Annotated in this window: 54 protein-coding genes (2 of these 54 cut by a window edge); 22 read left to right on the forward strand and 32 right to left on the reverse strand. The window is 46.0% G+C overall.

Features of this window, described 5'->3' with window-relative positions; translation table 11 throughout:
* Positions 1-181, reverse strand: partial view of a ComF family protein gene (locus JC525_RS10580; RefSeq protein ID WP_233095124.1) — the 5' end (the start) only. Its footprint begins 464 nt before the window's first position; 181 of the gene's 645 nt are visible here — the first part of the coding sequence; the start codon lies at positions 179-181; the stop codon falls past the left edge of the window.
* Positions 182-348: 167 nt separating this feature from the next.
* Here JC525_RS10580 and bioH point away from each other — a divergent pair, with 167 nt between their 5' ends.
* From bioH to JC525_RS10595, 3 genes are all read left to right on the forward strand, one after another.
* On the forward strand, positions 349-1,158 hold the full coding sequence (gene bioH, locus JC525_RS10585; protein ID WP_198815814.1) for a pimeloyl-ACP methyl ester esterase BioH: 810 nt from the start codon (positions 349-351) through the stop codon (positions 1,156-1,158).
* Between the two features lie 177 nt (positions 1,159-1,335).
* Entirely contained in the window at positions 1,336-1,647 is a 312-nt protein-coding gene (locus JC525_RS10590; protein ID WP_198815815.1) for a hypothetical protein, read from the forward strand.
* 14 nt (positions 1,648-1,661) lie between these two features.
* Complete coding sequence (locus JC525_RS10595) at positions 1,662-2,600, forward strand: putative metalloprotease CJM1_0395 family protein (protein ID WP_198815816.1); 939 nt, start codon at positions 1,662-1,664, stop codon at positions 2,598-2,600.
* A 25-nt stretch (positions 2,601-2,625) separates the two neighbouring features.
* Here JC525_RS10595 and JC525_RS10600 read toward each other — a convergent pair whose 3' ends face one another.
* The 3 genes from JC525_RS10600 to greB form a co-directional block, all read right to left on the reverse strand.
* On the reverse strand, positions 2,626-4,404 hold the full coding sequence (locus JC525_RS10600; RefSeq protein ID WP_198815817.1) for a C1 family peptidase: 1,779 nt from the start codon (positions 4,402-4,404) through the stop codon (positions 2,626-2,628).
* A 418-nt stretch (positions 4,405-4,822) separates the two neighbouring features.
* Complete coding sequence (locus JC525_RS10605) at positions 4,823-7,207, reverse strand: Tex family protein (protein ID WP_198815818.1); 2,385 nt, start codon at positions 7,205-7,207, stop codon at positions 4,823-4,825.
* A 177-nt stretch (positions 7,208-7,384) separates the two neighbouring features.
* Positions 7,385-7,870 carry a transcription elongation factor GreB gene (gene greB, locus JC525_RS10610; RefSeq protein ID WP_198815819.1) on the reverse strand — a complete coding sequence of 162 codons (486 nt, stop codon included), beginning with the start codon at positions 7,868-7,870 and terminating at the stop codon, positions 7,385-7,387.
* Positions 7,871-8,044: 174 nt separating this feature from the next.
* Between greB and JC525_RS10615 the strand changes: the two genes are divergently transcribed.
* On the forward strand, positions 8,045-8,314 hold the full coding sequence (locus tag JC525_RS10615) for a hypothetical protein (protein WP_198815820.1): 270 nt from the start codon (positions 8,045-8,047) through the stop codon (positions 8,312-8,314).
* A gap of 265 nt (positions 8,315-8,579) precedes the next feature.
* Here the strand turns inward: JC525_RS10615 and fkpA are convergent, their stop codons facing one another.
* Positions 8,580-9,365 carry an FKBP-type peptidyl-prolyl cis-trans isomerase gene (gene fkpA / locus JC525_RS10620; protein WP_198815821.1) on the reverse strand — a complete coding sequence of 262 codons (786 nt, stop codon included), beginning with the start codon at positions 9,363-9,365 and terminating at the stop codon, positions 8,580-8,582.
* Positions 9,366-9,562: 197 nt separating this feature from the next.
* Here fkpA and JC525_RS10625 point away from each other — a divergent pair, with 197 nt between their 5' ends.
* The 3 genes from JC525_RS10625 (at position 9,563) to JC525_RS10635 (ending at position 11,086) form a co-directional block, all read left to right on the forward strand.
* A complete protein-coding gene (locus tag JC525_RS10625) occupies positions 9,563-10,495 on the forward strand; it encodes a WD40 repeat domain-containing protein (protein WP_198815864.1) in 933 nt (310 codons plus the stop codon).
* 9 nt (positions 10,496-10,504) lie between these two features.
* Positions 10,505-10,753 carry a SlyX family protein gene (locus JC525_RS10630; protein ID WP_198815822.1) on the forward strand — a complete coding sequence of 83 codons (249 nt, stop codon included), beginning with the start codon at positions 10,505-10,507 and terminating at the stop codon, positions 10,751-10,753.
* Positions 10,754-10,927: 174 nt separating this feature from the next.
* A complete protein-coding gene (locus JC525_RS10635; protein ID WP_198815823.1) occupies positions 10,928-11,086 on the forward strand; it encodes a hypothetical protein in 159 nt (52 codons plus the stop codon).
* Positions 11,087-11,150: 64 nt separating this feature from the next.
* Here JC525_RS10635 and JC525_RS10640 read toward each other — a convergent pair whose 3' ends face one another.
* Complete coding sequence (locus JC525_RS10640) at positions 11,151-12,251, reverse strand: DUF748 domain-containing protein (RefSeq protein WP_198815824.1); 1,101 nt, start codon at positions 12,249-12,251, stop codon at positions 11,151-11,153.
* Between the two features lie 178 nt (positions 12,252-12,429).
* Positions 12,430-12,636: a YheV family putative zinc ribbon protein gene (locus JC525_RS10645; protein WP_159491707.1), complete on the reverse strand. Its 207-nt coding sequence runs from the start codon at positions 12,634-12,636 to the stop codon at positions 12,430-12,432.
* Between the two features lie 118 nt (positions 12,637-12,754).
* On the opposite strand from JC525_RS10645, the gene JC525_RS10650 reads away from it, so the two are divergent.
* The 4 genes from JC525_RS10650 to JC525_RS10665 are packed head-to-tail and all read left to right on the forward strand — an operon-like array spanning position 12,755 to position 16,559.
* Positions 12,755-14,728: an ATP-binding cassette domain-containing protein gene (locus tag JC525_RS10650; protein WP_198815825.1), complete on the forward strand. Its 1,974-nt coding sequence runs from the start codon at positions 12,755-12,757 to the stop codon at positions 14,726-14,728.
* Complete coding sequence (locus JC525_RS10655) at positions 14,709-15,218, forward strand: TIGR02444 family protein (protein WP_233095125.1); 510 nt, start codon at positions 14,709-14,711, stop codon at positions 15,216-15,218. The genes JC525_RS10650 and JC525_RS10655 overlap by 20 nt, the downstream gene beginning before the upstream one ends.
* A gap of 17 nt (positions 15,219-15,235) precedes the next feature.
* Positions 15,236-16,270 carry a hydrolase gene (locus JC525_RS10660; protein WP_198815826.1) on the forward strand — a complete coding sequence of 345 codons (1,035 nt, stop codon included), beginning with the start codon at positions 15,236-15,238 and terminating at the stop codon, positions 16,268-16,270.
* Positions 16,271-16,325: 55 nt separating this feature from the next.
* Entirely contained in the window at positions 16,326-16,559 is a 234-nt protein-coding gene (locus JC525_RS10665) for a YheU family protein (RefSeq protein WP_198815827.1), read from the forward strand.
* Between the two features lie 47 nt (positions 16,560-16,606).
* On the opposite strand, the gene JC525_RS10670 is transcribed toward JC525_RS10665, so the two are convergent.
* A complete protein-coding gene (locus JC525_RS10670; protein WP_198815828.1) occupies positions 16,607-17,161 on the reverse strand; it encodes an outer membrane beta-barrel protein in 555 nt (184 codons plus the stop codon).
* Between the two features lie 760 nt (positions 17,162-17,921).
* Here JC525_RS10670 and JC525_RS10675 point away from each other — a divergent pair.
* Positions 17,922-19,553 carry a glucan biosynthesis protein G gene (locus JC525_RS10675; protein WP_198815829.1) on the forward strand — a complete coding sequence of 544 codons (1,632 nt, stop codon included), beginning with the start codon at positions 17,922-17,924 and terminating at the stop codon, positions 19,551-19,553.
* Entirely contained in the window at positions 19,534-21,525 is a 1,992-nt protein-coding gene (mdoH, locus tag JC525_RS10680; RefSeq protein WP_198815830.1) for a glucans biosynthesis glucosyltransferase MdoH, read from the forward strand. Before JC525_RS10675 ends, mdoH begins: the two co-directional genes overlap by 20 nt.
* A gap of 126 nt (positions 21,526-21,651) precedes the next feature.
* Here mdoH and JC525_RS10685 read toward each other — a convergent pair whose 3' ends face one another.
* The 3 genes from JC525_RS10685 to nudE form a co-directional block, all read right to left on the reverse strand.
* The gene (locus JC525_RS10685; protein ID WP_198815831.1) at positions 21,652-22,236 is read right to left on the reverse strand and encodes a YceI family protein; all 585 of its coding nucleotides are present in this window, start codon (positions 22,234-22,236) and stop codon (positions 21,652-21,654) included.
* Between the two features lie 126 nt (positions 22,237-22,362).
* Positions 22,363-23,208, reverse strand: a complete 846-nt coding sequence (cysQ, locus tag JC525_RS10690) for a 3'(2'),5'-bisphosphate nucleotidase CysQ (protein WP_198815832.1) — start codon at positions 23,206-23,208, stop codon at positions 22,363-22,365.
* A 3-nt stretch (positions 23,209-23,211) separates the two neighbouring features.
* Entirely contained in the window at positions 23,212-23,775 is a 564-nt protein-coding gene (gene nudE, locus JC525_RS10695; protein ID WP_198815833.1) for an ADP compounds hydrolase NudE, read from the reverse strand.
* Between the two features lie 71 nt (positions 23,776-23,846).
* Between nudE and yrfG the strand changes: the two genes are divergently transcribed.
* From yrfG to JC525_RS10710, 3 genes are all read left to right on the forward strand, one after another.
* Positions 23,847-24,560, forward strand: a complete 714-nt coding sequence (gene yrfG / locus JC525_RS10700; RefSeq protein WP_198815834.1) for a GMP/IMP nucleotidase — start codon at positions 23,847-23,849, stop codon at positions 24,558-24,560.
* Between the two features lie 13 nt (positions 24,561-24,573).
* Positions 24,574-25,119 carry an inosine/xanthosine triphosphatase gene (yjjX, locus tag JC525_RS10705; protein ID WP_105932484.1) on the forward strand — a complete coding sequence of 182 codons (546 nt, stop codon included), beginning with the start codon at positions 24,574-24,576 and terminating at the stop codon, positions 25,117-25,119.
* Between the two features lie 391 nt (positions 25,120-25,510).
* Positions 25,511-26,899, forward strand: a complete 1,389-nt coding sequence (locus tag JC525_RS10710; protein WP_198815835.1) for an NAD-dependent succinate-semialdehyde dehydrogenase — start codon at positions 25,511-25,513, stop codon at positions 26,897-26,899.
* A 186-nt stretch (positions 26,900-27,085) separates the two neighbouring features.
* Here JC525_RS10710 and JC525_RS10715 read toward each other — a convergent pair whose 3' ends face one another.
* The 13 genes from JC525_RS10715 to gspC form a co-directional block, all read right to left on the reverse strand.
* On the reverse strand, positions 27,086-28,519 hold the full coding sequence (locus JC525_RS10715; protein WP_198815836.1) for a YdgA family protein: 1,434 nt from the start codon (positions 28,517-28,519) through the stop codon (positions 27,086-27,088).
* Positions 28,520-28,600: 81 nt separating this feature from the next.
* Complete coding sequence (locus tag JC525_RS10720) at positions 28,601-29,368, reverse strand: type II secretion system protein N (protein ID WP_198815837.1); 768 nt, start codon at positions 29,366-29,368, stop codon at positions 28,601-28,603.
* A complete protein-coding gene (gspM, locus tag JC525_RS10725) occupies positions 29,365-29,844 on the reverse strand; it encodes a type II secretion system protein GspM (protein WP_198815838.1) in 480 nt (159 codons plus the stop codon). Before gspM ends, JC525_RS10720 begins: the two co-directional genes overlap by 4 nt.
* Positions 29,841-31,040 (reverse strand): type II secretion system protein GspL, encoded by a 1,200-nt coding sequence (gspL, locus tag JC525_RS10730; RefSeq protein ID WP_198815839.1) that lies wholly within the window; start codon positions 31,038-31,040, stop codon positions 29,841-29,843. The genes gspM and gspL overlap by 4 nt, the downstream gene beginning before the upstream one ends.
* Positions 31,040-32,116, reverse strand: coding sequence for a type II secretion system minor pseudopilin GspK (gene gspK, locus JC525_RS10735; protein ID WP_269822347.1), 1,077 nt, complete (start codon positions 32,114-32,116; stop codon positions 31,040-31,042). The genes gspL and gspK overlap by 1 nt, the downstream gene beginning before the upstream one ends.
* Positions 32,113-32,739, reverse strand: coding sequence for a type II secretion system minor pseudopilin GspJ (gene gspJ / locus JC525_RS10740; protein WP_198815840.1), 627 nt, complete (start codon positions 32,737-32,739; stop codon positions 32,113-32,115). The genes gspK and gspJ overlap by 4 nt, the downstream gene beginning before the upstream one ends.
* Before the next feature lies 1 nt (position 32,740).
* Entirely contained in the window at positions 32,741-33,220 is a 480-nt protein-coding gene (gene gspI / locus JC525_RS10745) for a type II secretion system minor pseudopilin GspI (RefSeq protein ID WP_269822348.1), read from the reverse strand.
* Positions 33,217-33,843: a type II secretion system minor pseudopilin GspH gene (gene gspH / locus JC525_RS10750; RefSeq protein WP_198815841.1), complete on the reverse strand. Its 627-nt coding sequence runs from the start codon at positions 33,841-33,843 to the stop codon at positions 33,217-33,219. The genes gspI and gspH overlap by 4 nt, the downstream gene beginning before the upstream one ends.
* Before the next feature lie 5 nt (positions 33,844-33,848).
* Complete coding sequence (gene gspG / locus JC525_RS10755) at positions 33,849-34,286, reverse strand: type II secretion system major pseudopilin GspG (RefSeq protein ID WP_198815842.1); 438 nt, start codon at positions 34,284-34,286, stop codon at positions 33,849-33,851.
* Positions 34,286-35,512 (reverse strand): type II secretion system inner membrane protein GspF, encoded by a 1,227-nt coding sequence (gspF, locus tag JC525_RS10760; protein WP_198815843.1) that lies wholly within the window; start codon positions 35,510-35,512, stop codon positions 34,286-34,288. Before gspF ends, gspG begins: the two co-directional genes overlap by 1 nt.
* Positions 35,513-37,078, reverse strand: a complete 1,566-nt coding sequence (gene gspE / locus JC525_RS10765) for a type II secretion system ATPase GspE (protein ID WP_269822349.1) — start codon at positions 37,076-37,078, stop codon at positions 35,513-35,515.
* A 1-nt stretch (position 37,079) separates the two neighbouring features.
* Complete coding sequence (gene gspD / locus JC525_RS10770) at positions 37,080-39,125, reverse strand: type II secretion system secretin GspD (protein WP_198815844.1); 2,046 nt, start codon at positions 39,123-39,125, stop codon at positions 37,080-37,082.
* 103 nt (positions 39,126-39,228) lie between these two features.
* Positions 39,229-40,152, reverse strand: a complete 924-nt coding sequence (gene gspC, locus JC525_RS10775; RefSeq protein ID WP_198815845.1) for a type II secretion system protein GspC — start codon at positions 40,150-40,152, stop codon at positions 39,229-39,231.
* A 129-nt stretch (positions 40,153-40,281) separates the two neighbouring features.
* On the opposite strand from gspC, the gene hslR reads away from it, so the two are divergent.
* The 5 genes from hslR to JC525_RS10800 all read left to right on the forward strand — a co-directional run bounded on the left by hslR (position 40,282) and on the right by JC525_RS10800 (position 47,669).
* The gene (gene hslR / locus JC525_RS10780; RefSeq protein WP_198815846.1) at positions 40,282-40,686 is read left to right on the forward strand and encodes a ribosome-associated heat shock protein Hsp15; all 405 of its coding nucleotides are present in this window, start codon (positions 40,282-40,284) and stop codon (positions 40,684-40,686) included.
* Positions 40,687-40,709: 23 nt separating this feature from the next.
* Entirely contained in the window at positions 40,710-41,609 is a 900-nt protein-coding gene (hslO, locus tag JC525_RS10785) for an Hsp33 family molecular chaperone HslO (RefSeq protein WP_105932499.1), read from the forward strand.
* A gap of 475 nt (positions 41,610-42,084) precedes the next feature.
* Positions 42,085-43,647: a phosphoenolpyruvate carboxykinase gene (locus tag JC525_RS10790; protein WP_198815847.1), complete on the forward strand. Its 1,563-nt coding sequence runs from the start codon at positions 42,085-42,087 to the stop codon at positions 43,645-43,647.
* 240 nt (positions 43,648-43,887) lie between these two features.
* Positions 43,888-46,353 (forward strand): TIM-barrel domain-containing protein, encoded by a 2,466-nt coding sequence (locus tag JC525_RS10795; protein ID WP_198815848.1) that lies wholly within the window; start codon positions 43,888-43,890, stop codon positions 46,351-46,353.
* A gap of 137 nt (positions 46,354-46,490) precedes the next feature.
* Positions 46,491-47,669 (forward strand): MFS transporter, encoded by a 1,179-nt coding sequence (locus JC525_RS10800; RefSeq protein WP_198815849.1) that lies wholly within the window; start codon positions 46,491-46,493, stop codon positions 47,667-47,669.
* Between the two features lie 34 nt (positions 47,670-47,703).
* On the opposite strand, the gene envZ is transcribed toward JC525_RS10800, so the two are convergent.
* The 5 genes from envZ to JC525_RS10825 form a co-directional block, all read right to left on the reverse strand.
* The gene (gene envZ, locus JC525_RS10805) at positions 47,704-49,038 is read right to left on the reverse strand and encodes a two-component system sensor histidine kinase EnvZ (protein WP_198815850.1); all 1,335 of its coding nucleotides are present in this window, start codon (positions 49,036-49,038) and stop codon (positions 47,704-47,706) included.
* A 135-nt stretch (positions 49,039-49,173) separates the two neighbouring features.
* On the reverse strand, positions 49,174-49,896 hold the full coding sequence (ompR, locus tag JC525_RS10810) for an osmolarity response regulator transcription factor OmpR (protein ID WP_269822350.1): 723 nt from the start codon (positions 49,894-49,896) through the stop codon (positions 49,174-49,176).
* Positions 49,897-50,111: 215 nt separating this feature from the next.
* The gene (locus JC525_RS10815) at positions 50,112-51,242 is read right to left on the reverse strand and encodes a DUF2855 family protein (protein WP_198815852.1); all 1,131 of its coding nucleotides are present in this window, start codon (positions 51,240-51,242) and stop codon (positions 50,112-50,114) included.
* Positions 51,243-51,376: 134 nt separating this feature from the next.
* Positions 51,377-52,282, reverse strand: coding sequence for a phosphoribulokinase (locus JC525_RS10820; protein WP_198815853.1), 906 nt, complete (start codon positions 52,280-52,282; stop codon positions 51,377-51,379).
* Between the two features lie 122 nt (positions 52,283-52,404).
* Entirely contained in the window at positions 52,405-53,334 is a 930-nt protein-coding gene (locus JC525_RS10825) for an ion transporter (RefSeq protein WP_198815854.1), read from the reverse strand.
* 164 nt (positions 53,335-53,498) lie between these two features.
* On the opposite strand from JC525_RS10825, the gene JC525_RS10830 reads away from it, so the two are divergent.
* Positions 53,499-54,260: a sugar-binding protein gene (locus JC525_RS10830; protein ID WP_198815855.1), complete on the forward strand. Its 762-nt coding sequence runs from the start codon at positions 53,499-53,501 to the stop codon at positions 54,258-54,260.
* A 122-nt stretch (positions 54,261-54,382) separates the two neighbouring features.
* Here the strand turns inward: JC525_RS10830 and purD are convergent, their stop codons facing one another.
* The 3 genes from purD to purH all read right to left on the reverse strand — a co-directional run.
* Complete coding sequence (gene purD, locus JC525_RS10835) at positions 54,383-55,675, reverse strand: phosphoribosylamine--glycine ligase (protein ID WP_198815856.1); 1,293 nt, start codon at positions 55,673-55,675, stop codon at positions 54,383-54,385.
* A gap of 27 nt (positions 55,676-55,702) precedes the next feature.
* Positions 55,703-56,518 (reverse strand): class I SAM-dependent methyltransferase, encoded by an 816-nt coding sequence (locus JC525_RS10840; RefSeq protein ID WP_198815857.1) that lies wholly within the window; start codon positions 56,516-56,518, stop codon positions 55,703-55,705.
* A 335-nt stretch (positions 56,519-56,853) separates the two neighbouring features.
* Positions 56,854-57,671 carry the 3' portion of a bifunctional phosphoribosylaminoimidazolecarboxamide formyltransferase/IMP cyclohydrolase gene (gene purH, locus JC525_RS10845; protein ID WP_198815858.1) on the reverse strand. 781 nt of this gene lie beyond the right edge of the window, so the window shows 818 of its 1,599 coding nt (coding positions 782-1,599); its start codon lies beyond the right edge, outside the window; it ends in the stop codon at positions 56,854-56,856.

Below are 57,671 nucleotides of genomic sequence, written 5' to 3' on the forward strand. Positions count from 1 at the left end.
TTAATACTTTTCCTGCTGTAAGGGAATGCGTAAACTTTAACTGGTGAACCAGCGATGACATGGGCCATGTATGAAGTCCTAGTACCCACAACGCATCATAGTGGCTATGTTTGACGTGGCCTGCGACCGGACCGTATTGAAGTAGGTTACTTCCATGCGAGGTGGCATCGAAAAAAAACATGTCATTTTCACACCAGTGACATACTGGCGTAGGACTTGCCTGATAACATAGTAAGCATGAAAGGTTCATAGTGTTGATTCCATCAACTTCCTTGAAATGTCGAACGCTGACCTATTTTCATCATTTCGTGTTGTCTCACAAACACGTGACTGCCTAAGGAGGTGTAAATGGAAATTTTGCATACAAACGGCGAGCTTGTCACCCGTACTCAAGGTACAGGCGTAGATGTAGTATTTCTGCATGGATGGGGTATGAACAGCGGGGCGTTCACATCCTTTATCCCTTACCTCAGCGATAATTTTCGCGTCACTACCATTGACCTTCCCGGGTTTGGAGAAAACGCTGAAATTATTCCTTCACCTTATAATGTTGAAACCCTTGCGCAATCGATTGTTGATACATTGCCCGACCAATGTGTATTAGTAGGATGGTCATTAGGCGGTTTGGTAGCACAGAAATTAGCGCTCCTAGCCCCAGAAAAACTCACTGGGTTGGTGACCATTGCTTCAACACCGCGTTTTATTGCTGGTCCTTGCTGGCCGGGTATTGCTGCCGATCTACTTACTATGTTTGAAGCCCAGCTAGAAAAGAATTACCAAAAAACACTGGAACGTTTTTTAGCAATTCAAGCCATGGGAAGTGAAACGGCTAAGAAAGATATTAAGGCAATTAGAGAGCAGGTCACCCAATTTCCAGACCCAGCTGAAGAAGCACTTAAGAAAGGCTTGCGTATATTGTCTACGGAAGACATGCGCCAAGAAGTTGGGCGCATCACTACGCCAACTTTGCGACTGTATGGCAGGTTAGACAGTCTTGTACCAACCAGTGGTATCGACAGAATTTGCGAGCTACATCCTCAGGCTGATACTGTTGTTCTGCCTCATGCATCGCATGCACCGTTTATTTCCCATCCTCAGCAAACCGCTGACATTCTTTTTCGTTTTGCCGCGGGTGTTTACCAACGAAAAGCGTCTTGACCTCGTCTTTAAATAACGCTTCAAGCCAATGTTGACCGTTGGTTTGAAGCTTTTTAACCACATTGCAAGTCATTAAAAATCGACTGCTTACAAGTAGTTACTGCTAGGTTGTAATACACGACTTTTCATTTACGCAAAGTTGGTTAATAATTGCACATGAGAGGTTGGGGGTAGTGTATGACAGGTATTGATGGTGTAGGCTCTGCGTTTGCAGCCGCCCAATATGGTTTACAAAGTGCAAGCGATGGCATTTCGCAAGCGGCATCGAATATTGCTCAGCGTACCGCTGAAGACGCGGTTGCGCCCGCTCAACCCATTGCAGCTAATACCGACACAAATAACGCGACGCCTAATTCAACATCTTCCACCTCACGTTTAACTGACGATTTAATTGCGCTTAATGTAAACGAGCGCAATGCACAGGCGTCCGCCAAAGTGCTCGGTGTTGCCGACGAGATGCTCGGCACTATTATTGACGTGCTGGCGTAGGCGGAGAAGTCGCAGTGAACATCGTCACGCCAATTCTAAACGCCATTGCATACCCTACGGCAAACATAAACACAGAATCTGCGCGCAGAGATAACGTGCAGCGGGAAACTATTCCCCAGACGTCAGATTCACAGCAAGGCGCTTCTCAGAAAGGCCTAGGGTCTGAAGCCGATAAGGCCAAAAGCCCGGGTCAGCCGCCAGCACCGGTTACTTATGAACGTCCTCAGATACAAACTGACCTTCAAGCTGCTTTCCAAAACGTCTTTGGGCAAGAAAAAGACAATGCGCAGGATGAAAGTGCGGGCAAACAGGACGCGCAAGATAAGCAACAAGAACAGCAAGAGAAACAAGACGCCGCTGAAATTGAACAGTTAAAAGCCCGAGATCAGGAAGTAAGAGTTCACGAGCAAGCGCATGCTGCAACGGGCGGTCAATATGCTGGTGCGCCGCAGTATGAGTACACCACTGGCCCTGATAATAAGCGTTACGTCACCGGTGGTCAGGTATCTATTGATGTTTCAGAAGAAAAAACGCCCGAAGAAACGCTGAAAAAAATGGAACAAGTGCGTGCTGCCGCACTTGCGCCGGCAGAGCCTTCATCACAAGATTTAAAGGTAGCCGCTGAGGCATCTCAAAAGGCCACCGAAGCACGAAGCGAGATTGCAAAAGGTCAGGTTGAAGGTTTTTCTACAGAGCAGACTTCTGTCGAAGACGCTTCTACGAATAGTGTTAATAACATTTCGGGCAATGGGACGATAGCACAGCCAGAAGCGAGTCCAGGTACCGTTGGTGACGCGGTGCTAGAAGCCCAGTCTAGGTTCTCAGACGCTACAACTTTACAAGGGCTTGGGGCCAACGAATCTGATTTTATGCAGGCGCGAATTGGCCGAATTCAAAGCGCTTATTTACAAGCCTATACGCCATCAAGAGAGGGCTTATCGCTCCAAGCGTAAAGGCTTGTAATGTTTTAAGCTGGCCTTAATAATCGAGAATTGCCTTCGTAAAGGGGTATTTAGGTGAACCGCCAGTAATGTCTGAAAGCACTGAGTTCATGGTGTCTACATCGCTGTCGAACCCGCCATGAGATGTTGCAGCCGTGGCATCACCTTCTTTACCTTCGCTATATTTAAACGTCACGTTAGCAATCGGCTGATTAAATATGGCCATACCTAACAACGGCATCTCCGGTTTAGATTCAAACGCGTTTGAGACTAGATAAAGCAGCGATTTTTGGTAAATACGCGCCACATGATCATCTTTTTCCAATACCTCAGATAAGTTGTAAACCGTGGTCGACTCAATATGGTTTCCCTCAATAAGAGTAGAGAGCTTTTCACTAAATAAAGGGGTGCTAATGGCGGGTGCCAGTAAGTGAAGGCTTTTAACTTTTATATTTTCGTCAACTTTAAACAGCCTTGATAGGCCGTGCGCATGAAAGATAGAGCCAGCCGAATGACCTACGACGTGTAGCTGAATGTCTGAGTTATTTCTCAAATAGGCGGCTAACTGCGTGAGAAAGTATGTGCCATCCGACGTGGTTCGGGTAAAAGGCGTGCACGCGTCCGATTTCATTTCACGCCACAATGCGCCGCCTACTTTACGCGTTGCCCATTCCAGAATTCTGTCAGTATAGTCGCTGAAAGCACCGACTTTGTTGCTAATCTCTTTATTTTTAAAACCTAGAATATCCTTTAACTCTTCTAGCATGCCAGTGTCATACATGAAGTGAATGGGGAAAACATCGTTTTTTAGAAACGTATCTTTCATTGCAGCGATACGCTTAGCCGAGGCTTTTATACTGTTTAAGCCGCCGTGAGCATAAAGCATCACATGGCGATGGTTACTGTCAGATAGTTTCTCAATAATGGTATCTACGTGGTTTTTGTTGCTCCAATATTTGCTTCTTGTATCAAAGTGTCCGTCGTCGAAATGAACAAAGTGATCTTGAATACTCACGCGCGGCGTGGAGCGAGTGAATAGCCCTTGTGCAATAGAGCGTGTCGCTTGATGGTAGGTACCGGTACCTGAGATAGGCAGTGCAAGCTGGACAACCCAGGCATCCATAACATTTAATGCCCAGTCATCGTAATGCCACAGTGCCAGCCCCGATTTCTTCCAATCCGTCCCCCAGGAGTTTTGGATCCAAAAGCCTTCGTCGTTGTAACCGACAATAGCAAACGCATGGCCCCCTATGGGTTCAGGTCTTAAGTTTATTTTATCCCCTTCACCGTCTTTCCAGCCTTCGTGAATTCTGGCAGACACAAAGATAACGCCCACCTCGTTAAGCGCAGCATGAAAATCGCTGATTTCCCGTTCGATGCGGTAATAGGCCCCTAATCTGTGATTGCTAGCGTTATTAGCAATAGCAAGGGTCATTTCAAACTCTTTGCTGTGCTGTATATCTTTAGTCAGTGAGTAGTTACATACACCACTATTGTACCAGCCTTTAATAGCGCCCCGGCAGCTCGAGCCGTCATAGGCTTCACCCAACCATTCATCGTGTCGTTTCGCCATGGCATAAAGCATCCACGGGCTAACAGTATGCTTTCGGCCCTGCTGACGATAAATGAAATTAATGGTCGCTGCCAACGCAAAGCCCGTACAGGCTCCATCTTTACCTTGGTCCAAAATGACTAGGTTGCCAGGAGGGTCGATAAAAGGCTTAAGTGGAGTAAGGTTAGGTTGGTAATAACGGTCCCGAAGGTCGGGGTAGTCGGCGCTGACATTCAGCATGTCTTTTGAAACAGGTAAATTCATAACATCATCCTCTGATTAGGACTGATGATCTTGGTTGTACAGATAAATAAAAAGTGCGTACACCATAGGTCGATAGCCCTTAGCTCGTTACTGTCGTCCGAAAGTGCTGCCTTGAAAACGGCTGTGGTCAAATGCGCGATATTACCTTCGTTAAACGTTACGAAATTTCGTGAACATTAACGGACTCGCTATACATGAACAACATACAAACTTCGGTTTCGGTATGACCAATACCTTTTCACTGTTTCGGTTTTTTAATGTGGCACTCCCTATTCTGGAGTACTTGGAGGCATACATTAGCTATACCTCGGAACTAATGTAGCAAAAAGGAACAGTCAAATGGAAGTATGAAAAAAGGGCCTGTCTAATTGACAGGCCCTTTATGAGATAGAATAAGCTTTTGATAGGCTACTGCCGTTTACTTTTTCGCTTTAGCAAACGCATCGGCAAACGCGTTGCCCATAGCGCTGTTTTGCGGTTGACTGTTGCGATTGCCGCCACCCTGATTTGAACGTGGGTTAGCGTTGGAACGGCTAGACGTTTTGTGTTGCGCTTTACCTGTACGCTGGTTATTAGCGCCCTTACCTGAAGCCCCCTTACCTGTAGCGCTATGGCCGCCAGCATTGTTGCTCTGACTTGGCGTATCATCTAAGCGCATGGTGAAGGAAATACGCTTGCGCGGTACATCTACTTCCAGCACTTTTACTTTAACAATATCGCCCGCTTTCACCACTTCGCGAGGGTCTGAGATAAACTTGTTAGTCAGTGCGGAAATATGCACGAGTCCATCTTGATGCACACCCACATCAACAAATGCGCCAAAGTTAGCCACATTGCTGACCACACCCTCTAAGATCATACCCGGCTTGAGGTCGTTTATGGTTTCAACGCCTTCTTTAAACGCGGCAGTTTTGAACTCTGGACGAGGATCACGCCCTGGTTTGTCTAACTCTTTAAGGATATCTTTTACCGTAGGAAGACCAAATTCGTCGCTGGTAAAGGTATCAGGCGATAAGCTCTTTAGTAGTTCGGTGTTACCGATAATATCGTTTACCGCAACAGCAGTGGTATCTACAATTTTATCTACCACTGGGTATGCTTCGGGGTGAACTGCCGAGGCATCAAGTGGGTTTGAGCCGTTTACAATACGAAGGAAGCCCGCCGCTTGCTCGAATGCTTTTGGCCCTAAGCGCTCTACTTTCAATAGCGCTTTGCGGTCTGGGAAAGCACCGTTGGTATCTCTGAAATTAACAATATTGTGAGCAAGGGTTTTGTTTAATCCCGACACATAGCTTAACAGTGCAGGTGACGCGGTATTTAAATCAACACCCACCGCGTTCACACAGTCTTCGATAACACGGTCAAGGGATTTGCCCAACTGACTTTGGCTAACATCGTGCTGATATTGACCTACACCGATGGCTTTAGGCTCAATCTTAACCAGCTCTGCAAGCGGGTCTTGCAGACGTCGCGCAATTGAAACGGCCCCACGAATGGACACGTCTAGATCAGGCAATTCTTTTGAAGCAAGCTCAGAAGCAGAATATACCGATGCGCCCGCTTCGCTAACCATAATTTTCTGTGCGGTCAACTCGCTGTTGTTTTTAAGCATTTCGCCAACCAGTTTGTCGGTTTCGCGCGAGCCGGTGCCGTTTCCAATGCTGATCAAATCTACCTTGTATTGCTTACACAGCGTGGTAAGCGTACGCATAGACTTATCCCACTGATTCTGTGGTGCGTGTGGGAATATGGTATTGGTTGCGACTACCTTACCTGTGCTGTCTACCACAGCCACTTTAACGCCGGTTCTCAAACCTGGATCCAGGCCCATCGTGGTTTTTGCACCTGCAGGCGCTGCCATTAGCAGGTCGTTCAGATTTTTGGCAAACACTTCAATGGCTTCTTCTTCGGCTCGCTCTCGTAGCGCGCTGAAAAGCTCGGTTTCCATGTGTAGGCCAATTTTGATTTTCCACGTCCACTGCACAACTTGGGCTAAGAAATCATCCGCACCGCGGCCGCGGTGCATAATATCGTAGTGGCTCGCAATAATATGCTCGCAGTGCGACGGGCCTTTTTCTTCTGACTGGGGGTCGGCATCAAGCTGAATGTGAAGCATACCTTCATTACGGCCCCTGAACATAGCAAGAGCGCGGTGAGAAGGTACCGTTTTATATTTCTCACTGTGCTCGAAGTAGTCTTTATATTTCGCAGCTTCCTGTTCTTTTCCTGGTGCAACTGTACTTTTCACATGTGCGTTTTCAATAAGGTAGTGACGCACTTTAGCTAACAGCGACGCATCTTCTGCAAAGCGTTCCATAAGAATATAGCGAGCACCTTCTAACGCGGCTTTAGTATCGGCAACGCCTTTGTCAGCACTAACGTACTCTTGGGCTGCACTTTCAGCGTCTGTGTCTGGGTTGTTGAACAAGGCGTCAGCAAGTGGCTCTAGACCCGCTTCAATAGCAATTTGGCCCTTAGTGCGTCTGCGAGGCTTATAGGGTAAATACAAATCTTCAAGCGTAGTTTTACTGTCTGCACTACCAATACTTTTTTTCAGCTCATCGGTAAGCTTGCCTTGTTCTTCAATCGATTTAAGAATGACGTCGCGGCGCTCTTCCAACTCACGTAGATAGGTTAAGCGTTGTTCGAGCGTACGTAGCTGCGTGTCATCAAGACCTTGAGTCACTTCTTTTCTATAGCGAGCAATAAACGGTACGGTAGCCCCTTCATCAAGAAGTTTTACGGCGGCGGTTACTTGCGAAGGTTGAACGCTAAGTTCATCTGCAATTTTATTGATAATCATAAGTCGCTCTAAGATACTAAAAATTCGCGCAAGGCACTGGCGAATAAACGGTGTGTGAAAGGCTTATATACACAGCGTCGGTAGTGAAAATAGGAACGGTGAGTATATCACCGCCATGTATGGGAAGTCGTCTGATCATTGGGGTTTAAAGGATAAACAAGTGGTGTTTGTCATTGGTTAGAGTTTGTCTGTTGCATCGTACCAAATTCGATTGATCCACCATTCTCTTACTCCCGCTTCTGTTTTAACAGTAAACTCATCGTCTTCTTCTTTTCCAAGAAGCGCACGGGCCATAGGTGAATCAATTGAAATGTAGTCTTTGCGGCCAAATATTTCATCATAACCGACTAACCGAAGCTCCATTACTTTTCCTGCCTCATTCTCAATTTCAACCCACGCACCAAAGAAAACTTTCCCTTCTTGCTGCGGATCGTAGTCCACGACTTTAAGGTTTTCCAAGCATTTGCGAAGGTAGCGAACGCGGCGGTCAATTTCACGCAGTTTCTTTTTGTTGTACTGGTAATCGGCATTCTCGCTTCTGTCCCCGAGGCTTGCAGCCCACGTCACTTTGCGAGTAATTTCTGGCCTTTCTTCACGCCACAAGAAGTCTAATTCTTGTTTAAGCTTTAAGTAGCCCTTTCGAGTGATAAGCGGTGTTTTCACAATGTTCTTTACGTATCCCTGCTAGTTACCCCTACTTTATGTGGGTAATGCGGTAAAACGCAATCTTTGGCTGTCGTAAAAAGTGACAAAATGGGTAGTTTGAATAATTATTGAACATAAACCTTTTCACGAATGTCACAGTATAAATAAATGTCAAACCTGTAGGGGAAGCGAATGCGCAATGAGACACCTGTGTTGTACCGCCGAAGGTCGGGAAAAGAACCTCTTCAAATTAGCGGTACTATCATTGGTTTTATGCTGTTTTTAAGCGGCGCGCTGTTGTTGCTGTATGCGTTACTCGATATTGTTGTTCGCTTAAACAGCTTGAGAACCGTGTTTTACCTCATTCTGGGCTGTACTATGTATAAAGTGGGTCAGTCTTTGTTAAACCACTTTGCCACATTTAAAGTGCACACCGAAAGACGTCGTGCTCCTCAGCGTTAAAACCTTTAGTTGTAAGCTGTGATTTTTAAGTCGAATTTGTTTCAAGAAAATCGCAGTTTGGCCGTGAAAAAATGGCATTTTAGACTAAGCTTAATAGTGTAATTCGAGGCACCAAGCATATTGAATAACCCACTTTATTATTTGGGTACGCGCGTGGTGAAAATCCACTGGCTCGTAGGGAAAAGGTAAGCAAGGATCACGCTGACTCACTAAAACAAAAAAGCCGACGCTATGCGTCGGCTTTCTCATTTCTTAAAGCAGTCGCTTATTCCGCTGGCGCTTCAGCTTCAGGCTTAACTACTTCTAAAAGCTCAACTTCAAAGATTAGCGTTGAGTTAGGAGTGATGGCGCCAGTAGAGCGTTGTCCGTAGGCAAGTTCAGATGGAATGTGGAAGCGGTATTTCGCGCCTTCTTTCATCAACTGTACGCCTTCGGTCCAACCAGCAATTACGCGATTAAGCGGGAATTCAGCGGGTTCGCCACGCTTATACGAAGAGTCGAACTCTGTACCGTCGAGCAACGTACCAAGGTAGTGAACTTTTACCATGTCAGTCGCTTCTGGACTTGCGCCTTCGCCTTCTTCAAGTACTTCGTACTGAAGACCAGACTCTGTAGTCACTACGCCTTCCTTCTTACCGTTTTCTTCTAGGTAAGCCAGGCCTGCTTCAATGTTTTTCTCAGCGGCTTGCGCAGCCATTTCTTGCTGCTTAGCTCGAAGTACTTCTTCGCCTTGTTGAGCGATTTGCTGAATTTGCTCTGGCGTAAACTTAAGGGTGTCGTTAAGGCCGTCTTTAAAGCCTTGTTGCAGCGCATCTTGGTCTAAAGTTAAACCTAGCTGTTCTTGCTGCTCCGCACGGTTGCTAACAAATAAACCCATGCTTGCGCCCATTGCATAAGCTTGCTTTTGTGTATCTGTCATTTCTTCTGCTGAAACAGCAGTGGTTTTTGCACTATCAGCGCTAGTAGAAGCGGCCTCATCAGATGTATTTGGCTGGCAAGCGAAAAGGCCTAGCGCAGCGATAGTAGATAAGGCAACGAGCGACTTCTGCATAAAAACGTCTCCATTAATTATTATCATCATGCGTCTATGTCTATACTGCTGCATCTAAGGCAGTGTGCACGATAGTTAAAGATGCGTGATCCATGCTATGTTAAACCTAGCGTTTACAAAGCGAAACCCATTTGATTATGTTTAGGCCTCAAATGTTCCAGAGAATAGTGTTACTCATCGTACTTATTGGCAATTCCATGGGATGTTCTGTCCCTGATACTACGCCAATACAGCAGTGGCGTCATGTAGAAGAAGGTGCTTATGCTGCCGATATTTCAACGGACGGTACCTTGGCCGTGGTTTCCGGCGTAAATAACGGCGTCAATGTATGGCGAATAGGACAAAGCGAGCCTTTGTTTCATTGGAGCCATCAGGGTGAAGGCAACAATTTAGTTATGTCTGTTCACATCAGTGCAGATAAACGCTATGTAGTTACTGCTGATAGAGAGGCATTTGCCCTATGGAGCTTAGAGACAGGTGAACCCGAAGGCTTCTGGCGTATCGATGAAGCGTCTATTCGAGATGTTGCTGTGACTAACAATGGTAACGGCATCTTAGTTGCTCGCTCGAATGGCAAAGTTATGTATTTCGAACCTCGCACTTCCCGACGCCTAGAATTCTTTGGGCATCAAGAAAAAGTCAATTCAATTGATATTTCTCCTAATGGAAAGTACGCACTTACTGGCGGCAATGACTATATTGCTTACTTATGGAGTACCGACACGGGCCAGATAATTCATACGTTTACTCACCCTACCCGCGTTACTAAAGTAGCGCTAGATGACGAAGGGCGGTATGCGTTTACTGCTGATAGTCAAAGTAAATCCCAAGTATGGGACGTACAAACGGGGCAGCCAGTGACGGCCCTTAAATTTGCTTCTCGGCAAAAAATATTTACAGACGTGGAATTTTCAAAAGATGGTGGATATTTGCTTACTGGTTCTCCTTCGAGAAAAGTTTACTTATGGGATTTAAAGAGTGGACAGCAAATACAGTCAATCCAAGTTGCTTCTAGAGAGTCGATTTCGCCACCTACTGCAGTTGTTTATGGCGTCGCCTTCCTTCCCAATGATAATATAGTATCTATTAGCAGTAGTGGTCTTGCCGAAGAATGGCAACGAGAGAGATAGAGAATATACATGACAGACAAAAGCGCTGAGCATCTACAACAGCAAATAGATAGCGCCAATAGCTATATTGAAGAGCTACAAATGAAAGTTGCGTTTCACGAGCATACAATAGAAGCGTTAAACGATGCATTGTCTTCTCAGCAGCAACAGCTTGATGACTTAACCTTTAAAGTGCGCCACGTGATTGACCGTGTTAAATCTATAGAGCCGTCTAATATTGCCAGACAGTCGGAAGAGACGCCGCCTCCGCACTATTGATCAGGGTTGGAGTTTAGAGCTTTCAATACATTAAGGGCGCAGCGGCTATTCTATCTCGTTATGACTTAGAGTAACTCTTCATTTTGGCTATTTGCTATCGTGACTTACCATGCGCGCCCCATTGAGCAGACTCCGCTTAAGGGAGTTATTTTCAGCATTTAAAAAGAGTTAGTTATGAGCGATTTTGATATGGATGCATTTGACAGCATCGACTTTGATTCACTAGAACAATCAGTAGCCGAAAAACAGGCTGAGAAAGACAAACAAGAAAGCCAAGAGATTGAAGGCATGCGAGATGGCGCCAACGACTGCGGTGATAGTTGCACAATATAATCGTTTGTTATGAACCCGTTAGCCTAATCGTCTAGGCCTTGGTTTTGCGAGAACACCGCTGGTGCTAGCCATCAGCGGTGTTGTCGACCTCTTCTAGTCGCTCAAGCTCTATACTTTCTTCAACATTTCCCTGAAATGCTTTTACAAACGCGTTTTTCAAGATGGCAGTAAACGCTTCCCAGATCTCTGTGTTCGGGCTAGATAAATCCCCTTCGATAGGAATGCGGGTAGCGACCTGGTCTTCACTTTGATTTTCAAAAAGCTCTGTGACAAACGCCGATAGCGCTTCAATACTGCCTTCAATTAATCCGTCGCCATCACGCTCAATATCGGCTTTCCACGAAAACACTTCCACGTTGTGTAATATAGGCTTGATATAGCCTTTTACCTGCCCCTCGTTGGAAGCAACTTCTGCCGCAAGGGTAAGGGTGCCTGCTTCTAAATCAAAGGGGGCATACGTATCAAGGAGGTTTTTAAAGTTAACTAAACCCACGTTGTCTGCTTGTATGTCGATATCAAATGTGGGGGCTTTAGTGGCCGGATTGAGCTTGGCATTTAATAAAATGGTACCTTGTTCGGCGGTTTGCCCCGTGGCTTTGGCTGTGGCCACGCGGGTATCAGACAAGCGTTCGCTATTAACTAAATTATTGATTTCAAGCTGAATATCGTGAATGGCGATATCAATAACAGGTGACGTATCAGGATTATAAAAAGCAATTTTTCCGTCGTTAATAGCCAGCTTATCTATTCGTAGTGGGAAAAGCTGGTCGGCGATAGATAACCACTTTTCATTTTTCCCCGATTGGCTCGATTCTTCCGTGTCGCCATCTACAAAATTAATCTCAGGCCCATTGACGACAACCCGGCCGACTGCCGCGCCTTTCATAAGCTGAGACCAAGATAGCGTAAATTCCACATAGTCAGCTTTAAATAAGGGTCTCTCAACTTCGCCGTTTGCTTTGGAAAGCAACACATATTCTAAACTGTACGCACCGCGCCACAGCATAAGGTCAACATCACCGACACGCCCGTCGTACTTGTCTGACTGACTTAGCGTCGTGTTGATATAATTCGCTGCGGCGTAGGGTAGATATAAACGAACGGCAATAAGTGCCAGTAATAAACCCGCTAAACTATATCCAATACGCTTTTTTACCTGCTTCATAGTTCACTCCTTGTAACCTGTGGATACAAAAACTATACCCAAGGTGCGTTTGGTGAATGAGAAATGACAGACGCCCTATTGGCGTGCTATTGAGGAAATAATAACGCTATTGCGGCGCTTTGATAGCGCACGCAAGAAGGTTTAAGAGGTAAGATTTACCGAATAGCAGGTAAGAATGCTAGTGAGGTTTAAAGATACCAATCACATTTTCATTTGAGCGAGTTGCAGCACTCACTTTCTCGTCGGTCTGGGCTTCGTTGTAGCCGCACGCTACGCACTCTAATTTTTCAACATTATTTTCATAATAAAGTGAAATAGTGTCTTGCTCTTGGCATTTTGGGCAGGTTGCACCAGCAACAAAGCGGCGTTTTAGACGATTTGACATACATACACCTTTAAGAAATTTCATCGTTATTATACCGTGAAATACTATGCGTTGATCAGCTTTTACCTTAAGTTTTTGATATTATACGCGCCCTTGTTTGTTCCATCACAGGTTACTCATGATTAAGCTTTCTAACGTATCGTTACTGCGCGGTCGTAAAATGCTGCTAGAAGACGCGTCTGCGCAGGTTTTTCCGGGCCATAAAGTGGCGCTTATTGGCAGTAATGGTTGCGGTAAATCCACGCTTTTTGCGCTATTACGCAATGAGTTAAGCGTAGATGCGGGTGATTGCAGCGTGCCGAGTGACTGGCGTATTGTGAGTGTGGCACAGGAAACACCGGCTACCAACAGAACTGCGATAGATTATGTTGTGGATGGCGACAAACATTTACGTGCATTACAGGCTAATCTCGATGCCGCTGAAAAAAACGGTGATGGCGTTCAAATTGGGCAAATACATGGTCAATTGGAGCAGGCTGGCGCGTACGATGTTGAATCCCGCGCGGCGACGATTTTATCAGGCCTTGGATTTACCAATACCCAGTTGAGTGCGCCTGTGACAGACTTTTCCGGAGGGTGGAGAATGCGCTTAAACCTGGCGCAGGCACTACTTTGCCCGTCAGACCTTCTGCTGCTGGATGAACCAACAAACCACTTAGATTTAGACGCCGTTATATGGTTAGAGAAGTGGTTACAGCGCTATGCGGGTACTCTCCTGTTGATATCACACGACAAAGCTTTCATTGATAACACCGTCGCTCAAATTATAAGTGTTGAGCAGCAAAAATTGATTACTTATACGGGTAACTACTCAGCCTATGAGACCCAACGAGCAGAGCGTATTCGCTTGCAGAACCTAGAGTATGAAAAGCAGCAGCAAAAAGTGGCACACTTAAATTCGTTTATTACGCGATTTAAAGCGAAGGCGAGTAAAGCAAAGCAGGCGCAAAGTCGTATTAAGCAGTTAGAAAAAATGGAAACTTTATTGCCTGCGCATATGGCTAGCCCTTTTAGTTTCTCGTTTGCTCCACCAACTGCGTTGCCAAATCCGCTTGTGCAAATGGAAAAAATACAGCTGGGGTATGATGATTATATTGTGCTGCAGCAGGTGAAGCTCAACTTGGTTCCAGGCAGTCGGATTGGGCTTTTAGGGCGCAATGGACAAGGCAAATCGACGCTTATTAAATTACTGGCTGGTGTTCATGTGCCTAAGCAAGGTATTTTCAATACCGCCAAAGGGCTAAAAATTGGTTACTTTGCCCAGCATCAATTAGAAACATTGGATGCGAATGCCACGCCGCTTTTGCATTTGCAGCGTATTGATGAAAAAGCAACAGAGCAACAATTGCGCGACTATTTGGGCGGCTTTGGGTTTAACGGTGATGAAGCGCTAGCTCCTGTAGCACCCATGTCGGGCGGTGAAAAAGCGCGTCTTGTGTTGGCATTAATTGTTTATCAAAAGCCAAATTTGCTGCTGCTGGATGAGCCTACCAACCATCTAGACTTGGAAATGCGCCATGCGCTTAATATCGCACTCCAAGGTTTTGAGGGTGCTATGGTACTGGTATCGCATGACCGCTTCTTGCTTTCATCGGTGTGTGAAGATTTCTACCTGGTAGACAGCGGCGAAGTAGAGCCCTTTACGGGTGATTTAGATGATTATCGAGACTGGATCTTAAAGCAGCAAGCGGCAGAAAAAGCAAAAGCGAACAGCGAAGCGAAAAGTGCCAACAGGGATGATAAAAAAGCAGCGCAACAAGAAAACGGCGTGCAAAATAAGCCGGAACGTAAAGTAGACCGTAAGGAAGAAAAACGTCGTGAAGCCGAGTTTAGGCAAAGTGTCGCGCCGCTTAAAAAGGCCATTGAGAAACACGAAAAAGCAATGGAAAAATACAGTGCGGCGCTTGCGGAAGTCGAACAGTCTTTGAGTGATACATCCCTTTATACTGATGATAAAAAAGCAGAACTTTTAGCCTTGCTCGACAAACAAACTCAACTCAAGCAGCAGCTTGAAGAGGAAGAGATGGCCTGGTTAGATGCCCAAGAACAAATTGAGCTAAAGCGAGAAGAGTATGACAGTGCCATCGCTTAATCTCGAACCTGGCGTGTTCTGGGACTATAGTTTGTCCCGCTATACCCGAGGGGATATGGCGCCACTTGCTATTTCGCTGCAAGATAATCACAACGTTAATGTAAACGTATTGCTGCTATTAGGTTGGTGTCTTGAGAACAACTTCATTATAAATCTGCCTCAATTCAAGGCGGTAATAGAGGCCTCAAGTCCCGTTGAAAAAAAACTTAGGGTTCATAGAGCCAAACGCAAAGAGGCTCACCCTGACAACGGCACAGATCCGGCCGTTTACGCTACGCTGAAAGCTGAGGAGCTTGAGCTTGAACGTCAACAACAGCGCGATATTGTTGCCGCTTTTAACGAGCAGTCAGTGGTTCGTCTAGGGCAAGCTCAGTCGACGACGGGGTCGGTATTTAACGCGTCTGTGGCCGCGTTTATCAATGCATATGGTCTTCGCGATAATGCTGAAGCGCGTCGTCTTGTCAGTCTCGTGATTAAAGAATTATCGTAAAAGAATAAGAAAATAGAATGAGTAAATTAGCGCTTTCACATGGAAAGATTGTAAAAAGTAGCTTTAAGGTGCCAGGGTGGGCCAAGAACCGTCATGTGCAAACGATTTGGCCGCGCTTTATTCAAAAGCGCTTGCCTTTGTCTTACCACATGGAGCGATTAACGCTACCTGACGATGATTTTGTCGATGTTGCTTGGGGTCCTAAGCCACAAGAAACATCAGGGATCGTTGTTATGTTCCACGGTCTCGAAGGCAGTATACGTTCGCATTACGCTAACGATATGATGGCTCAGCTATCAGTCAATGGTTGGCAGGTGGTCATGATGCACTATCGTGGCTGCAGCGGCGTACCGAATCTTAAAGCGAGAGCGTACCACAGTGGTGAAACCGAAGATCCGAGCTTCTTCTTAGCGTGGCTGCACGATAAATTTCCACGGATCCCTAAAGTGGCTATTGGCTTTTCGCTTGGCGGTAACATGTTGTTGAAGTTGCTTGGGGAGCATCCCGCGCAAAAATGGCTGAAGGCCGCCGTCGCTATTTCTTCTCCGCTCAAGCTTTCTGAGTGTGCAAAGTCTATTAATCAAGGCTTTTCAAGGGTATATCAGAAATATCTGCTAACCAGTATGAAAGACACATTGCGCAAAAAGATGGAGTACATCGACTACCGCAAACTCATTCAGTTAACGAAAAGTGATGTAGATAGTATTACTAGCTTTACTCAGTTTGATGAAAAAATCACGGCACCGCTTCACGGTTTTGCTGACGCCCAAGATTATTATGAAAAGTGTAGCGCTTATCATTTCTTAAGTGCAATTCACTGTCCCACGTTAGTACTGCATAGTATTGATGATCCGTTCATGAACCATTTAATTGTGCCCAAAGAAGAAGAGCTTGCGCGTAATGTCACGGTAGAGTTGAGCGAGCGTGGTGGACATGTAGGGTTCATGCAAGGCTCTATGTTGAATCCGAAGGTGTGGCTGCATGAGCGTGTGAAACGCTTTGTCAGCGAAGCGTTGCCCGTTAATACGACCTGTAGTTATGTGAGCCGCTAATTAACGATTTTTTATTGTAAAAAATTGCAATCGACGTTCTCAACGAGGAGTTTCAATGATAGTTCCCATCGACGCGCTAGAAGCCGATACGCTGTACAGCTTGGCCGAATCTTTTGTTCTGCGCGAAGGAACCGACTATGGCGAAGAAGAAGTGTCTCTTGACGTTAAAGTCCATCAAGTCCTAGATAGACTTAAGTCAGGTGAGGCCGTATTAGTTTACTCAGAGCTTCATGAAAGCGTGGACATAAAGAGAAAAGAAGATATTCAGCCAAGTGATGAAACTGAATAAAAAAGCCGGGTCGAGCAACCCGGCAACCTTCCTGAGGAAAGGGAGGCTTAAAACGCGTATCGTGCAGTGACCTGCATAATATCCAAATCATCAATAATGCGGTAATTCGCACCTACCGCCCATTGAGGGGTGATATAGTAGTTAGCGCCTACTCTGAATGTCGCCTCACCGTCGTCAACATCGTAGTAACCCACTTCACCCGCTAGCTCTACTTGCTCTGTAATCATTGAGCGAAGACCTGCGTTAATGCTGTAGCCTGTTTCGTCGTTTACGTCACCGTCAATGCGCTCTAAGTTTGCGCCAAAATATGCGTCGGTAGTGGCATTAACAGGTAAGCGATAGCCAGCGCCAAGGGTTAACATATCGAAGTCGAAGTTACCCTCTTCAAAAAAGCTGTATTCGCCGTTAAGGTACCAGTTGCTGTTTAAAAGGTATTTCCCGTTGATGGTCAACCCATCTGGCTCGAATGACTCATTGTCATCGAAGTCCATCTTAGTGTATCCACCTTCCACATAACGCCAGTCTGGCTTGTCAGCCATGGCTGAAAGAGGAAGTGTAGCTGCAGTCAGTGCCGCTGTAATAAGTGTGATTGTTTTGCGCATGTGATAACTCCTTAAAATTTCAGCAGCCCGATTAACGTTGAAAAGTGTGTCTTAGCACGTGCTAAAAGGACGCTACGAATTGCCGGGTTGATGAACACATAAGTAAAATTTTACTTTCGTGACATCGTTATGCTTTCCATAAAGACATCGTGTCAGATTTGATTATCAAGATGACGTTCACTAAACACTTTGCAAAGGGTTTGTTGCAAAGGGTTTGCCAACAGCTGAATGCAGCGCTATCCGTCTAGCATGTATTCTCCATAAGCTTCTAATTATAAACAGAAATATTTCTTGGTTTTTCGGGCTGTACGCCGCCGTTTTGTCTAGAAATACTGAGACGTTTTCCATTCTCTATGCATATTGGCATGAGGAACTGTCTCTAAAAAACAACAGTTATCCTTTTGAATAAGTCATCGGACGTTCTTACACACTGCTAATTAGCCCTGTCTTAAAATTAGATTTGTCGCAAGTTTTTGTAAGTAAAAGAAAAAACACACTGCTGGCGCACGCTTTATCGTGTTGGAACGCCTTTTGCTGATATGCCTACGAGTTATCCAATATTCACCTATGCCATTTCGGCACGGAATTCGTGATTACAAAAGCAGGTAATCACGAAGGTGAAAGGAAAGGAGTAGAGCACCTTTCTGAGCGTTAGCAGAAGTAACCATGTTGTTTTGTGCATTCATCCGTTGTGAAGAGACAAAACATACTTCTGTTTACCATCACCCGGATGACTATTCTTTTCAAAAGGAGAGGACAAATGGCTAAGCCAGTTTTATTTTTCAACCAAGTTTCACAAAAGAGTGCAACGCATTCACGTAAACACGTGCTATCACGCATTCTTTTAGCGATGACCAGTGTTATCGCACTCGTTAATTTTCAGCAAGCCATGGCAATCGAGGTTAACGACAGCAATCAGCCTCAAAAAACATCACCGGTTTTACAGTCAATCATAGATGCTGCACGCGATTCTGCAACGCAAGGCTATGAGCAAGATGATCATGGGTTAAACAGTAAGTTAAAAGAGATAGATTACACCACATATCGTTCAATTCGCTTTAAGCCGGAACAGAGCCTATGGCACGGCGAGAACGACTATGAACTTCAGTTTTTTCACCCTGGCTTTTTATATGAATACCCGGTCACTATTCACACCATAGGTGAAAGTAACAAGCCTGAACGCCTTGCGTTCAATAGCGATATGTTTAACTACGAGGGGTCGGCATCGGGCTTAGATGGATTAACCGACGAAAAATCCGGTTTTGCGGGATTTCGCGTTCATTATCCGATTAAGAGCGAAGAATACAAAGATGAATTCGCGGTATTTTTAGGTGCGTCATACTTTCGCCTTGTGGGTAAAAATCAGGTCTATGGCATTTCAGCACGGGGTCTGGCTATAGATACAGCGTTGGCAAAAGGCGAGGAGTTCCCGCATTTTACCGAGTTTTGGGTTATCGAGCCTAGCGAAGGTAAGCCCATTACAATTTATGCACGTCTTGAAAGCCCCTCAGTAGCAGGAGCATATAAATTTGTGATTCAGCCTGATATTGACACTAGTGTGAAAGTGGAGAGCTGGCTCTTTGCAAGAGACGATGTGAGTAAGCTCGGTATTGCACCATTTACCAGTATGTTCTTGTATGGCGAGAACACTGAGAAGCGCCACGATGACTATCGCCCTGAAGTACACGATAGCGACGGCGTGCTTATGGTCACTCACGCAAATGAAGAGATTTGGCGCCCGCTTACTAACCCTGCTCGTCTGCAGGTTACCTCGTTAAGTGATGCAAATCCCAAGGGATTCGGCATGCTTCAACGCGATGGTGAATGGGATAATTATCTAGATGCCGAGGCCAATTATCATCTACGTCCGGGCCTTTGGGTAACACCAGAAGCAGGTTTTGAAAAAGGCCGGTTGGAGGTGGTAGAAATTCCTACTAAATCTGAGATACACGATAATATTGTGGCGTTTTGGACCCCTGAAAAGCCATTCCAATCGGGTGAATCCCTTTATTTCGCGTATGAATTGAAGACCGTAGAGCAAAATCCATTTGTAAGTGAACTTGCATCCGTAGTACGCTCCCGTCAGGGTAAAGCTGTGTTACCGGGCGACGAGTTCAAAAACGACAGTCTAAGTACCACCAGGCAGTTCAGTGTAGATTTCAGCGCTCCTCCTTCGATTTCCTTTGATGACGAGTCAATGAAACTTATCGTGCAGGGCACCAACGGCGCAATTTCAAAGCAGCGTCTTTATCCTGTTGCTGATGGTCAAGAATGGCGTGCCACGTTCTTCGTAAAACCTAAAGAGAAACAAACCGTTGATATGCGTGCTTACATCGAGCGCGACGGTAAACGTGTGAGCGAGGTTTGGAATTATGTCTATCAACCAAAATAACTCCGTGAATACATTATCTAACGAGGCTAAAGCCGTACCTCAAGTTAAAGGTGACAGCGCAGCACGTCAGTCACATTTCATCTTAAAAGGAGAGCATATGCGTTTGTTTATCATGGCAATGCTAGTTATTCCAAGTACGGCGCTGGCCGGTTGGAGTTTGTACGAAATATTCTTACCTAATGGGCTGACTAATTTAGAAATTGCGCAGTTAGGCTTAGGGCTTACCTTATTTGCGTGGCTATGTATGGCATTTTGGACCGGTATCATCGGTTTCTTTCTACAGCTTTTTAATATCGATCCGCTTAGCTTACGGAAAAAACAAGCGCAGCCTAGTGCTAATCTGCCACTTACGCAGAAGCACGCTATCGTAATGCCGGTATATAACGAAGATACCCGTCGTATTATGGTGGGTTTTGAGGCATGTATTCGCGAGTTAATGGAAAGCAATAATCGCGATAAGTTCGATTTTTACATGCTTAGTGATACCCGTGATATGGAAAAAGCCGATGCTGAACTTCGCGCTTTTACCCGCTTAAAGAAACGCTTAGGTGCGTTCTCAAGTCAGGTTTTTTATCGTCGCCGCGAGCAAAATCTTCATAGAAAAGTGGGCAATCTAAAGGAGTTTTGCGAACGTTGGGGGGCTAATTACGAGTCAATGATTGTACTTGACGCGGACAGCGTTATGACCGGAGAACGGATGCAAGATCTTGCTCGTCGTATAGAACAAAATCCAGATACCGCGCTTGTGCAAACTATTCCAATGCCAGTGCGCCAGAACACATTTTTTGGTCGCTTTGTACAGTTTGCGGCCCATTTATATAGCCCAATGCTTGCCACTGGATTGTCTTTCTGGCAAACCGATAGCGCTAACTATTGGGGGCACAATGCCATCATTCGTATTGCGCCTTTTATGCAGCATTGTGGGCTTCCTACGCTTGAAGGGCGAGCCCCATTTGGTGGCGAAATATTAAGTCATGACTTTGTTGAGGCGGCTTTACTGCGCCGTGCTGGGTGGCAAGCTTACTTGCTTACAGATACAACAGGCAGCTACGAAGAAGTACCCAGCAATATTGTTGATTATGCCATTCGCGACCGCCGCTGGGTGCAGGGCAATATACAGCATTTGGGTCTACTTAATGTGAAAGGCCTAAAAATGGCGAATCGTCTGCACTTTTTATTTGGTGCTTTCGCTTATATTTCTTCACTCATTCTATTTTGCATGTTGGCGCTAGGCACGGCCGATGCGTTAATTCGTGCAACGTCAGTACCTGAATTTTTCGTGTCTGAGTATCAACTTTTTCCAAGCTGGCAAGTGGCTCGTCAAGATATGATGATGGTGACGATGTGGGGAACCGCAGCACTTCTCTTTTTACCGAAAGTGCTAGGTATTGCATTAGCGTTAATAAAGCGTCGCAGTGAGTTTGGCGGTGCGTGGTCATTGCTCAAAGGCGCCGTTGTTGAACTAGCTATGGCTGTGCTTATTGCTCCTCTTATGATGTTTTACCACAGCTATTTTGTGATCAGCGTTTTTGTTGGTCATTCTGTCAAATGGGAAGCGCAAGAGCGTGAAGGACGTAAGGTGCCTTGGAGCGTTGCTATTAAACATACGCAAATTATGAGTTGCCTTGCGGTAGCGTGGGGAGTAACCACATTCTACTTTACGCCTTCGCTATTTATGTGGCTGCTACCAGTGTTAGTTGGCATGGTATTGGCCGCGCCAGTTATTCGTTTAACAAGCAGTGACAAGCTAGGAGTCATCATGCGTAAGTGGGGGGTATTTGTTATCGACCAAGAGGTTTACGAGTGCAAAGCCCTTAAGCGTTTACGTGTAGCAATGCACTATTTTGCCATCACACAGCATAAAGCAGAGGTGCCCACACTACCAGATAACGCATGGCAAAGTATGCCGGTACAGGCGCTTAGTGAAAAGCCTTTACCTATGCGTTATAGATTACCCAATAGCGCCCACTAAGTGTTGAATAATACAAGCATAAAAAAACCGCACTCCATGTGCGGTTTTTTATGTGTTGGGTATCAACAACTTTAACTAAAAGTGGTGCAAGCAAAAGCTGGGTTTCTTCCCCTATTTGCCAACCTATTACTGTTCAAAAGTTACTGAAAAAGTCACAGGAACCGTTGTTGTGATGCTTTTGAGGCCAGCAATTTTTTGAAGTGCTGCTACACCCTCAGCCAGTCCGAAAGACTCTGCTTTGATTAGCGTTGGTGCGGTAGTTGATACCGTTAGTAAATCATCACTGACCTTACTCGCCTGCACAGAGAATGACGTAGGTACAGCTTGTCCGTGTAACGTTAGTATACCGTCTACCTTTCCATTAACCACATCACCAGTCTGAAGGCTCATCATTGATTCAGGTAGGTTTGCTTCAAACGTTGCTTGTGCAAATTTCGTTACGTTAAACAGCATCTCCTGCATTCGTTCGTTACGAATATCAATTGCTGTATTAACCGACGACAAGTCCACCGCAACGTTGAGTTTACCGCTATCAGACAACGAACCTTCGAAGCTATCAAATTTATGAATTTCTGTAACTTGCGCGTTTTTCGTTGATAAAAAGTGCAGCACACTGGTTTCACCGTCAATTGTCCAATCGGCTGCAGCAGGGAATACTAGCCCACAAGTCAGCAATGCTGCCGATAACGTGCGAATACGTGTAATCATCATAGGTTACTCCTTCTACTATTGGGTTCCATCTGGCTTGATTTAACCACGACCAGAGTAATGAGGCCCAGCAACATTACCACGCTATTATACGTAGGTTAGCACGCTGCGCTATCAGTTTGATACGCGTTAATGCCGATGCGGGTTTACAAAATCATTATACTGGACAACGTCTTGCCATGGCACCCGTTGATCGCCCATTACCACAAAATCTGGGTTCTCTAGCGAATGACGTTGGTTATAGGTGAGAGGTTCAAAATTTGCCGCTGCAATACTGCCGCCTGCTTCAGAAACAATGCACTGAGAAGCCCCTGTGTCCCATTCGCCAGTAATGCCAATACGCATAAACACGTCGGCTTTACCTTCTGCGATAAAGCACGCTTTCAGCGAACAACTTCCAAGGGGAAGGGTTTGATATACCCGTTTCGCGCACATTCTACTTAGCACTTTTTCTCGCGACTGACGACGACTGATAGCGATCATAACAACGCTATTTTTAGGGTCGTCTAATTTACGTACTTTAATAGGGTGATCACCATCTGGCGATAACTTAAATGCGCCCTTGCCTTTTTGAGCGTAATACAGTGATTGCCCGGGAGGCCAAAATATAACGCCAATGGTTGGTTCGTTATTTTCAATTAAGGCAATATTTACGGCAAAGTCGCCGCTTCGTGCAATAAACTCTTGCGTGCCATCGATGGGGTCTATGAGCCAATAGCGCGGCCAATGCTTTCGCTCTTCTAAACTTGCGTGTTTATTTTCTTCAGAAAGAATGGGGATATCAGGCGTAGCGGCTTTTAAGCGCTTGTTAATGATATCGTTTGCCAAGTAGTCTGCGCTGGTGACAGGGGATTCGTCTTCTTTCTGGTAAGCGTCAAAGTCACCTTTGTCGTACACTTCTAATACGGCTTCGCCAGCTTCAACGGCAATTTTTTTGGCAAGTTCTAGTAGGTCGGCATGGGCGTCATCGGGCATAGTTTATTGTTCCTTAAACCACTTTTGAGCTAAAAACAGCGCAGCTATGCAGCGTGCTTCTATAAAGTCTTCTCTAGCAAGTAAAGCATCTGCTTCATCTAAAGGCCAATGAATCACCTCAAGAGGTTCAGGCTCATCACCTTCTAGTTGCTTGGGATACAAGTCGCGGGCCAACACGATGGTCATATGGGCGTTAAAAAAAGTTGGTGCCATACTTACTTTGTGAAGTTCAATAAGGTCGTTGGCGGCGAAGCCTGCTTCTTCTTGGAGCTCGCGATTAGCTGCTTCAATGGCGGTCTCGCCCGGGTCAATGAGACCTTTTGGAAAACCAAGTTGATACGAGTGTGTTCCAGCGGCATATTCGCGAATTAACACCATGGTGTTTTCATCTAGCATAGGCACAATCATTACCGCGCCCCGGTTACCCCCAGCCATGCGCTCAAATTCACGGGTGGCGCCATTAGAAAACTCAAGGTCTAGGCGCTCTACCCTGAAGAGTTTACTTTGGGCAACGATTTCACGAGAATGAATGTGTGGTAACGGTTTGTTCGGATCAATTTTCGGCATGTCTCTCGCTACAACTTTGTTATCATACTTGTATACAATTTATTAGCTTACTTCATTATAAGGAAAATCGCTTGCCCTTTCTGCCCTGGAATGAAATAGATACTGTACTACTCGATATGGATGGAACCCTGTTGGACCTCCATTATGATAATCAGTTCTGGCTGCACCATTTACCCAAGCGTTTAGCGGAATTGCGAGGCATTTCAGAAGCACAAAGCCAACAGGAAATGTCAGAGCGTTATGAAGCAGTGTTTGGTCAAATACAGTGGTATTGCTTAGATTATTGGGCCGAGTCACTGGCTTTAGACTTAGAAAATGAATTTATGCCGCTGAAACGGGAGCTTGCTCATTTGCTTGCGCTTCGAGAGGATACCATCCCATTTCTAGATGCGCTGCATGCGTCGGGTAGAGAAGTCGTGCTTGTTACCAATGCGCACCCCAATAGCTTGGCGCTTAAAATCGAACATACTCAGCTTGACGATCACATCGATAATTTGATTTCGACCCATGAGTTTGGCGTTACCAAAGAGTCACAGTTGTTGTGGGAACGTTTACAAAAGCGGGTGAAATTTGACGCCAACAGAACGTTGTTTGTCGATGATTCACTGCCAATATTGAATGCGGCAAAAACCTACGGAATTAAACATTTATTAGCCGTTGATAATCCCGACAGCACACTGCCAAACAGGAATATTAGTGAATTTCCAGCGGTGCGCGACTATCGTTTGATGCTTGAAGATATCGAAGCAAATCCAGTGAGTAATGCTGCAAAAAAACGTTTTTAAAGGACGAAAGTAAATGGTCTCCGATACAATTTATGTTGGCTCAATAAACCCTGTTAAGATTAATGCTGCATTAAATACCCTATCTGACACCCTAGAACATGACTTCGATGCGCAAGGTATGGCAGTTCCAAGTGGCGTGCCAGACCAGCCAATGAGCGAGGACGAAACCCGTTTGGGGGCAATAAATCGGGTTAAAGCTATGCTAGCTCATCACCAAGGTGGGCTGACTGACGCCTGGTATGTGGCGATAGAAGGGGGAGTGGATGTTTTTGAAGATGGCCCAGCGACATTTGCTTATGTGGCTATATACCATGAGGGTCATTGGTCAGTAACAAGAAGTGCCAGTTTACCCCTTCCCGTAAGTGTTTATCAGGCGCTTCAGCGAGGCGAAGAGCTAGGGCCGGTAATGGACAAACTCTTTGATATGACGAATGTTAAGCAAAAGGGCGGCGCGATCGGTCTGCTTACGTTGAATCACGCCACACGGCAAAGTGTGTATGAAGTTGCGTTAACCTTGGCTATGGCTAAGTTTCACTTCCCCGATCTCTACACCGATTAGTCGCGCCGCCATAACTTCGTTATGCTAGTGCCATCTTCAAGTTAAGCACTAAGCGCTCACAAAGGATGATGATTTACTGTGAGCCTTAGTCGAAATATTTGACTAACTTACCTTGTTATACCAGACCGTGTAGATAATCCCACATTCAGCGAGACTTAACATGTTCGCAATCGCGTCGTGTTACCGCAGGTATTGATACTAATATCGTCTACTGCGTTGCTCTGAAATCTTTACCGCGTTAAGTAATCTTTTCTGATCTACGGCGTTATTTTTTTATCATCAGTTTGCTTTTATCTTTGCAAGGCATTGAATTAAGTTGAAAATAATTCAATTGTCACCTTGGCTTTCTAGTTGCACCACTCTCATTCCAAAAGGATTAAGGAGAGTGACAATGAGTGAGACAATTAATACCTACAACCCTGCTACAGGTGAAAAAATCGATCATTATCATTTGATGTCAGCTGAGGACGCAGAGCAAGCCGTAACCCGTTCACAAGAAGCGTACTTGAACTGGCGTCGTACATCATTTGAAACCCGTGCAGACTTGTTGAATAACCTTGCTAACTTAATGGAAGAGCGAATTGATGATTTAGCCAGCCTAATGACGCGGGAAATGGGTAAAGTAACAGCTCAAGGTAAGCAAGAAGTGCAGCTGTGTGCGGAAATATGTCGCTACACTGCCGAGCACGGTGCATCTATCTTAGAAGATGAACATCGTATTTTTGAAGGTGGTCGCGCCATTATCACTTATCAGCCAATCGGCGTAATTCTGGGTATTCAGCCATGGAACTTTCCGCTTTATCAAGTTATTCGTTATAGCGTTTCAAATATTATGGCAGGTAACACGACTGTACTTAAGCACGCTAAAAACGTATTCGGTATGGCGCAGGCAATCCAACAAATGTATGAAGATGCGGGATTCCCCAAAAATGTATACCAATCGCTGTTAATAGACGGTAGTACGGCAAGTGATTTGATTAAACACAAGCATGTTCGCGGCGTAACCTTTACTGGTAGTGATGAAGTAGGTAAGCAGGTAGCTAAAGAGGCAGCAAGCTTGTCGAAAAAAACCGTGATGGAGCTTGGCAGTAACGACGCGTTCGTCGTACTTGAAGATGCGGATATCGATAACGCGGTAGAAATGTGTATTCAAGGTCGAGTAATCAATAATGGCGAAACTTGCGTAGCCGCGAAGCGTTTTGTTGTGGTCGATAGTGTGTATAACGAATTTAGAGATAAATTTGTTGCGCAGTGTAAAAAGTTGAAAGTGGGCGACCCTACGGACGAAAACACAGATTTAGGCCCAATGGCGCGCGAAGACTTGCGCGACGAACTGCACGAACAGGTGAAAAAATCATTGGAGGCCGGTGCTACACTCACCCTTGGTGGGGAAATACCAGATTCAAACGGTTATTTTTATCCTGTGACTATTCTTGAAGATGTGTCGCCAGGTATGCCTGCTTATGATGACGAACTCTTTGGCCCAGTAGCATCTTTGATCAGAGCTCGAGATGACAAGCAGGCAATGGAAGTAGCGAACGATTCGCGCTACGGACTGGGCGGTGGTATTTTCAGCACCGACACTGATAAAGCCATTGCTCTGGCGAAAGATGAGTTCGATACAGGTATGGTGAATATTAACGGTTATTCGTTAGCACAGCCTAATCTACCGTTTGGTGGAGTTAAAGATAGTGGCTATGGCCGTGAACACGGTGGCTATGGTATGCGTGAATTCGTTAACATCAAAACCATTATGGTAGCGGAAAATACTGCAGACTAACGGTCAGCAAGCTACTTAGCGTTAGAAGGCGGGCAATTGTCCGCCTTTTGTATGCTAACTTCAAACGCGTGCGCCAGAGCGTCCTTAACCTTGAGAGTAACAAGGTGTTAAACGTATTATGCCGCGCTAAATAACAATGCAGAGCGAGTGGCTCTGCATTTTACATTTGATACTGTTGCTAAGTCGTTAACGCGGGGCAAAAGGTAGCGGAATAGGTGTTCCGTTCACGCTGGCTTCTCCATTTTTCAACGTGAGTTTAGTTTCATAACCGCTTTCAGTTTCTTTTATCAAACCCTGTTGCGCAAATGTACTCAACATCATGGGCGTTTGCTGGTCTACCGCAGCTTGAAGTTCTTCTTGTGTCATGTTCTGCGCCTGTGGCGTGGCTAAAAGCTGGCCCATCATATAACCAGATGCCATGCTCTCTGCAAAGGCTTTGTCGGCAGTAATTTGCGCATCTGCCAGCAAATGGGTTACCCAGTAAGCCACATCTTCCATGGTGCCTGGCAGCGCATCAATGCCAACTAACTTCGTACGAGCATGAGCATTAAATGACCCCTCTGGTAACGTTGCTTTCAGTTTTGTTATGTTTAATTCAGGCTCAGCTTTAAGTTGGGGGAGTAAGTTTGCCTCAACAAACTCCATCATCTTGGCAGGTACTTCTTCAGTAGGCAAAAGCAATGAGGTGTTGCTGAATTCTTGATAGGCTTTGATGAAATCTATGTCTAAGTTATTGATAGCTACACCTAGCACCATATCGGTGGCCTCAATCTCAGGGCCAACGACTCTATCAATCGCATACTCCACATACACGTCAGCAGTATTTTCATCTTCGTTTACATCGGTATCGGTAATAAGTGCGATGTTGTCGAGTTGAACTTTTGTGCCTGGTTCTATTCCAGTGATTTCCATGCTTTCAATAAGCGCTTTTACTTCAGACTCAAACAGGTCGCCTTTTAACGCATTTACAATACTGCCCTTGTAACTTACGTCCATTGATAGATTAGACAGGGTCATTGAGACATCCTCAGCATCAATGCTAAGTGATTCACCAAAAGAGGTATATACCGTCTCATTTCCTTCCGGCTCTGCTTCGCCTTTGTAACCCGAGAATAATAGGGTGAACCCCTCTTCTTCACTGGTTGCGCTAAGGGCAGGAATAACATCTGCGTAGTGCAAACCACCGAATAAGCCCACTACGCCGTCATTTTGATAAATTGGCTTTTGACCGTCCCACTGCACGTACTCTCTTAGTTCATCGCCATCAATAGAGACGGAGTATTGGATGCGACCTAGACCAACACCGTCGCCGAAATAGACTGGTCCGTGATGTGCAACAAGCGTCGCAACGACACTTGGATTCTCTTCAAATGGCATTTCACTAGGCGCAGCATTCTGCGCATTTATCAATGCTTGAAAATCAACGGCAAGCTTTATTTCAGCGGTGGTAGAAAACCAGCCCTTTTTATAAGACAGAACGTCGGCAGAATACATTGCCTGCTGATTTATTTCGTCGATAGCTGACATGACGTTGTCTTGTACGCTATTTCCAATGAAATAAGGGGCAACGCCGAGCGCAACTAATGTGACGCCGACGCCGGCTAGAAGAGGTTTGTTCATTTTACAATCCTTTGTTGAGTATGTTCCAGTTGGCCCTGATAAGTCGATACCAAGACGTATACGTTGCTGTAGTTACTATCACTATTGAGCGGGGGGAAGCTGTATAGCAATGTAGCCGTTGTTGTTAGGTGCGCCAAATAAACGGGATGCCTGCTGTACCTCATCAGGTAAGCTTTCATCGGGTTTAAATTTACCACTAACACGAATATTCTTCATGTTGGTGGGAATAATGGCATCCATAGACAAATTAAGTAGATTAGGCTCGCTCACCGTTATACCAATATGCTCGCCCTCGCAGCGCAGTTTTGCAGAGTAGGTGCCAAAATCAATAGGCCCTTGGGTTCCCGCTACTGTCGCATTTAGCCAGTCTCCAGAGCCGCTTAACGACCGACACGCAGGGCCGAACGTTAGGTCGTCCAGCGTTACCTTAAAGCGTCCACCAGCGTTTACTGGCAACGGCAAGCGAACTTGGGCAATCACTCTGTCTACCGGTAGGTAAAGTGTGAAATTTTCGGTGCTTATCGTATTCTGGCTAAACAGCCCCGTTTTTATAGGCCCTTCAAACGCGATGTCGTTTTTATCGCGAATGTTTCCTGCTTTGAGATCTAATTTTATCTTCCCCAACAACATGTAAAGCGGGCTAAGTTCCCATTTAACGTTATTAATGGGTAAGCCATTCGCTACCACAGTTTGCGCTTTGCCTGAGAACAGCGTGCCGCTGACGCCGCTAACCGAAATATTACTCGGCAACGACACCCGACCTATCACCTGAGTAGCAGGCATGTAGGCTATGGCAAACAATAAGAAGGCGATAACGCCACCTATAATCCAACTAACTTTCGACTTCATGCTTTACCTAACTGTAGTCGGCGAATTTTGATATAGCCTGGCGCATCGGCCTCGGCAATATCGGCTTGAAGGATAACCACTCCCATGTTTTCCATGGCCTTAAGCCAATCTAAAACACTGTTGAAAGGGGCTTGGTCGACCCATACTTGCAGCTCTTCACCCTGAGGCTGCATTCGTGAAATGGCAATGTCGTGCTGCGCAGTAGTGCGGTTTACCGCTTGTGGTAATGAACCAGAAAAGGCGCGCTTACCGCCGCTAACGCGGCGCAACTGCTGTGCTCTTGCTGCACTGTCGTTTACCCAAACCAATAAGGATTGCTGGTTATCAAGCAGTTGCTTTTGCTTGTCTAATGCGGCGTTAAGCGGAGACCAAATTACAAAATAAAATAGCGCTATCACAATCATAACCGCTGAAATTAACACAAGCTTCTGCTCGCGTTCAGTCAGCGCTTTATACTTTTCTAAAAGTGCGTTCATAAGGTACTCCTTACCGACACAGTTCCGACAACACCATCGTCTCGATTGTTGATAGCACCTTGTTCAACCACAAACCCAGCGTTTTCTGCGGTACGTTTAAACTGCTCTAACGCTTCAAAGTTTTTACCTTGAGCTTGAATGCGAATTTCTGTGCGCGATGCGTCGAACCTCAGTGTTTGCGGCTTTACATCAGTGGCTGAAAACGCGGGCGCTAGCTGATCAAGCATAACGAGCATAGAGGCATCGCCGCCACCTTGCTCTAACTTAGCTAATTCGCTCTGAAGCTTTAACTTCACGTTGCGATAGGTACCAATATTGGGGAACCCTGCTTTTACCGCAGCATTTATCTCGCTGCTCAGCGCCTGATTTTGCGCTTTAAGCTGGTAGAGAGAAACGCCTTTGTCAATCAGGCTAGTACATAACGCCAGCACAGCAAGCACCGCAGCTACACGCCATTGACTCAACACTCCGCTGCGCTTGCGTTTAATCTTATATTCGCCTTGGCACAGGTTAAAGCTACTCTGCATCGCCTCTTTAGCCAGTACCTGCATAGGTAGCTCTAGCGGCGCTTGCGCTTCTTCAATATTTGGCAAGCTGCTCAAATCAATGCCGGCGTAATTGGTTATCGTCACAGGACTGTCTTGCTGAGCGGTAAAGTGGATAAGCGTTGGTAGTAACCATGCTTGTTCGCCCTGTACACCCTTAAAGGTATCTTGGCGTACTAAAAGTTGTTCCCCAAGGGTCAATACTGACCACCCGTCTTGCGTCACTGGTACGGCAAGGACGTCAGGTATAATGGTGTCGCAAAATAGACCGGCTTCGCCCAGCCATGATTGCCACATTTGCATTTTTTCATGGCTGACCACAGCTACGGCTTGTTGGTCACCCCGCCTTGGACCAATGGCAAAAAACTGTTGGCTTATATCGGTTGCAAGCTCATCTTCAAGCATAAACGGAATAGCAGAAATGATTTTACGACCCGCTTTGGGTGGAAGTTCAACCCACTTGAGCAATATGTCGCTACCGGGCGCTAACGCAATAACGCTTCGCTGGCCAGCGCGCTCAGTGAGCGTAGATAAGTCTCCTGCACTGGGAAGTTCGCCAGAAGCAATAATTTCATCTTCTGTTTTTGAATATACGAGCCAGCTTATCGGGTCGGTGTAGTTGGTGCCTAAACGCACCAATAATTGTTCCATTAATAGGTTCCCCCAAACTCGCGGTTCACAACACGTACGCCACTATCGGCGCTGGCGTGAAATACGGTGGAAAGCTTAAAGGTTGCTTTGTTGTACTGTGTTTTTGTGTGCAACATAAAATATTCGGTTTTTACTGAAAACCATTCCTGTCGCGTGCTTGTCAAATTAAGCGCTTGAATAGACGGTTCACTTAAAAAAGCATTGGTATCGTCCCATCCGTTTTGCGGGCGACTGCTAATCAAACTGGTGGCTTGCTGAATGTCTAGCCCCGTCAACCCTGCTAACAATGGCGCATCCTCTTCTTCTAATGTATTGACGTTAATTTTCAACTCATTGTAATCCGGAATTACGCAAACTAAAGGTAACACGTCATCGAGCCATTCTGGCGATGCACCGTTAATAATACGCAATTCACTTTTCGATGCCAGTGGTCCGTTAGCGGCAAGATAAGGAAACTCTCTAGACTCGTATTCACTATCTTCAGCACCATAAGGTCGCATACTGTCATCTTCATCTACCCAGTCGGCCAAACTGTCTCGAAGTGTATCTGCTGTAAAGTTATCTAGCCCATCTACGCTAAGCGAGAGCAGCATAGTGTGGAAGGCTTCCATAGCTTCGGTGGTGTTACTGGAGCCGCTACTGTTTGTGTTTCCTGACACGCTACCAGAGACAATAGCGTTAAGATTGAAACACGCCTGCAAATCTTCTAAGTTAGCGGTAAGGCCACCGTTTTCCAACGGATACTTAAATTCTTGCGCCCAGGGTTGGTCAATGGAAATAACCTCTTCACTTTCCTTTATCAACGACTGAATAGATTTTCGTGCAAAAGCTTCTGCGCCCATGGCGTACCAATAGGCTTGGTTATTATCTTTTAGATTCATTGTGCGCTGAACCTGAAGTTGTAAGCGCGTGCCCATTTCTGTAGCGAGTACAGCCACTAGTGCAACAATCATAAGCACAATCATCAGCGCCACGCCTTTCTGCTTACTTGGCGGTGAGCGAAAAGTACCAATAACCGCATTGCGGTTGACACGTTTAGGCTGGGGATGGCGGAATGAAGCAACGTGAGTCTTCATGACGCTCCACCTGTGGTCAAGGTGAATTCTCTGCGGATTTTACCGAAGTCTTTACTGACAAACTCTATTGCCACGGCGCGCGGAAGCGCGGTCCCTTTATAACTCTCATTCCAAGAAAGGTCTTCATATTGGTCTAAGGATTCGTTACTCGACGTAGCAAGAAACTCTATCTTAAGACTTTCTACGTCCTCTAACAGTACGCGCACCTTCGGCTCGTAGCCAATGACGTTATCAACATAGTTGCTGTATAGTCGCTCTAGCCTGTTTTCATTAAGGCGATACGCGACATATTGAAGCGTACTGCGTGGCAGCATAAGTTGAGGGTTGTGCCAGCCTCCTCGTACGAAGCCAATGCCGTCGTCGTCGCTACCGTCTAATTTACCGCCAGCCATGACCATATCTTGTTTTTCACCGTTATAGCGGATAGCTCGAGGTACGGCTTGCTGCAGATCTCGCTCAATCGTGACCATGGCGCGCTGCAATAGTTGAAGCTTTGCAAAGCGTTCTTCTGAAATATCGTTACTGTCGATAACCGTAGTGAGCAAACCAGTAGACGCAAGGCCAATAAGCGTGAAAATGGCCATGGCTATCAATATTTCTATAAGCGTAAAGCCGCGCTGCATACTAATTGCCCGCCGTTGGCTTTGCCACAAATGTGGTGACGGAAGTGACCGAGCTACCGTAGCTCTTGTCTTCACCCACAGAAACGGTAACGGCTCGTAAATCGTTATCGTTTGTTTTCGCTACCGTTTGTTGCCAGTACCAAGTACGGTCGGCCATTTCCATCGTGCCTTTTAAATTGTTTTTAGGCGGCCAAGTGGTATCTAGCTGAAGCTGATTCAGGCGGTTACTCGCCACCCAGTTGGCAAACGTGACAGCTTCAATTTGACCTACACTTGAGAGATGCTCACCTGCCGCTTTGAGTACTGCCGTACCTGTGAGCGCGAAAATAAGCAGGGCCACCATCACTTCAAGCAGAGTTAAGCCTGTTTGGTAATGTGGGGCGTGGGGTAAATTGCTGCGTTTACTCAATACAGGTTTGAAAAACGCCGTGCTTGACGGTGTCTTTGGAACTGTTGTGCGTGTAAAGATGGATGCGCTCATAGCGGACGCTCCAGCGGCCCTTCAACTAATAAAGGCGGTAAATCTTGGTTTTGCAGGCTGTAATAAACCGGCGCGTCGCCATCCTCGCCTTCGTAGTTAAACGACACAGTAAATGGCGTGATTTCGCCGCTCGACATGATAAGTATTTGCGGGGGAGGAAGCTTTTTCTCTTCTTCCTTACCTATTTCAACGCCCTCGTTAGCAACACTTAAATTTTCGTCGAATATCTCTCGGTCAAAGAGTCTGTCTTCTACGTCCCAAGGTAAGTCGTCTAAATTTAATGTGAAAGTAAATGGTTCAGGCAAAGTGTAGGGCTCATAGGTTTTTTCACCCTCAATACGCTGCCATTCATCATCATCATCTAAGTAAACGAAGTAATATTGGTTTTTATCAGCTTCGAAGCGCACGCCAAGCTGCTGCTGATTCAACACGGCAAAGTCGCTAGCCATATCGACGATAACTTGTAGACGCTGTGCTTGGCTTTTTAATAAATCAGACTTGCTTGCGCCGAAGGCGTTAAACATAACGTACCCGGCTGCCAAGCCCATAAGCAGCAGTACTAGCATGACTTCCAATAGAGTAAAGCCTGCTTCATTAAACGATGTACTGCTGCGGTAGCGCATAAAGGCTAGTTCAGGTATTCGTTAATGTTCCAGTTACCGATGTCATCATCAGTACCCGGTTCACCGTCTGGACCGTTTGAGAAAATATCAACTACGCCTAATTCTCCTGGGCTGATGAGCGCATATGGATTGCCCCACGGATCTTCAGGCAGGCGTTTAATAAAACCACCTTCAGGATAGTTACGAGGGATAGGATCAATCGTTGGTGCAGTAACTAGCGCATCTAGCCCTTGTTCAGTGGTTGGGAAGCGATTGTTACGCAGCTTGTACATCTCAAGTGCGCTTTCCATTTGTTGTATATCTACAGCTGCCTTTTTGAGCTGTGCTTCCTCTTGGTTACCTAAAATCTGCGGTGCTACCATAGAGGCCATAATACCGATGATCAGAAGTACGACCATGACTTCAATCAAACTGAAACCAGAACTGCGATTAAATGTTTTCATTAAATATTCACCATGTTGTTCAATGCTAAAATTGGCTGCAATATTGCCATAACGATAAACAGAACAATGCCTGCCATCGATACGATAAGTAAGGGTTCAAATACCTTAAGTGAGACACCAACAAGCGCTTCAAATTCCCTATCTTGATTATCTGCGGCTCGAGCTAACATTTGCTGGAGCTCGCCCGACTTTTCACCTGATGCAATCATATGCATCATCATAGGTGGAAACATTTTTGTATTATCCAGCGCAGCCCGCAAACTGCTGCCTTCTTTAACGTTAATAGCGGCTTCGGCCACTTGGTTCTTAATATGTTGATTTTCAAGCACATCGCCAGAGATTCGCATCGCTTCAAGCAAAGGAACAGCGCTGGCGCTCAATATACTCAAGGTGCGAGCGAATCGCGCTGTGTTTAAGCCTCTCGATACTCGGCCTATCAATGGAAGCGTTAATAGCGCTTTGTGATAGCGCAGTTTCATAAGCTTTTGCTGCAATACGCGCTGAATGATAACGATAAGCACGCCTATGCCGATTAGCATAAATAAGCCGTAGTTCTGAAGCCATGTACTTACAGAGATCAGAAACTGAGTAATGCCCGGCAGGTCTTGCCCCATATGGTCGAACTGCCCCACAATTTTAGGTACTACCACGGTTAACAGCAGTAACACGATCCCCATCGCAAAAAACAGCATTAACGTCGGGTAAACCATAGCCTGAGTAATTTGGCTGCGGGTTTGCTGTCTGCGCTCGGTATAGTCGGCTAAGCGATTAAGTACCGTATCAAGGTGGCCTGACTTTTCACCCGCTGCCACCATCGCGCGGTAAAGCTCGTCAAATACACTAGGAAACTGACCTAATGCATCGGCAAGCCCGTGACCTTCCACGACTTTACTGCGCACGGCCATCATCATGTTTTTTTGACGGGGCTTTTCGCACTGTTCAGCCACTGCTAGCAGCGCTTCTTCAACAGGAAGGGCCGACTCTACAAGGGTAGCCATTTGCCGAGTAAGTAGCGCTAAATCGGAGGCTGAAATACGAGGTTTAAACAGAGAAAATGAAAGGCCTTTGCCTTCGCTATGTGTGCGCTCGGCAACTTGCTCTACTTCTAGAGGGATTAAACCCTTTTCGCGCAGCTGTTGACGCACCTGACGTGCATTATCACCTTCTAGTACGCCGTTTGTATTTTTACCGCGGGCATTAACCGCCTTATAAGCGAAGGCCGCCATTTAGTCTTCCCTCGTAACTCGAAGCACTTCTTCAAGTGAGGTAACACCCAAAAGAACTTTGCGGCAGCCGTCTTCACGAATGCTTGGTGTGGATGTTCGGATGTAGCGTTCTATGGCTTGTTCACCTACGCCTTCGTGCATCATTTCACGCACTTTTTCGTCTACTAACAATAGCTCGTGGATACCAGTACGACCGCGATAGCCGGTTTGATTACAGGCGGCGCAGCCGTGAGGCTTGTAAATCGTTGTGCTGCTGGTGGCCTCTTGTCCCAAAACTTCTAGCTCTGAGGCATCCGGTATATGAGGCTTCTTACATTCCGGACACAAAGTTCGCACCAAGCGCTGTGACAATACCGCTAATAAACTTGAAGACAACAAGAAAGGCTCAATGCCCATATCTTCTAGACGCGTTATGGCGCCGGCAGCGGTATTGGTATGCAGAGTAGAAAGTACCAAGTGACCGGTTAAACTGGCTTGAACGGCGATTTGTGCCGTTTCAATATCTCGGATCTCACCGACCATTACCACGTCTGGGTCTTGGCGCAAAATAGCGCGAAGGCCGCGGGCAAACGTCATATCAACGCGCGGATTGACTTGAGTTTGGCCAATGCCTGGAAGATCAAATTCAATCGGGTCTTCAACGGTTAGAATATTTCTGTCTCGCGAGTTTATTTCAGAGAGGCCAGCGTACAAGGTAGTACTTTTACCTGAACCTGTAGGCCCGGTAACCAAAATAATGCCATGAGGCTTGCGAATAAGGGTGGAAAAGTGATTGCGATTTTGCAGCGTCATGCCCAAATCTTCTAGATTCAGGCGGGCATTATTTTTATCCAGAAGACGCAGTACAACACGCTCGCCATGACTCGATGGCATGGTAGAAACACGCACGTCTACTGCTCGCCCAGCAATACGCAGCGTTATACGACCATCTTGCGGAACCCGTTTTTCAGCAATGTCTAACTTCGCCATTACTTTAATGCGCGATACCAACATGGAAGAAAGCTTGCGGTTAGGGCGCAAAATTTCTCGCAATACACCGTCTACGCGAAAGCGAACCACAAGCTGGTTTTCAAAGGTTTCAATGTGGATATCTGACGCACCTTCTTTGATCGCTTCACCAAGCATGGCATTAATAAGCTTAATAATTGGGGCGTCATCTTCGCTATCTAACAGGTCTTCAGTGTCTGGGAGGTCTTCAGCTAACGCAAACAAGTCGCTTTCGTTGCCAAGATCTTCCATAAGCTGTTTCGCCGCTGAACTGTCACGTTGAAACGCGCTAGTCAGAAGGCTTTCAAATTCATCAGCGGGTATGGTTTTTGGCACAAAAGGCTCGCCGTAGAAACGGCGAACTTCTGCAAACACATCAAAAGGTGTGTTTTCGGTAAAGTAGAGCACAGCAGGGGTTTCATTGGTTTCAAGTAACACCTGGTTGCGCTTGGCAAAACTAAATGAAAGCTGTCTAGGGCCAGCCTCAGCTTCAGGTAAACCCGCGTCTTCACCCATGGCTTCCAAGGCTTCTTCTTGCGCCTCTAATGCTTGAGTAAGTTGTTCGTCCTGCCCAGCCATTCTACTCGTTACCTTCTTTTAGCTTCTCTTTTTCAGTGAGGTACTCTTCAAACGAAGGCGGTAGAGAAAGTTCGTCATCCCATTGCGGCATACTTGGTGTTTCGGCTGACGGCATCAAAGATACACCGTCCTGCTGACGCTTAAGTTGAAGCGCACGGATATAGTTGTACTTGCGATGACTAATGGCATTCATGGTCGCACCATCTCGCACAATTGTGGGCTTTAAGAAGACCATTAGGTTGCGCTTACGTTTACTTGTTGATGTGCTCTTAAACAGGTGACCAAGAATAGGAATATCACCAAGCAGCGGTACTTTAGATACGCTTTCCTGAACGTCTTCATCTATAAGGCCGCCAAGAACGATAGTACCGCCGTCATCTACAATTACTGTGGTTTTGATTTCACGCTTGTTAATTGAGATATCTACCGAGGTTGCACCGCTGACGCTCGACACTTCTTGTTCGATAAGAAGCTGTACTGCATCGCCTTCATTAATTTGCGGCGTCACTTTCAGTTTGATCCCCACTTCTTGACGGTCAACGGTTTGGAAAGGGTTCGAGTTATTCGCACCGGTTGTTGTGCCCGTAATAATAGGTACTTCCTGACCTACGATGAAAAACGCTTCTTCGTTGTCCATGGTGGTTAGGTGTGGCGTGGCAAGAATATTCGAGTTGGTGTCAGTGCTTACCGCTTGTACCACTGCGCCCCAGCCGTTTTCAATAACGCCTGCTATCATGCCGTTAGCACCCCCAAGTAAGCTGGCAAGCGCGGTAAAATCACCCTCGATAGTGTCTGTGGTTTCTACTACTTCGCCGTTGGCTGTGATATTCGTTTGCGTGGTTTCCCGGTCTTCGGCTTGTCGCAGTGCAACCGCCAGCGAGCCAACGCCTATAACGCCGTTATTAAACTGCGTGCCGCCACCTTCTTCTGACACCCACTGTACGCCCAAGGTCGCGCCGTCGCCTTCAAAGACTTCAACGATGATGGCTTCAACTTGTACCTGCGCGCGGCGAATATCAAGCTGTCGTACCACCTCTTCTAGCGAGCGCATCATATCGGGCTCCGCGGTAATAACGATAGCGTTCGAATCTTCATGGGCGTCGATGCTAATTTCGCGGTTTGAGCCCGCTCGACGAGTCGTTGTGCCGCCGCCTTGCTCTTCCGCCTGAATGCTCGCCGACACGCCCTGTAACACTTTAACTAAGTCTTCTGCTTTCGCGTAATTCAAAAACATAACGCGTGTATTGCCGTTAGACTCAAGCTCCTGATCCATGCGCTGTATCAGATTAATAAGTCGCTGACGCGCTTTAACGTCGCCGCTAACAATGACAGAGTTTGTTCTGTCATCAGCAACGACGCGAGGCTCAGATTTCGCGCCGGTATTGGCTTTGCCTTGAGATTTATTAATACTGTCTATAATGCGGACCATTTCAGATGCTGATGCATAACGAAGCTTAACAATTTCAACCTCTTCATCACCGGCACGGTCAACGCGTTCAATAATTTCTACAAGGCGGTTAACCACCGCAGCGCGACCTGTCAGCATCATCACGTTTGATGGGTCGTGGCTTACCACGTTACCGCCGCCTGCCTGGTCGTTTAGCTGGCGTAATATGGGAGCAAGTTCGCGCACTGGCACGTTATATACAGGCACTACGCGGGTAATGAATTCATCGCCATCTTGTTGCATGCCTTCCACAACAGGAATATTGGAAGTTTTTGCGTCTTTAGAACGCACAACTTTTAAAATGCCGCTTGGCATTTCTACAACGGCAAAATCGTAAACCTGAAGCACGTTTAGGAAAAACTGGTAATACTGATCTTCATTGAGCATGTCATAGCTGCGTACACTAATTTTCCCACGTACGTTAGGGTCGACAATAATGGTGCGCTCAAGGTTTTTGCCAACAATATTAATAAACTCATTGATATCGGTATCTTTGAAATTAGGCATGTACTCAGCAGCCGTCACTGAAAAACACAGAAGCGCTGTACACATAGCTGTGCCTAAGCGAGATAATAGTTTATGGCTAGTGCGCCTTTTCATTCTAACTTCCTTCATTTCCTAACCTGTTGATGGCTGGATTGCTTTGTAATCATCAGTGTATACCTAATCTAATAAGCACGAGCCGTTACCGTTTTAGTTATTGTTACGCCTCGGGTAAATCTAGGTATAGCGTGGTTAAGCTGCCATCTCGAATAATCGTTAACTCTATATTTTGTGCATTGCGTAGCTCAGACAGTGCCTCTTGCGATTGTTGCAAGTCGGTAAGGTCCAGCCCATTAATTTGGGTAATAACATCGCCTGCCTGAAGGCCGGCTGACTTAAATAACTCAGGCTCTTTTCCCGGGCTTACCTGATAACCGATTAGTTGGCCTTCTTCCGTCTTCGGCGATATTGAAATGAAGTCAGTGAAGCTCGCAGGACGCTCCCTGAGTGCGACGGTTGCCTCTAGTGCTTCATCACTCAACTCAACGTCATCATCTTCGTACTCATCTTCTTCTATCTCAGGCCGGTTTCTTACCTGAGATTCGCGACGTCGGTTGGCTTCTTCATAATCAATACCGTCAAGCATTAAGGTTTCGTTTCTCGCACCGTTTTTGATGATTACGCGGTCGTTATACACTTTTTGGAGCGTGGCATTAGTGCCCTCAATTTTTTCGCCCAGCCCATAAACAGCTTGGCTGCCGCGGTTTTCTATAATAGCGGTACCCGCATCTTGCTCTGAGCTAGCGACCACACCAGTAAGGGTTAAGTTTAGTCGTGTTTCTGGCGCGTCGGTTACTTCAGCAACCGGTTCGGCAGGTTTAGCCGCCGCGTTACCAAATAAGTTCAGCTGTTGTATTTTGGCAATATTGACCCCACCTTTGCCAGATGACGAAGAAATCACCGGAGCTCGGCTTGCTGTGGGTGTCGCAGATAATTGAGGTTCGGGTATAATTTGCCACACGAGTTTGGCAGCAAAAGCAATTAAATACAGGCTAAGCAGAACCACTACTATTGTATGTAGCTGTTTTTGGTGCTGGTTTAGATAAACAACCAGAGAATGTGGGTTGGGTTTATTGAATGTCATGCTGCCACTGATGGTACTGCTTTATTATAATATAGTGAATTTTTGGTTAACCGTGCTTTAGCAAACCCATAATAGCCTAGTAAAGGTGAGGGTCACAACACTAAAGCTACACCATTACGAAATTATTACATGAGCCAATTGGAAAGTAACAATACAACACAAAATGTCAGGCTGGACAAGTGGCTATGGGCTGCAAGGTTCTTTAAAACCCGTGCGGTTGCCAGAGACATGGTGCAGTCGGGAAAGGTCCAGTACAACGGGCAACGAGCCAAACCTGGTAAGCATGTAGAGCTTGGCGCCACGATTAAAGTTCCCGTCGGATGGGATATGCGTGAAATTAAGGTGCTAGGCTTAAGTGATAAGCGCTTGAGCGCGCCCCTTGCACAAACGCTTTTTGAAGAAACTGACGAAAGTGTAACAAAACGTGAAGAAAACCAAGCTGCCCGTAAAATGAATGCATTTCACAGTCCTAAACCAGATCATAGGCCTGACAAAAAGCAGCGACGACAGATTATTAAATTTAAGCAGCAGTAATGCGCTGCTCAACAGGATTATTTATGAGCGATTTCGATCAATTACACCGCTTCTTATTTACGCAAGCTAACGTTCGCGGCGAGTTAGTGCGCCTTGACGAGAGCTTAAAGCAAATTGTGCACAGCTATGAGTACCCTGTGCAAATTCAAACCTTGCTAAGTGAAATGGCAGCGGCAACATCATTGTTAACGGCAACCCTAAAGTTCAAAGGTGAAATTTCACTGCAAATTCAAAGCAAGGGGCCTGTGAGCTATGCGGTGTTAAACGCTACTCATGAACAAACGCTTCGAGGCGTAGCACGTTGGGATGAAACGTTGGAAAGTTTGCCTGAAACCTTTTCAGAACTTTTGTCGCAGGCAGTACTAGTCATTACCATTACACCAGATGAAGGCGAACGCTATCAGGGTGTTGTAGCGCTAGACAAGCCTTCTCTTGCTGAATGTATTGAAGGCTATTTTGCTCAGTCTGAGCAACTCGCGACCAGCGTTCATCTTATGACGGATATGAGCGACCCTAAAAACGCGAAAGCGTCAGGCGTGCTTCTTCAGGTACTGCCTACCGATGCTAGCGCTACCGATGTGTCGCAAGCGAATGAGTTTGCTCATATCTCTAAACTTACTCAAACACTCACAAAAGAAGAGATGTTTTCTTTATCAGTTGAAGACATTTTATATCGTCTTTACCATCAGGAAGACGTGGAAGTGTATCCAGCAAAAGACGTTACGTTTGCGTGCTCGTGTTCAAAAGAGCGCAGCGCAGAGGCGCTCCGTCATGTGGAAAAGTCTGAGCTTCACGCCATTATCGCTGAAGAGGGGGCGATAAAAATGAATTGTCAGTACTGCCATACTGAATACAGTTTTGACAGTATCGACGTTGAAGCCATTCATAGCGGTAATTTTGATGTGTCATCATCTAACCAGTAAACCTTAACTGTTTAAGCGGTGGCAAAAAGAACACGCCAGAAGCACCTAATTCACTAGGTGCTTTTTTATTTTACTTCAGAATTTCTTCGTAAACCTGACTAACAGGATAAGAAGCGAAACAATACTTAACTCATGGTTAAAAATTAACCAGCGGCAATGGTTTCCCTTATCGTCTCTCAATGTCATTTCATAGGATTTCAAATATTTGAAAGTTTTTAAAAATACTTTCTTCGTTTTTCATTTCTTTTTATTTTGAAATTCATCGATCAATCACGTGCTCTTAACCACAAATATTGCATATATACCGAAGGAAAACGCTTTTCCTGTAATTAATTTACAATATTTGTGAAAATGGCATGCCGAATATAGTGATTATACTTTTTAAAAATGCGCGTTAGGCCTTGTTTACATTACAATCGAAGAGGTGATACTTTTTTGAAAGTACTTTTGAAAAATTACATATAGGGTAACAGCCATGACCGCAGCAGCCTCAATTCAAACGGAACTGAAAGTAACGCCACTCACTGATCTGCCTAACGCAGAACTTATCGAACGCGCTGTATTGCGCGGCGAAGGTGTATTAGATAAAAACGGCGCCCTTGTCGTCGAAACCGGCAAACGTACTGGTCGCTCTCCAAACGATCGTTTTATCGTGAAAGAGCCAACGACCGAAAACGATATCGATTGGGGCAAGGTAAACAAGCCTTTTGATGCTGACAAGTTCGATGCGCTGTGGGACAGAGTAGAGGCGTATCTTTCAACACAAGAACACTTCCTTTCACACCTTCAGGTGGGTTCAGACCCTGAGCACGCGTTATCTCTTGAAGTAAGAACGCAAACTGCTTGGCAGCACGTGTTTGCTCGTAATTTATTTATTATTCCAGAACAGTGGAACGTGAAAGGCGACCAGCCTTGGCAAATCTTAAACGTTCCTGGTTTCACTTGCGAACCAGAGCGTGACGGCACAAACAGCGACGGCACAGTTATCATTAATTTCGCTAAAAAGCGTGTATTGCTTGCGGGCATGCGTTACGCAGGTGAAATGAAAAAAGCCATGTTCTCAGTGCAAAACTTCCTGCTTCCAGCAAAAGATGTGCTACCTATGCACTGCTCTGCCAACGTGGGCGAAGAAGGCGATGTGACCTTGTTCTTCGGCCTTTCAGGCACAGGTAAAACTACCCTTTCAGCCGATCCTAAGCGCTTCTTAATTGGCGATGATGAGCACGGCTGGGCGCCAGGCAGCGTATTTAATATTGAAGGCGGTTGCTATGCTAAATGTATCGATCTTTCTCAAAAGAACGAGCCGGTAATTTGGAACGCTATCAAGTTTGGTACGATATTAGAAAACGTTGTGCTTGATGAAACGCGCACGCCAGACTATACCGATACCTCTTTAACTCAAAATTCACGTGCGGCCTATCCGCTTTCTCATATTGAAAAGCGTGTTGAAGAGAACCGAGGCGGTGAGCCGCGCTCAGTGGTATTTTTGACCTGTGACGTAAGTGGCGTATTGCCTCCTGTTTCAGTGTTAAGTGAAGAGGCTGCGGCCTATCACTTCCTGAGTGGTTACACAGCGAAAGTAGGGTCTACTGAAATTGGTTCTACTAGCGATATCGAATCAACCTTCTCAACCTGTTTTGGTGCGCCTTTCTTCCCGCGCCCAGCAGGCGTGTATGCAGAACTTCTTATCAAGCGCGTTAAAGCGTTTGGTGCAAAGGTTTACTTAGTTAATACCGGTTGGACCGGCGGCCCTTACGGTACGGGCAGTCGCTTTGACATTCCCACTACCCGCGCCATTATCGATGCAATTGTATCTGGCAGTTTGGCTGATGTAGAAACCCAGCATATTGATGCGCTAAACCTTGATGTACCTGTGTCCATTGAAGGCGTAGATAGTAACCTGCTTGTGCCGCAAAACACGTGGGCTGACAAAGAAAAATACAACGAGTACGCCGCTAACTTGGTGAACGACTTTAAACAAAACTTTAAAAAGTACGACGTTAGCGACACTATCGTTAAAGCCGGGCCGGGTAACTAATACCTCGTTCGCCCCTTCCCAACGTTCATCACACTCAACGTGATTGATGTTTTGCCCGCACCGTGTTGCGGGCTTTTTTATGTCTGATCATTTAATACGCTCGCCAGCTTGCATTTTTCACGCAATGAATACGTATGTTTATTTAAGTCAGCATCGCCTGCCGTTATCATTTAATTAACATATAGGGCTTTCAGTGTGAGCAGCGGTTGCTTAATGCTGAAACGAAATGAAGGTTTTAGCATGACAACAAGATTTAGGCGTTCCGTTTTATCAACCATCGTGAGTACGGCGCTACCCCGCAGTTTATTGGCGGCTTTTTCCGTTTTGACGTTGGCGTCAGGCAATACGCTGGCTGAAGTCGAGCAGTTCTCATTAGAAGGGAACACCCTTCACGTGGATACCAATACCAATGATTTTACGATAACGGCGCTCGGCAATAAAAGCTTTCAGGTTGTTTTCTTAACGGATGACAACGGTAAGTCTTATTTGAATTTACCATCTATGGCATTGCCAGCAGAAGCGGAAATCAATGGACTTGATGTCGATGTGTCTGAGACACCTAACGCTATCACACTGGCCTATAACAAGGTTACTGCAAGTATCGACAAGCAAAGTCACGTCATAAGTTATGCGTTAAACGGGGAAGTGGTTGCTAAAGAGCGCGACGGCCTTTCTATTACCAATGACAGTGTACGCTTGTCGTTTACTCTTGATGAAAGCGAAAAGCTCTATGGCGGTGGCCAGCGCATACTGGGTATGGACCGTCGCGGTAACATTATGCCGCTTTATAACAAGGCCCATTATGGTTATACCACGTCATCGAATCAGATGTATTTTGGCTTATCCGCGGTGATGTCTTCTAAACACTATAGCGTGCTTTTTGATAACACCGCCTCCGGTCAGCTTGATATAGGCAGCAGCACACCTGATGAACTTTTATTTACTGCACAAGGTGGTCGCGCCAGCTACATCATGGTATTGGGTGAAAGCTTGTCTGATACTGTGCAATCTACTGTTGCGGTAACGGGCAAACAGCCTCTACCTCCGCGCTGGCTATTGGGTAACTTCGCGTCTCGTTTCGGTTATAAATCGCAAGATGAAGTCACAAGCGTAGTCGATGCTTTTAATACGCAAGATATTCCCGTTGACGCTGTAGTGCTGGATTTATACTGGTTTGGTAAAGACATTCAGGGTCATATGGGTAACTTGAGTTGGGACAGTGAGACGTTTCCCGAACCAGAGAAAATGATGAGTGAACTTCGCAATCAAGACGTAAAAACCGTGCTCATAACAGAACCGTTTATTCTGACGACGTCAAAGCAATGGGAGAGCGCCGTTGCCAATGATGCCCTTGCTCTAAACGATAATGGTACGCCGTATACCTTTGACTTTTACTTTGGCAATACCGGCCTTGTTGATGTGTTCAGTGACGCGGGCCAAGACTGGTTTTGGCAATATTATGAAAAGCTAGCCGCACAGGGCGTTGCTGGCTGGTGGGGCGATTTAGGTGAGCCGGAGGTTCATCCTGATGATATTCAGCACACCTGGAGCAACGCAGGTCTTGGTGATAAGACGGTGAGCGGTGCCGAAGTGCATAACGGTTATGGTCATCAGTGGGCGAAAACCGTGTATAACAATTTAACCGAGCTCCAACCTGATACGCGCCCGTTTGTTCTCATGCGTTCAGGCTTTTTGAGCAGCCAGCGTTACGGTATGGTGCCCTGGACGGGGGATGTGAGTCGAAGCTGGGACGGACTTAAACCTCAGGTAGAGTTGGCACTTCAAATGAGTGTTTTTGGTTTGGCTTACACCCACTCAGACTTAGGTGGATTTGCTGGAGGCGAAACCCTTAATGCAGAGCTTTATACGCGATGGCTTCAGTTCGGCACTTTTTCACCGGTGTTTAGGCCTCATGCTCAAGATAATATTGCGCCAGAGCCAGTTTTCCATGACGACCCGGTAAAGTCTATTGCGCGCAAGTTTATCCAGCTTCGCTACGACATGCTGCCGTATAACTATTCACTGGCCTTTGAAAATGCGCTTTATGGCACGCCACTAATGCGCCCGTTAGCGATGGCGTATGGTGAAAACGATTGGTTTGAGAATGCTGAAAGTTATTTGTGGGGTGATGCGCTGTTAGTGTCACCGGTGACTAGCCCTGATCAGACCCAATGGCCGACAGCCCTTCCTGAAGGCGTGTGGTTCGACTTTTTCTCTGATACGCGCTACCAAGGTGGTCAAACTGTTGATTACTCATTAACCCAAGATAACTTTCCTGTGTGGGTAAAAGCGGGAAGCTTTATGCCGATGGTTAAAGGGTTAAAACGCACTGAGCAGTTTGATGTCCGACAAATAGACATGCATTACTGGCACGATAACTCTGTAGATTCATCTTCCTATACTTATTACGAGGATGATGGCAAAAACCCCGCGTCTGTTGAAAAAGGCTTGTACACAAAGCTACATGTTCGTTCGTCTGTAGATGAAAACGCTGCTTTAACCCTAACGCTTGATAGCGAGGGTAGCTATATTGGTATGCCCAAACAACGAAATATCACCTACGTAATACATGGTTTAAGGGATAAACCACAAAGCGTTTCAATTGATGGTAATAGTGTACCGGCAATGTGGGATGAAAAAGGGAAAACGCTTTCACTTGCATTTTCATGCGACTATCAGCAATCTGTAGAGGTAGTGATTATGTGATAATTAACGGTACTGACTAGGGTATACGAAAAGTCAGTTTCCGTAAGGGTTCACGTTGTGGTTAAGGGCGCACCTCTACGCTGTGCCCTTTCGTCTATATCCGATGTATCTGCACTGATATCAACCATGGAGCCTAAATGAGCCGACTTCCCGCCACTATTGTTATCTTTGCCGGTTTTTTCTTAATCGGTAAATTATTTTTGCTATGGGGAATTCTGCTGCCGGATATCGCTGCTGACCTTCAAATGTCTGAGGTTGTCAGTGGGGCGCTTTTCTCCCTCTTCTCTGTAGGCATGATGTTAGGTGCGGTGATTGGCGGAAAATATGCCAGTCGCTTCGAGTACATGCCTCTTTTAGCCACCCTGTTCAGTATAAACACCGTGCTTCTGCTGATGGTGTCCGTTTTATCATCATGGCAATGGTTCTTAGTGCTTGCCGTACTCATTGGCGTAGTGAGCTCGACCATTTTTACCATAGGGCACACACTTATAGCGCGAATGTATGCCGAAAAGCGTTTTACTATGATGGGGCTGATGGATTTTATGTTTAGCCTTGGGACCTTTGCAGCTTCATTTTTTGTAACCCTGTTATATCTGGTCGACCAAAACTGGCGACTTCCCATTCAGGTTATAGCTGGAGTAATGGTGTTACTGGCTTGCTATACTTTTATAGCCGCCCGCTCACAGGCCAAGGTGCTTAAAGGCCAGCCTAAAGCGCCCAAAAAGACGTTAGCATTTGGCGTTATTATTAAACAGCCGGTTTTTATTTTTATGGCCCTGCTTTCTTTTGGTTATGGGGCGGTAGAATTCGGTAATGCCAACTGGTTTGTTAGCTATGCGCAAAATGGTCTAGGATTCACCGGTGAGCAATCTCGTAACCTTCTGGCTTGCTTCACCGCAGGCATGGTAATAAGTCGCTTAACGTTTCCTTTTTTGCTTCGCTTTGTATCAGTGCACCGCTTAATTGTATTAATGGCGACTGCCTCGTTGGCAGGGGTATTTGCTCTTAAGCTAATGCCTAGTATGTACGGCATTGGCGCGGGTAATCTTCTATTGGGGCTTGGATTAGGCGGGCTGTTTCCATTAATGTTATCTGCCGCCATGAATATCGACAGCGATAACGGCCCTGTACTGTCTGGGATCGCAATCATTGGCAACTCTACCGGCGTGCAGGTGGCGTCATTTTCAACGGGGCTATGGGCAAACTTCGCACCGCTCACTACGGCGTTTTGGGTCATTCCTATAGGCGGATGTTTACTATGGCTAGCTTCATACGGCTACAGCCGCAAAATCAAGTACCACGATAGGCCCGTCTAACACTCTCCCATTGAATAAGTGAGTATTAAGCGCTCTATTTTTTGTCGGGCAGTTCAGCCAAGTAGGGCAGATAGAACTCGGCGACCAAGCCTTGCTGAGGGTGATTTCTCAAGGTTACCTCTCCATCATGGGCCTCGACAATACGCCTAATGATAGCGAGACCCAGCCCAGAGCCAGAAGAATTTCTGGCTTTGTCACCTTGCGCAAAAGGCATGAAAAGCGAAGTTAATTCATCATCTGGAATACCTGGCCCGAAATCTCGAACCTTGCAATACACGCGTTTTTCATGGCGATTGTAAAAGCTGCTGATGGCGATGTTGTCCGAGCCATACTTAAACGCATTTTCTATCAGGTTATCGAGCACGCGCTTCATCGCAATGCGTTTCAATGACAAGGGGGGAATGGTATTAAGCTTTAAGTCAATGTGATGCTTATCATCAAGGTGTCTTGCTTGAACAAGCTCTGCAATAATAGCGTTTAAATCGGTTTCTTGCGTCGTTTCTTCGGTATCGTAACGCGCATAATCAATGAACTGATCGATAATAGCGTTCATGTCTTCAATGTCGTTCACAATACCGTCTTTTATCCAATCTTGGTCTTCGGGCAGCATTTCCGAGGCAAGGCGAATGCGAGTGAGTGGCGTACGTAAGTCGTGGGAAATACCTGCTGTCATGATATTTCTGTCATTCTCAAGCTGCTTTATGCCCTGATTCATGCGGTTAAACGCGCGAGTAACCTGAATCATTTCGGTACTGCCTTGTTCGCGAAGAGGAGCTGGGTGCTCACCTTTACCCACAGAAATTGCCGCTTTCTGAAGAGCAGATAAAGGGCGAGTCATACGTCTTACAAACAACCATCCACCTGCCACACTTAATATGCCAATAACCATAAGATACATAGTAAGTGGCGAGATATTCGCTTCGTTTAGCCCTGAGATAGGAATAGAAATCCATGTGTCCGGATAGCGGTTTAGCGATATCCAAACAATATAAGGGGCATTTTCGTCGCTAGCCTGACCTGTGGTGCTAATGCGTACGTCTGCAAGTAGATTGAGCTGCTCGCTAACCTGAGATGAGATGTAGTTGTAGTAGACGGCGCTCTCTAAACCATTTTTTTTAGCCACGCTTTCATCGAACACATGTACCTGCGTTTTTTCAAAGTATCGGTCGCGTGTTTCTTGATTGGTCACTAGTAAATCGTTAGCAAGCACAGACTTCACTTGCGTTGCTAGCAAGCTATTGATTTGCTGATAGCTTGGTTGGATAAAGTAGTAGGTAACAGAGATGTAGGACACTATCTGATTAATAAGCAGCAACACGCCAATAAGCATGACGGTTTGGCCAAACGCACTTTTTGGAATTAAACGCATAACATGCCGTTACTCTGTGTTTTGGGCCAGTGCCTGTATAGGCGGCATGTTAGCGCGCAATTAGGTGTCATAAGTAAACATACTTCATAAGCATACTGGCTAAGACAGCGGTACCCGTCGTATCCGTCACAGGTACTACACTTGTTCGCCATCAGGTACGAAGACGTAGCCCAACCCCCATACGGTTTGTATATAGCGAGGGTTGGCAGGGTCTTCTTCAAGCATTCTTCGTAAGCGCGAAACCTGAACGTCAATACTGCGTTCTAACGCACTGTAGTCGCGGCCTCGCGCTAAGTTCATAAGCTTATCTCGCGACAAGGGCTCACGGGGGTGCGTAACCAGTGATTTTAATACCGCAAACTCGCCACTCGTCAGGGTTAAGGGCTTATCGCCTGCGCTCATTTCTCGGGTAGCGAGGTTGAGTTTGTAACTGCCAAATTCGATAATTTGCACGTCTTTTGAAGGCGCGCCTGGCGCTTCGCTGCTGCGTCTGCGTAATACCGCTTTCGCTCGGGCAAGCAGTTCTCGCGGGTTAAAAGGCTTAGGCAAATAGTCATCTGCACCCATTTCAAGGCCAATGATACGGTCTACTTCATCGCCTTTGGCGGTAAGCATAATAATGGGCATATCATTTTCGTGCTGGCGCAAGCGTCGACATATAGACAGACCATCTTCACCCGGCAACATGAGATCTAAAACCATCAAATGGAAATTCTCGCGTTCCAGCAATCTATCCATTTGTTCTGCGTTTGCAGCACTGCGAACTTGGTAGCCTTGCTCTAAAAGATAACGCTCTAACAGGCTGCGTAAGCGCATGTCATCATCAACAACGAGAATTTTAGAGGTTTCCTGACCCATACTCATACCTTTCGTTTTACTTTTGTTTCACTATAACCACTAGATGTGAAATACAAAAGCGAGAAAAACGTAAAAGGCCCGGTATGTTTGTTACAAATAGTGTCTAGAAAGAGAGGGGCCGATAAGTAACTCGGCCTCTGAGTAAATTACCTAAGCTTAGTACAAACCCTCAAAAACAAAGGGGGGACTATTTATGGCGTGTCAATTGAACGTCATCAATTGAACGTCACTAGGTTAAGTGCATTAGCTTGTGCTGTACCGTTGAGCGTTTCTTGATATAACTTTGCTATGGCCTCGGTGCCGCAGTGGGTTTGTTCAAAAAACTGCCCACTAACTTTCGCTGCAAAGCGCTGCCATGCAGCGGCGTATTTAGATAAAAAGGCTGCATGCCCCCATTCGCTTTGGCGCAGCTTCACGCGCGCTGGCGCAAAGAAAATCTCTGCGTTAAGCAGCTTCGGATTTGGTTTTTCCTGAGCCTTCCAGTCGGTAGCACCTATTAATGTTACGTCGCTTAAACGGTCATCAAGTTGCTTGGCTAAGTTATGAATAAGCGTACCGTTGGCAGCGAAATCAAGAAGCCAATATTCTGCATCCCTGCCAATATCGCTATTGAGCTCTGACAATTTATCATAGCTATACACGGCATCGTAGCAGCCTGAATTTTTAACCGCATCTACATTGGCTGTGGAAGTTAATCCAATTACGCGGTAACTGGCCTTACGCGAAATTTTTTGATCTTTAAGTAACTGGGCAGTACCCAACGCCGTTTTACTTGAGGCACTCGATAGGAGCAAGATTTTGTTGCCCGCTTTCTCAGCAACATAGTCGTCGAGTACAAACGACGTCATATAAAGGGGTCTGAAGTTGAGTTGCCATGCTTCACGGCTAGCGTCGTAGCCGGGGTCGGCGGTACAGCGAAGGTATTGGTCGTAAACCGGGCTAATACTTTTACGTGTTTCATGCACGTCAGAGAAACCATGCGGCGCAACTTTACCGGCTTTTATCACCCAGTGGCTTGCCATGGGCAGGTATCCAAACACTTTTTCACCTACTTCGATATCGGTATGGCGCGAGGCCTTAACCGTGGCGAAACCCCATACAGGGACTATTCCAAACCCAGTATCGCTGCTGTCATTATTATATTTAGCAGGAAAGAAGCCCCAGTAGCCCATTTTAAACCCCAGTGCCGCATAGGTAATGTTATTGGCTGAAAAACCAAAGCTGTCTGTTTCAAGCAGGACTTCATCTTGCTGTAAGTCATTGGTGTTTATATCGCAGTTAACCACTTTGGTGGTGGCGAGGTTTTGTTGGTCTACCCAAATTTGTTGGCTTTTTATTGCGGTCATAATAAGGCCTGCTGTTATTTTATTAGAAACTAGGTCGATAACACATCAATCAATTACCTAGATTGGCGCAGGGATTCAGTCATTACGACTTACTGTTTTAAATATATGCCTATAGAAGGGATGTATATTGAGCTTTATTCGTCGCTACTTAGCCAATCCATCTGATGGCCGGCTCTGCGCTTCTTATTCAAAATATCTTCAAGAAGCGGCGTTAAGATAAGCTCCATGGCTAGGCCCATTTTTCCGCCGGGTACAACCAGCGTATTGATGCGAGACATAAATGCACCGTCGATCATTTGCAGTAGGTAAGGGAAGTCTACGGTTTTCATTTCCCGTCTAAATCTTACAACCACAAAGCTTTCATCTTGAGTTGGAATTTCACGTGCGCTAAACGGGTTTGAAGTATCAACGGTAGGGACGCGCTGGAAATTAACGTGAGTTCGTGAAAACTGAGGTGTAATATAATGAAAGTAGTCATCAAGCCCGCGCACAATACTGCTCATCACTGCTTCACGAGAATGACCTCTGTCTGTGGTGTCGCGAACAATTTTTTGGATCCATTCCAAGTTCACAATAGGCACCATGCCGACAAGTAAATCTACATGTTTGGCAACGTCATTTTCTTCGGTTTTAACGCCACCATGTAACCCCTCATAAAACAACAAGTCGGTGTTCTTAGGCAAGTCTTGCCAGGGAGTAAAAGTTCCAGGCATTTGATTGAATGGCACGGCTTCATCAAACGTGTGAAGGTATTGTCTGAACTGGCCAGTACCTGAACTTCCGTATTCTCTAAACAGCGTCTCGAGTAACTCGAAGTCATTGGCTTTGGGGCCAAAGTAGCTGATATGTCTGCCTTGTTCTTGAGCCTTACGAATTTCTACTTCCATTTCTGGACGGGTAAAACGGTGGAAGCTATCACCGCCGACTACTGCAGCATTAACATTTAAGTTCCTGAATATATGGCGAATAGCATTGGTCGTGGTGGTAGTACCCGCGCCAGAAGAACCTGTTATAGCAATAATAGGGTGTTTGACAGACATAGAAATTCTTTTTGGAAATGACGGGTACTAGTTATAAGCTGATGTGCGCTAAGAATCAAGGGGGCATGATGGCTCGTGCCGCCCAGTTTTCTGTAAACACCTCTGTGTAATCTTACGTATCCTCAATCTTCTGCGCTTTTATGATGATGCTGCAATAAGCGCACAATTAACTTTGCCTCTTCTTCGTCTAAATCAAGTAGCGCTCGTACGCGTTCAAGGTGGTGCACATCGTGATCACTAAGCTTCCCGTCATCAAGGACACTGCGTACGGTGTCTTTAAAGCGATCTCTTTTCAGCTGCATTTGGGTGGTATAGCTGGAAGACAAAATGCCCGCCGGTAAGGCGTAAAAGCAAATGCCCATGATGGTAATCAGCCCGCCAAATACCTTGCCTAACGCCGTGACAGGTACCGCATCGCCATAGCCTACCGTAGTGAGTGTAACCAGCGCCCACCATAGTGAGGCGGGTATACTACTGAAGACGTCGGGCTGGGCGGTATGCTCAATATAGTAAATGCAGGTTGCCGCAATGACGGTGAACAGCAGTAGTACGCTGATTGCAGCAATAAGGCTATGAGATTCGTTGCGCAACACGGTGACAAGGGTTTGCATTGAACGGGAATAGCGGCCAATCTTTAAAATTCGAAGTACCCTAAATATCCGTAAAATGCGTAAATCAAAGGCCACGAATACGCTTAGGTAGAAAGGCAAAATCGCCATCAAATCGACCAGCGCCATTGGGCTTTTTATATAGGCCCAACGCTTTTTCCACGGTGTTGTTGCTTCGCGGGCTGGATGGTTAGGCCCTGATGCGCTGCTATATACCCGAAGCATGTATTCGATGGTGAATATAAGTACCGACACTATTTCAATAATGTGAAGTTCATGCTGCCAAACAGCAGGGATGCCCGGTACGGTCTCTAGCATCATGGCCGCTATATTTACGATAATTAACGCGATAAGAAGTGCATCAAACAACTGGCTGCGTTTTTTGTACTCATGAGCTTCGCTAGCAGGAGCGAGGATGTGGTAGCACGCGTTTCTAAATGACATATAGGCGTTGATTAGATAGAGATAAATGTCTTATACCAATTACAGCAGTAAATTGGTAATTCTTCTAATGAGAAGGGAGCCCTGCTGAGAGCTAATTCTGGCGTGCTTAATCTAAAAACGTGTTAGTTTTAATTATTAGCCATCAAATTTAAGAGCATGCTTAATTGAAAAGTACAAAATCTCTAGTAACTGCAATCGCACCGGCACTCCTCGTAGCGATGTTTGTACCCTTAGCGATAGCGAAGTCGGACAGCGTGCTTTTTATATCTACTCCGCCTCTTATTGATGGTTTAGCAACCGATGCAGCATGGGAAGGAGAAGATTGGCACGACATGACCTCACTCATGTGGGGGACTTCACCTGAGCCCAACGATTTTTCTGGTAGATATAAACTGCGTTGGAACGACAGCGCGTTGTATCTGTTGGCGGAAATACAAGATGACCACCTTTCAGATACCTATGCCAACCCACTTGAGCGTTATTGGGATGATGATTGCCTAGAAATTTTTATTGATGCAGATGCCTCTGGTGGCGATCATCTCAATAACTACAATGCGTTTGCATATCACTTGGCGCTTGATAACCAGGTCATTGATATAGGCCCAAATGAAGCAGGAGAGGCGGTACCACAACGCTACAACGACCATGTTATGAACAAATGGCAGCGAGAAGCATTGGAACCCCATAAGGTGTATTGGGAAGCGGCAGTACGTGTGTTCGATGACAGCTATCAGCATGGAAAAGATAATTTACCAGTAATCTTAAAAGAAGGCATGACGCTGGGCTTTATGCTGGCCTACTGCGACGCCGATGGCGGCGATAGAGAGCATTTTTTGGGTTCCCACGAGATTACCCCAGTGAATGGTGATAAAAACTTGGGGTATAAGGATGCGTCGGTATTTGGGAAAATTGTGTTGACTAAGTAGTGATATTTTTTGAGTAGGTAATTATTTATGCCGACTGGTATAAAGTACTTTACTCAACTGAATACAATACAAAAAAACGCGGCATTGAGCCGCGTTTTTAGTGAGGTATGTTTATGTTCTATCTATTTCGCTTGAGACTCTCTTGAAATCGCGCGGTGCGCGATATCAGTGCGGTAGTACACATCTTTAAACTGAATGTTTTTTAGCAGTTCGTAGGCTTTTTGCTGAGCTTCGGTTACGTTGTTGCCTAACGCTGTCGCGCAAAGTACGCGTCCACCTGCTGTAACAACTTCGCCATCTTGAAGTGCAGTACCAGCATGAAATACTTTACCGTCTAGTTTAGCCGCCTCGTCGAAGCCGGTAATGACGTCGCCTTTGTTGTAGCTACCTGGATAGCCGCCCGCGGCAAGCACAACACCTACCGATGCGCGCTCATCAAATTCAATGGTTTTACCTGCAAGTTCGCCTTTACAAGCAGCTTGGCAAAGCGGCACTAAGTCAGATTTTAGGCGGAGCATAATCGGCTGGGTTTCCGGGTCGCCAAAGCGGCAGTTGTACTCAATCACCTTAGGTGTGCCATCTGCCATGATCATCAGCCCAGCGTACAGGAAACCTACGTAGTCGTTGCCTTCGGCGGCCATGCCATTCACTGTTGGCATAATCACTTCTTGCATAATACGGTCGTGGATTTCTGGTGTTACAACCGGAGCCGGTGAATACGCACCCATACCACCTGTGTTTGGGCCTTTGTCGCCGTCAGCCGCACGTTTGTGGTCTTGGCTGGTGGCAAAAGGCAGTACGTTCTTACCGTCTACCATTACAATAAACGATGCTTCTTCACCGTCTAAAAACTCTTCAACAACTACGCGGCTGCCCGCTTCGCCAAACGCGTTGCCCGCTAGCATATCGCGAATAGCTTCTTCGGCTTCTTCAAGTGTCATGGCAACGATAACACCTTTACCGGCAGCTAGGCCGTCGGCTTTAACCACAATAGGTGCGCCCTTTTCGCGAACATAGGCAATCGCAGGGTCAATTTCCGTGAAGTTTTGATACTCAGCCGTAGGAATACTGTGGCGAGCCAAGAAGTCTTTGGTAAAGGCCTTCGAGCCCTCAAGCTGCGCAGCAGCTTGAGTGGGGCCAAAAATCATTAAACCCGCGTTAGTGAACGCATCTACTACACCTGCAACTAGCGGCGCTTCTGGGCCTACAATAGTAAGCGCAACATCATTGCCTTGCGCAAAAGACACCAAGCCCGCGATGTCGTTTACATCAATCGCTACGTTCTCAAGCTTTGGCTCTGTAGCGGTGCCGGCATTACCAGGTGCTACAAATACTGTTGAAACATCAGAAGACTGCGCTGCTTTAAACGCTAACGCGTGTTCGCGGCCACCGCCGCCAATTACAAGTACGTTCATTAACTGTTCCGTTTTGAGTGTTTAATATTATGATTTTGGTTTGGTGAATTTTAGCGTCATGCGATTGCTCTCGCCAATCGCCATGTATTTTCCACGGTCTTGGTCGTCTAGCGCCAAACGCGGAGGTAGCGTCCACACACCTTTCGGGTGGTCTGCTGTGTCCATTGGGTTTGCGTTTACATCGCTACTTGCTTCAAGTACAAAACCTGCTTTTTGTGCGGCAGCCACAACATAAGAACGCTTCATGTAGCCACTTTTCTTCATCGCTTCATCGTCTGCACTTTCAGGTAGCTCATGTTCCACTACGCCCAGTACGCCACCTGGCTTAAGTGCTTTAAAGAAAGCACCAAACGCGTTGTCGATGCCCTCGTCACCGTGGCGCATATACCAGTTGTGTACGTTGCGAAAGGTTAGCACCATATCAGCACTGCCAGCTTCGCCAATATCTAACGCTTTAACTGGATCAAATGCCGTAAGCTCAGCACCTTCGTATTTCATGCCCGGTTTCATTTGTTCTTTGAAACCTTCAACCGACTTTTTGTAGTAGCCGCTGGTTTCTTCATCAACATAGAAATGCGCAGCAACATACTTACCGTTTTCTTTTACAACAGAATAAAGAATGTCGGCATACCAACCACCGCCTGGAGAGATTTCAACAACGGTCATGTCTGGCTGTAGGCCAAAGAAACGCAAGGTTTGTTGCGGGTTGCGGTATTCGTCGCGCACTTTTGCGTTGTCAGAGCGGATGTCGCTCATCACGGCGTCAGAAATAGCATCAGCACTAGCATAAGTTGCTGTTACACCAAGTGTTGCGGCTAACACAAGTTGGGCTAACTTTTTCATTCTTATTTCCTTTTTCTGTCGAGGGTAGGCGAATAACATAACATTTATTGGTAACATATTTACTACAAATTACCACAGGTTAGATCAAGCCTATCAGCTAACCCTTAATTGCACTTACGCCTTAGCAGAGAAATTCGCGACTATGTCGCAACTCTGTCGCTTAGCTATAGTGTTCACTTTAGCCATGCAAATGAGATAAAACATGCGTAATAAAAGGATTAAAGGAAAACGACAAGCACGCAGTAAAGTAGCAAAATGCTACTTTACTGCGTGTTTAACTTAGTTGTTGGTTTCCCTCACTAAGCCTGCACTATAAGCTGTTGTGTAAATGCTTATTAGTGACGGAAGTGGCGCATACCCGTGAACACCATAGCAATACCGTGTTCGTCAGCTGCATCAATCACTTCTTGGTCACGCATAGAGCCGCCAGGCTGGATGACCGCTTTAATACCCGCCTCAGCAGCAGCGTCAATGCCGTCACGGAATGGGAAGAATGCGTCAGATGCCATGACAGAGCCTGCCACTTCAAGGTTCTCGTCGGCTGCTTTAATACCCGCAATCTTTGCAGAATACACGCGGCTCATTTGGCCTGCGCCTACGCCTACTGTCATGCCGTCTTTGCAGTAAACAATCGCGTTAGACTTCACGTATTTTGCGACTTTCCAGCAGAACATAAGGTCGCGTAGTTCGTCTTCGCTTGGCTTGCGCTTAGTCACAACTTCTAGGTCTTCCATTTCAACCATGCCGAAGTCGCGCTCTTGCACTAACAATCCGCCGTTTACACGTTTAAAGTCATAACCTTCAGTAAGCTGGCCTGCCCAGTCGCCACAGGCAAGAAGGCGCACGTTTTTCTTTGCGCTTACTACTTCTTTCGCTTCATCGCTTACGGTTGGTGCAATGATCACTTCTACAAATTGACGGTCAACAATTGCTTGTGCTGTCTTTGCATCAAGCTCGCGGTTAAACGCAATAATGCCGCCAAATGCTGATGTTGGGTCTGTTTTAAACGCACGATCGTAGGCACTTAGGATATCTTCGCCAATAGCTACGCCACAAGGATTAGCGTGCTTAACGATAACGCAAGCTGGCTCTTCGAATTCTTTCACGCATTCTAGCGCTGCATCGGTATCAGCGATGTTGTTGAACGACAGCT

The sequence above is a fragment of the Alteromonas sp. IB21 genome, assembly GCF_016405965.1.
GTDB lineage: Bacteria > Pseudomonadota > Gammaproteobacteria > Enterobacterales > Alteromonadaceae > Alteromonas.

Excerpts from the sequence above, each read along its gene's own strand:
- bioH (WP_198815814.1), top strand. The coding sequence starts at position 349 with ATGGAAATTTTGCATACAAACGGCGAGCTTGTCACCCGTACTCAAGGT.
- JC525_RS10590 (WP_198815815.1), top strand. The coding sequence starts at position 1,336 with ATGACAGGTATTGATGGTGTAGGCTCTGCGTTTGCAGCCGCCCAATAT.
- JC525_RS10600 (WP_198815817.1), bottom strand. The coding sequence starts at position 4,404 with ATGAATTTACCTGTTTCAAAAGACATGCTGAATGTCAGCGCCGACTAC.
- JC525_RS10605 (WP_198815818.1), bottom strand. The coding sequence starts at position 7,207 with ATGATTATCAATAAAATTGCAGATGAACTTAGCGTTCAACCTTCGCAA.
- JC525_RS10615 (WP_198815820.1), top strand. The coding sequence starts at position 8,045 with ATGCGCAATGAGACACCTGTGTTGTACCGCCGAAGGTCGGGAAAAGAA.
- fkpA (WP_198815821.1), bottom strand. The coding sequence starts at position 9,365 with ATGCAGAAGTCGCTCGTTGCCTTATCTACTATCGCTGCGCTAGGCCTT.
- JC525_RS10625 (WP_198815864.1), top strand. The coding sequence starts at position 9,563 with ATGGGATGTTCTGTCCCTGATACTACGCCAATACAGCAGTGGCGTCAT.
- JC525_RS10630 (WP_198815822.1), top strand. The coding sequence starts at position 10,505 with ATGACAGACAAAAGCGCTGAGCATCTACAACAGCAAATAGATAGCGCC.
- JC525_RS10635 (WP_198815823.1), top strand. The coding sequence starts at position 10,928 with ATGAGCGATTTTGATATGGATGCATTTGACAGCATCGACTTTGATTCA.
- JC525_RS10640 (WP_198815824.1), bottom strand. The coding sequence starts at position 12,251 with ATGAAGCAGGTAAAAAAGCGTATTGGATATAGTTTAGCGGGTTTATTA.
- JC525_RS10645 (WP_159491707.1), bottom strand. The coding sequence starts at position 12,636 with ATGTCAAATCGTCTAAAACGCCGCTTTGTTGCTGGTGCAACCTGCCCA.
- JC525_RS10650 (WP_198815825.1), top strand. The coding sequence starts at position 12,755 with ATGATTAAGCTTTCTAACGTATCGTTACTGCGCGGTCGTAAAATGCTG.
- JC525_RS10655 (WP_233095125.1), top strand. The coding sequence starts at position 14,709 with ATGACAGTGCCATCGCTTAATCTCGAACCTGGCGTGTTCTGGGACTAT.
- JC525_RS10660 (WP_198815826.1), top strand. The coding sequence starts at position 15,236 with ATGAGTAAATTAGCGCTTTCACATGGAAAGATTGTAAAAAGTAGCTTT.
- JC525_RS10665 (WP_198815827.1), top strand. The coding sequence starts at position 16,326 with ATGATAGTTCCCATCGACGCGCTAGAAGCCGATACGCTGTACAGCTTG.
- JC525_RS10670 (WP_198815828.1), bottom strand. The coding sequence starts at position 17,161 with ATGCGCAAAACAATCACACTTATTACAGCGGCACTGACTGCAGCTACA.
- JC525_RS10675 (WP_198815829.1), top strand. The coding sequence starts at position 17,922 with ATGGCTAAGCCAGTTTTATTTTTCAACCAAGTTTCACAAAAGAGTGCA.
- mdoH (WP_198815830.1), top strand. The coding sequence starts at position 19,534 with ATGTCTATCAACCAAAATAACTCCGTGAATACATTATCTAACGAGGCT.
- JC525_RS10685 (WP_198815831.1), bottom strand. The coding sequence starts at position 22,236 with ATGATGATTACACGTATTCGCACGTTATCGGCAGCATTGCTGACTTGT.
- cysQ (WP_198815832.1), bottom strand. The coding sequence starts at position 23,208 with ATGCCCGATGACGCCCATGCCGACCTACTAGAACTTGCCAAAAAAATT.
- nudE (WP_198815833.1), bottom strand. The coding sequence starts at position 23,775 with ATGCCGAAAATTGATCCGAACAAACCGTTACCACACATTCATTCTCGT.
- yjjX (WP_105932484.1), top strand. The coding sequence starts at position 24,574 with ATGGTCTCCGATACAATTTATGTTGGCTCAATAAACCCTGTTAAGATT.
- JC525_RS10710 (WP_198815835.1), top strand. The coding sequence starts at position 25,511 with ATGAGTGAGACAATTAATACCTACAACCCTGCTACAGGTGAAAAAATC.
- JC525_RS10715 (WP_198815836.1), bottom strand. The coding sequence starts at position 28,519 with ATGAACAAACCTCTTCTAGCCGGCGTCGGCGTCACATTAGTTGCGCTC.
- JC525_RS10720 (WP_198815837.1), bottom strand. The coding sequence starts at position 29,368 with ATGAAGTCGAAAGTTAGTTGGATTATAGGTGGCGTTATCGCCTTCTTA.
- gspM (WP_198815838.1), bottom strand. The coding sequence starts at position 29,844 with ATGAACGCACTTTTAGAAAAGTATAAAGCGCTGACTGAACGCGAGCAG.
- gspL (WP_198815839.1), bottom strand. The coding sequence starts at position 31,040 with ATGGAACAATTATTGGTGCGTTTAGGCACCAACTACACCGACCCGATA.
- gspK (WP_269822347.1), bottom strand. The coding sequence starts at position 32,116 with ATGAAGACTCACGTTGCTTCATTCCGCCATCCCCAGCCTAAACGTGTC.
- gspJ (WP_198815840.1), bottom strand. The coding sequence starts at position 32,739 with ATGCAGCGCGGCTTTACGCTTATAGAAATATTGATAGCCATGGCCATT.
- gspI (WP_269822348.1), bottom strand. The coding sequence starts at position 33,220 with ATGAGCGCATCCATCTTTACACGCACAACAGTTCCAAAGACACCGTCA.
- gspH (WP_198815841.1), bottom strand. The coding sequence starts at position 33,843 with ATGCGCTACCGCAGCAGTACATCGTTTAATGAAGCAGGCTTTACTCTA.
- gspG (WP_198815842.1), bottom strand. The coding sequence starts at position 34,286 with ATGAAAACATTTAATCGCAGTTCTGGTTTCAGTTTGATTGAAGTCATG.
- gspF (WP_198815843.1), bottom strand. The coding sequence starts at position 35,512 with ATGGCGGCCTTCGCTTATAAGGCGGTTAATGCCCGCGGTAAAAATACA.
- gspE (WP_269822349.1), bottom strand. The coding sequence starts at position 37,078 with ATGGCTGGGCAGGACGAACAACTTACTCAAGCATTAGAGGCGCAAGAA.
- gspD (WP_198815844.1), bottom strand. The coding sequence starts at position 39,125 with ATGAAAAGGCGCACTAGCCATAAACTATTATCTCGCTTAGGCACAGCT.
- gspC (WP_198815845.1), bottom strand. The coding sequence starts at position 40,152 with ATGACATTCAATAAACCCAACCCACATTCTCTGGTTGTTTATCTAAAC.
- hslR (WP_198815846.1), top strand. The coding sequence starts at position 40,282 with ATGAGCCAATTGGAAAGTAACAATACAACACAAAATGTCAGGCTGGAC.
- hslO (WP_105932499.1), top strand. The coding sequence starts at position 40,710 with ATGAGCGATTTCGATCAATTACACCGCTTCTTATTTACGCAAGCTAAC.
- JC525_RS10790 (WP_198815847.1), top strand. The coding sequence starts at position 42,085 with ATGACCGCAGCAGCCTCAATTCAAACGGAACTGAAAGTAACGCCACTC.
- JC525_RS10795 (WP_198815848.1), top strand. The coding sequence starts at position 43,888 with ATGACAACAAGATTTAGGCGTTCCGTTTTATCAACCATCGTGAGTACG.
- JC525_RS10800 (WP_198815849.1), top strand. The coding sequence starts at position 46,491 with ATGAGCCGACTTCCCGCCACTATTGTTATCTTTGCCGGTTTTTTCTTA.
- envZ (WP_198815850.1), bottom strand. The coding sequence starts at position 49,038 with ATGCGTTTAATTCCAAAAAGTGCGTTTGGCCAAACCGTCATGCTTATT.
- ompR (WP_269822350.1), bottom strand. The coding sequence starts at position 49,896 with ATGGGTCAGGAAACCTCTAAAATTCTCGTTGTTGATGATGACATGCGC.
- JC525_RS10815 (WP_198815852.1), bottom strand. The coding sequence starts at position 51,242 with ATGACCGCAATAAAAAGCCAACAAATTTGGGTAGACCAACAAAACCTC.
- JC525_RS10820 (WP_198815853.1), bottom strand. The coding sequence starts at position 52,282 with ATGTCTGTCAAACACCCTATTATTGCTATAACAGGTTCTTCTGGCGCG.
- JC525_RS10825 (WP_198815854.1), bottom strand. The coding sequence starts at position 53,334 with ATGTCATTTAGAAACGCGTGCTACCACATCCTCGCTCCTGCTAGCGAA.
- purD (WP_198815856.1), bottom strand. The coding sequence starts at position 55,675 with ATGAACGTACTTGTAATTGGCGGCGGTGGCCGCGAACACGCGTTAGCG.
- JC525_RS10840 (WP_198815857.1), bottom strand. The coding sequence starts at position 56,518 with ATGAAAAAGTTAGCCCAACTTGTGTTAGCCGCAACACTTGGTGTAACA.